Source organism: Ruegeria sp. CDSB022 (genome assembly GCF_059611145.1).
Genome location: NZ_JBXWOZ010000017.1, coordinates 1 through 56338 on the forward strand (window position 1 = coordinate 1; position 56338 = coordinate 56338).

The 56338-nt window shown below is 56.3% G+C and carries 54 protein-coding genes, 1 tRNA gene and 1 riboswitch; of the genes, 28 read left to right on the top strand and 27 right to left on the bottom strand.

Annotated elements, in window-relative coordinates:
• Positions 1-119: 119 nt before the first annotated feature.
• On the bottom strand, positions 120-1121 hold the full coding sequence (locus AC2FIZ_RS17930; RefSeq protein WP_496791426.1) for an AraC family transcriptional regulator: 1002 nt from the start codon (positions 1119-1121) through the stop codon (positions 120-122).
• Between AC2FIZ_RS17930 and AC2FIZ_RS17935 the strand changes: the two genes are divergently transcribed.
• The 3 genes from AC2FIZ_RS17935 (at position 1111) to AC2FIZ_RS17945 (ending at position 4627) form a co-directional block, all read left to right on the top strand.
• On the top strand, positions 1111-2661 hold the full coding sequence (locus AC2FIZ_RS17935; RefSeq protein WP_496791427.1) for an amidohydrolase family protein: 1551 nt from the start codon (positions 1111-1113) through the stop codon (positions 2659-2661). The two genes, AC2FIZ_RS17930 and AC2FIZ_RS17935, sit on opposite strands and share 11 nt — an antisense overlap.
• Before the next feature lie 86 nt (positions 2662-2747).
• Positions 2748-3452: a DUF3299 domain-containing protein gene (locus AC2FIZ_RS17940; protein ID WP_282027650.1), complete on the top strand. Its 705-nt coding sequence runs from the start codon at positions 2748-2750 to the stop codon at positions 3450-3452.
• Positions 3449-4627, top strand: coding sequence for a carbohydrate porin (locus AC2FIZ_RS17945; RefSeq protein WP_496791428.1), 1179 nt, complete (start codon positions 3449-3451; stop codon positions 4625-4627). The genes AC2FIZ_RS17940 and AC2FIZ_RS17945 overlap by 4 nt, the downstream gene beginning before the upstream one ends.
• 292 nt (positions 4628-4919) lie before the next feature.
• Here the strand turns inward: AC2FIZ_RS17945 and AC2FIZ_RS17950 are convergent, their stop codons facing one another.
• The 4 genes from AC2FIZ_RS17950 to AC2FIZ_RS17965 form a co-directional block, all read right to left on the bottom strand.
• Positions 4920-5261: an SDR family oxidoreductase gene (locus AC2FIZ_RS17950; protein ID WP_185956751.1), complete on the bottom strand. Its 342-nt coding sequence runs from the start codon at positions 5259-5261 to the stop codon at positions 4920-4922.
• 167 nt (positions 5262-5428) lie between these two features.
• Positions 5429-6274 carry an enoyl-CoA hydratase/isomerase family protein gene (locus AC2FIZ_RS17955; protein ID WP_142640334.1) on the bottom strand — a complete coding sequence of 282 codons (846 nt, stop codon included), beginning with the start codon at positions 6272-6274 and terminating at the stop codon, positions 5429-5431.
• A gap of 99 nt (positions 6275-6373) precedes the next feature.
• On the bottom strand, positions 6374-7162 hold the full coding sequence (locus tag AC2FIZ_RS17960; RefSeq protein ID WP_142640333.1) for an SDR family NAD(P)-dependent oxidoreductase: 789 nt from the start codon (positions 7160-7162) through the stop codon (positions 6374-6376).
• Between the two features lie 47 nt (positions 7163-7209).
• The gene (locus AC2FIZ_RS17965) at positions 7210-7992 is read right to left on the bottom strand and encodes a CmcJ/NvfI family oxidoreductase (RefSeq protein ID WP_142640332.1); all 783 of its coding nucleotides are present in this window, start codon (positions 7990-7992) and stop codon (positions 7210-7212) included.
• A 96-nt stretch (positions 7993-8088) separates the two neighbouring features.
• Here AC2FIZ_RS17965 and AC2FIZ_RS17970 point away from each other — a divergent pair, with 96 nt between their 5' ends.
• Both AC2FIZ_RS17970 and AC2FIZ_RS17975 read left to right on the top strand, forming a co-directional pair.
• Complete coding sequence (locus AC2FIZ_RS17970; protein ID WP_271951652.1) at positions 8089-8997, top strand: LysR family transcriptional regulator; 909 nt, start codon at positions 8089-8091, stop codon at positions 8995-8997.
• 130 nt (positions 8998-9127) lie between these two features.
• On the top strand, positions 9128-10030 hold the full coding sequence (locus tag AC2FIZ_RS17975) for a 2OG-Fe(II) oxygenase family protein (protein ID WP_281996103.1): 903 nt from the start codon (positions 9128-9130) through the stop codon (positions 10028-10030).
• A gap of 424 nt (positions 10031-10454) precedes the next feature.
• Here AC2FIZ_RS17975 and AC2FIZ_RS17980 read toward each other — a convergent pair whose 3' ends face one another.
• Entirely contained in the window at positions 10455-11210 is a 756-nt protein-coding gene (locus tag AC2FIZ_RS17980; protein ID WP_281995930.1) for an SDR family oxidoreductase, read from the bottom strand.
• Between the two features lie 49 nt (positions 11211-11259).
• Here AC2FIZ_RS17980 and AC2FIZ_RS17985 point away from each other — a divergent pair, with 49 nt between their 5' ends.
• The 4 genes from AC2FIZ_RS17985 to AC2FIZ_RS18000 all read left to right on the top strand — a co-directional run bounded on the left by AC2FIZ_RS17985 (position 11260) and on the right by AC2FIZ_RS18000 (position 17165).
• The gene (locus AC2FIZ_RS17985; protein ID WP_496791430.1) at positions 11260-11637 is read left to right on the top strand and encodes a hypothetical protein; all 378 of its coding nucleotides are present in this window, start codon (positions 11260-11262) and stop codon (positions 11635-11637) included.
• Positions 11638-11745: 108 nt separating this feature from the next.
• On the top strand, positions 11746-15345 hold the full coding sequence (locus tag AC2FIZ_RS17990; RefSeq protein ID WP_496791431.1) for an adenylate/guanylate cyclase domain-containing protein: 3600 nt from the start codon (positions 11746-11748) through the stop codon (positions 15343-15345).
• Positions 15346-15372: 27 nt separating this feature from the next.
• The gene (locus AC2FIZ_RS17995) at positions 15373-15630 is read left to right on the top strand and encodes a DUF4242 domain-containing protein (protein ID WP_142640326.1); all 258 of its coding nucleotides are present in this window, start codon (positions 15373-15375) and stop codon (positions 15628-15630) included.
• 119 nt (positions 15631-15749) lie between these two features.
• Positions 15750-17165, top strand: coding sequence for an FAD-binding oxidoreductase (locus AC2FIZ_RS18000; protein ID WP_496791432.1), 1416 nt, complete (start codon positions 15750-15752; stop codon positions 17163-17165).
• Between the two features lie 544 nt (positions 17166-17709).
• On the opposite strand, the gene AC2FIZ_RS18005 is transcribed toward AC2FIZ_RS18000, so the two are convergent.
• A complete protein-coding gene (locus tag AC2FIZ_RS18005) occupies positions 17710-18615 on the bottom strand; it encodes an AraC family transcriptional regulator (protein ID WP_170510884.1) in 906 nt (301 codons plus the stop codon).
• A gap of 103 nt (positions 18616-18718) precedes the next feature.
• On the opposite strand from AC2FIZ_RS18005, the gene AC2FIZ_RS18010 reads away from it, so the two are divergent.
• Positions 18719-19468: an SDR family oxidoreductase gene (locus AC2FIZ_RS18010; RefSeq protein ID WP_496690090.1), complete on the top strand. Its 750-nt coding sequence runs from the start codon at positions 18719-18721 to the stop codon at positions 19466-19468.
• 57 nt (positions 19469-19525) lie between these two features.
• Here the strand turns inward: AC2FIZ_RS18010 and AC2FIZ_RS18015 are convergent, their stop codons facing one another.
• Positions 19526-20161: a TetR/AcrR family transcriptional regulator gene (locus tag AC2FIZ_RS18015; protein ID WP_170510879.1), complete on the bottom strand. Its 636-nt coding sequence runs from the start codon at positions 20159-20161 to the stop codon at positions 19526-19528.
• A gap of 58 nt (positions 20162-20219) precedes the next feature.
• Between AC2FIZ_RS18015 and AC2FIZ_RS18020 the strand changes: the two genes are divergently transcribed.
• The 3 genes from AC2FIZ_RS18020 to AC2FIZ_RS18030 are packed head-to-tail and all read left to right on the top strand — an operon-like array spanning position 20220 to position 22285.
• Entirely contained in the window at positions 20220-20675 is a 456-nt protein-coding gene (locus AC2FIZ_RS18020) for a nuclear transport factor 2 family protein (protein WP_170510876.1), read from the top strand.
• Positions 20668-21516 carry an ergot alkaloid biosynthesis protein gene (locus AC2FIZ_RS18025; RefSeq protein ID WP_170510873.1) on the top strand — a complete coding sequence of 283 codons (849 nt, stop codon included), beginning with the start codon at positions 20668-20670 and terminating at the stop codon, positions 21514-21516. Before AC2FIZ_RS18020 ends, AC2FIZ_RS18025 begins: the two co-directional genes overlap by 8 nt.
• 28 nt (positions 21517-21544) lie before the next feature.
• Positions 21545-22285 (top strand): SDR family oxidoreductase, encoded by a 741-nt coding sequence (locus AC2FIZ_RS18030; RefSeq protein WP_170647749.1) that lies wholly within the window; start codon positions 21545-21547, stop codon positions 22283-22285.
• Positions 22286-22654: 369 nt separating this feature from the next.
• Here AC2FIZ_RS18030 and AC2FIZ_RS18035 read toward each other — a convergent pair whose 3' ends face one another.
• Entirely contained in the window at positions 22655-22876 is a 222-nt protein-coding gene (locus AC2FIZ_RS18035; RefSeq protein ID WP_480453980.1) for a ParD-like family protein, read from the bottom strand.
• A gap of 66 nt (positions 22877-22942) precedes the next feature.
• Between AC2FIZ_RS18035 and map the strand changes: the two genes are divergently transcribed.
• A complete protein-coding gene (gene map, locus AC2FIZ_RS18040) occupies positions 22943-23797 on the top strand; it encodes a type I methionyl aminopeptidase (protein WP_170510864.1) in 855 nt (284 codons plus the stop codon).
• Between the two features lie 234 nt (positions 23798-24031).
• Here the strand turns inward: map and AC2FIZ_RS18045 are convergent, their stop codons facing one another.
• Positions 24032-24385: a DUF2846 domain-containing protein gene (locus AC2FIZ_RS18045; RefSeq protein ID WP_496689882.1), complete on the bottom strand. Its 354-nt coding sequence runs from the start codon at positions 24383-24385 to the stop codon at positions 24032-24034.
• A 324-nt stretch (positions 24386-24709) separates the two neighbouring features.
• Positions 24710-24796, bottom strand: a tRNA-Leu gene (locus AC2FIZ_RS18050).
• Between the two features lie 198 nt (positions 24797-24994).
• Between AC2FIZ_RS18050 and AC2FIZ_RS18055 the strand changes: the two genes are divergently transcribed.
• Complete coding sequence (locus AC2FIZ_RS18055) at positions 24995-25978, top strand: complex I NDUFA9 subunit family protein (RefSeq protein WP_496791433.1); 984 nt, start codon at positions 24995-24997, stop codon at positions 25976-25978.
• Here AC2FIZ_RS18055 and AC2FIZ_RS18060 read toward each other — a convergent pair whose 3' ends face one another.
• The gene (locus tag AC2FIZ_RS18060; RefSeq protein WP_142640289.1) at positions 25979-26782 is read right to left on the bottom strand and encodes an undecaprenyl-diphosphate phosphatase; all 804 of its coding nucleotides are present in this window, start codon (positions 26780-26782) and stop codon (positions 25979-25981) included.
• Between the two features lie 230 nt (positions 26783-27012).
• Between AC2FIZ_RS18060 and AC2FIZ_RS18065 the strand changes: the two genes are divergently transcribed.
• From AC2FIZ_RS18065 to AC2FIZ_RS18100, 8 genes are all read left to right on the top strand, one after another.
• Positions 27013-28446, top strand: a complete 1434-nt coding sequence (locus AC2FIZ_RS18065; protein ID WP_271951679.1) for an NAD(P)-dependent oxidoreductase — start codon at positions 27013-27015, stop codon at positions 28444-28446.
• Positions 28447-28469: 23 nt separating this feature from the next.
• Complete coding sequence (locus tag AC2FIZ_RS18070; RefSeq protein ID WP_281995942.1) at positions 28470-28904, top strand: GFA family protein; 435 nt, start codon at positions 28470-28472, stop codon at positions 28902-28904.
• Entirely contained in the window at positions 28901-33433 is a 4533-nt protein-coding gene (gene gltB, locus AC2FIZ_RS18075; RefSeq protein ID WP_496791435.1) for a glutamate synthase large subunit, read from the top strand. Before AC2FIZ_RS18070 ends, gltB begins: the two co-directional genes overlap by 4 nt.
• A gap of 185 nt (positions 33434-33618) precedes the next feature.
• Complete coding sequence (locus tag AC2FIZ_RS18080; protein ID WP_496703200.1) at positions 33619-34533, top strand: Hint domain-containing protein; 915 nt, start codon at positions 33619-33621, stop codon at positions 34531-34533.
• A gap of 39 nt (positions 34534-34572) precedes the next feature.
• Positions 34573-35307 carry a monofunctional biosynthetic peptidoglycan transglycosylase gene (gene mtgA / locus AC2FIZ_RS18085; RefSeq protein ID WP_142640279.1) on the top strand — a complete coding sequence of 245 codons (735 nt, stop codon included), beginning with the start codon at positions 34573-34575 and terminating at the stop codon, positions 35305-35307.
• Positions 35308-35365: 58 nt separating this feature from the next.
• Positions 35366-36031, top strand: a complete 666-nt coding sequence (gene fzlA / locus AC2FIZ_RS18090; RefSeq protein ID WP_496791436.1) for an FtsZ-binding protein FzlA — start codon at positions 35366-35368, stop codon at positions 36029-36031.
• A gap of 78 nt (positions 36032-36109) precedes the next feature.
• The gene (queG, locus tag AC2FIZ_RS18095) at positions 36110-37147 is read left to right on the top strand and encodes a tRNA epoxyqueuosine(34) reductase QueG (protein ID WP_281995945.1); all 1038 of its coding nucleotides are present in this window, start codon (positions 36110-36112) and stop codon (positions 37145-37147) included.
• 72 nt (positions 37148-37219) lie between these two features.
• Entirely contained in the window at positions 37220-39223 is a 2004-nt protein-coding gene (locus AC2FIZ_RS18100) for a hydantoinase/oxoprolinase N-terminal domain-containing protein (RefSeq protein ID WP_496791437.1), read from the top strand.
• A gap of 21 nt (positions 39224-39244) precedes the next feature.
• Here AC2FIZ_RS18100 and msrA read toward each other — a convergent pair whose 3' ends face one another.
• The 3 genes from msrA to AC2FIZ_RS18115 form a co-directional block, all read right to left on the bottom strand.
• Positions 39245-39754, bottom strand: coding sequence for a peptide-methionine (S)-S-oxide reductase MsrA (gene msrA, locus AC2FIZ_RS18105; RefSeq protein ID WP_142640270.1), 510 nt, complete (start codon positions 39752-39754; stop codon positions 39245-39247).
• Positions 39751-40200 carry a peptide-methionine (R)-S-oxide reductase MsrB gene (gene msrB / locus AC2FIZ_RS18110; protein WP_142640268.1) on the bottom strand — a complete coding sequence of 150 codons (450 nt, stop codon included), beginning with the start codon at positions 40198-40200 and terminating at the stop codon, positions 39751-39753. The genes msrA and msrB overlap by 4 nt, the downstream gene beginning before the upstream one ends.
• Before the next feature lie 93 nt (positions 40201-40293).
• Positions 40294-41172 carry a DMT family transporter gene (locus tag AC2FIZ_RS18115; RefSeq protein WP_281995947.1) on the bottom strand — a complete coding sequence of 293 codons (879 nt, stop codon included), beginning with the start codon at positions 41170-41172 and terminating at the stop codon, positions 40294-40296.
• A gap of 139 nt (positions 41173-41311) precedes the next feature.
• On the opposite strand from AC2FIZ_RS18115, the gene AC2FIZ_RS18120 reads away from it, so the two are divergent.
• A complete protein-coding gene (locus AC2FIZ_RS18120) occupies positions 41312-42508 on the top strand; it encodes a BCCT family transporter (protein WP_282022337.1) in 1197 nt (398 codons plus the stop codon).
• Between the two features lie 223 nt (positions 42509-42731).
• On the opposite strand, the gene dxs is transcribed toward AC2FIZ_RS18120, so the two are convergent.
• From dxs to AC2FIZ_RS18150, 6 genes are all read right to left on the bottom strand, one after another.
• The gene (dxs, locus tag AC2FIZ_RS18125; protein WP_142640262.1) at positions 42732-44660 is read right to left on the bottom strand and encodes a 1-deoxy-D-xylulose-5-phosphate synthase; all 1929 of its coding nucleotides are present in this window, start codon (positions 44658-44660) and stop codon (positions 42732-42734) included.
• A 16-nt stretch (positions 44661-44676) separates the two neighbouring features.
• Positions 44677-45543 (bottom strand): polyprenyl synthetase family protein, encoded by an 867-nt coding sequence (locus AC2FIZ_RS18130; protein WP_281973714.1) that lies wholly within the window; start codon positions 45541-45543, stop codon positions 44677-44679.
• Positions 45544-45786, bottom strand: a complete 243-nt coding sequence (locus tag AC2FIZ_RS18135) for an exodeoxyribonuclease VII small subunit (protein WP_142640258.1) — start codon at positions 45784-45786, stop codon at positions 45544-45546.
• A complete protein-coding gene (locus tag AC2FIZ_RS18140; protein ID WP_281973713.1) occupies positions 45783-46709 on the bottom strand; it encodes a histone deacetylase family protein in 927 nt (308 codons plus the stop codon). Before AC2FIZ_RS18140 ends, AC2FIZ_RS18135 begins: the two co-directional genes overlap by 4 nt.
• Before the next feature lie 68 nt (positions 46710-46777).
• Positions 46778-47479, bottom strand: a complete 702-nt coding sequence (locus tag AC2FIZ_RS18145) for a response regulator (RefSeq protein ID WP_281973712.1) — start codon at positions 47477-47479, stop codon at positions 46778-46780.
• Positions 47476-47988 carry a MarR family winged helix-turn-helix transcriptional regulator gene (locus tag AC2FIZ_RS18150; protein WP_142640252.1) on the bottom strand — a complete coding sequence of 171 codons (513 nt, stop codon included), beginning with the start codon at positions 47986-47988 and terminating at the stop codon, positions 47476-47478. The genes AC2FIZ_RS18145 and AC2FIZ_RS18150 overlap by 4 nt, the downstream gene beginning before the upstream one ends.
• 160 nt (positions 47989-48148) lie before the next feature.
• Between AC2FIZ_RS18150 and AC2FIZ_RS18155 the strand changes: the two genes are divergently transcribed.
• The 3 genes from AC2FIZ_RS18155 to AC2FIZ_RS18165 all read left to right on the top strand — a co-directional run bounded on the left by AC2FIZ_RS18155 (position 48149) and on the right by AC2FIZ_RS18165 (position 50566).
• Positions 48149-49015 carry a branched-chain amino acid aminotransferase gene (locus tag AC2FIZ_RS18155; protein ID WP_281973711.1) on the top strand — a complete coding sequence of 289 codons (867 nt, stop codon included), beginning with the start codon at positions 48149-48151 and terminating at the stop codon, positions 49013-49015.
• Positions 49016-49140: 125 nt separating this feature from the next.
• Complete coding sequence (locus tag AC2FIZ_RS18160) at positions 49141-50091, top strand: AraC family transcriptional regulator (RefSeq protein WP_281973710.1); 951 nt, start codon at positions 49141-49143, stop codon at positions 50089-50091.
• A 109-nt stretch (positions 50092-50200) separates the two neighbouring features.
• Positions 50201-50566, top strand: a complete 366-nt coding sequence (locus AC2FIZ_RS18165; protein ID WP_142640246.1) for an SPW repeat domain-containing protein — start codon at positions 50201-50203, stop codon at positions 50564-50566.
• A gap of 104 nt (positions 50567-50670) precedes the next feature.
• Here the strand turns inward: AC2FIZ_RS18165 and cobO are convergent, their stop codons facing one another.
• From cobO to AC2FIZ_RS18190, 5 genes are all read right to left on the bottom strand, one after another.
• On the bottom strand, positions 50671-51270 hold the full coding sequence (cobO, locus tag AC2FIZ_RS18170; RefSeq protein ID WP_281973708.1) for a cob(I)yrinic acid a,c-diamide adenosyltransferase: 600 nt from the start codon (positions 51268-51270) through the stop codon (positions 50671-50673).
• 56 nt (positions 51271-51326) lie between these two features.
• The gene (locus tag AC2FIZ_RS18175) at positions 51327-52262 is read right to left on the bottom strand and encodes a DMT family transporter (RefSeq protein WP_142640242.1); all 936 of its coding nucleotides are present in this window, start codon (positions 52260-52262) and stop codon (positions 51327-51329) included.
• Positions 52263-52316: 54 nt separating this feature from the next.
• Complete coding sequence (locus AC2FIZ_RS18180) at positions 52317-52979, bottom strand: HD domain-containing protein (protein WP_281973707.1); 663 nt, start codon at positions 52977-52979, stop codon at positions 52317-52319.
• Positions 52963-54063, bottom strand: a complete 1101-nt coding sequence (aroC, locus tag AC2FIZ_RS18185; RefSeq protein ID WP_271951712.1) for a chorismate synthase — start codon at positions 54061-54063, stop codon at positions 52963-52965. The genes AC2FIZ_RS18180 and aroC overlap by 17 nt, the downstream gene beginning before the upstream one ends.
• A 94-nt stretch (positions 54064-54157) precedes the next feature.
• Positions 54158-54598, bottom strand: a complete 441-nt coding sequence (locus AC2FIZ_RS18190; protein WP_281973706.1) for a 6,7-dimethyl-8-ribityllumazine synthase — start codon at positions 54596-54598, stop codon at positions 54158-54160.
• A 128-nt stretch (positions 54599-54726) separates the two neighbouring features.
• Positions 54727-54872, bottom strand: a riboswitch (FMN riboswitch).
• A 54-nt stretch (positions 54873-54926) separates the two neighbouring features.
• Between AC2FIZ_RS18190 and AC2FIZ_RS18195 the strand changes: the two genes are divergently transcribed.
• Positions 54927-55541 carry an FMN-binding negative transcriptional regulator gene (locus AC2FIZ_RS18195; RefSeq protein WP_271951721.1) on the top strand — a complete coding sequence of 205 codons (615 nt, stop codon included), beginning with the start codon at positions 54927-54929 and terminating at the stop codon, positions 55539-55541.
• 13 nt (positions 55542-55554) lie between these two features.
• On the opposite strand, the gene AC2FIZ_RS18200 is transcribed toward AC2FIZ_RS18195, so the two are convergent.
• Positions 55555-55998 (bottom strand): c-type cytochrome, encoded by a 444-nt coding sequence (locus AC2FIZ_RS18200; RefSeq protein ID WP_142640232.1) that lies wholly within the window; start codon positions 55996-55998, stop codon positions 55555-55557.
• Between the last annotated feature and the right edge of the window lie 340 nt (positions 55999-56338).

Here is a 56338-nt window from a genome sequence, read left to right on the forward strand (position 1 = left end):
CCAAAGGTATTCCTCTCGGCCATCGCTCTCGCTGCTACAGTCCTATTCTGGCTGTAAATCAATGAGTCTGGAGCCTAGTCGTACGTTCCCAACCAAGTTTTCTTTTGGCTCGACCACATTTACTTGCTTCGGAACTTAGTCGGTGTCATTCCGGTTTGACCTCGGAAAAAGCGAGTGAAATGGGACTTGTCGGAATAGCCGAGCATCAGACCAATCTCCGCAATTGTCATCTTTTCTTTTTTGAGGTGCTCTTTGGCGACATCGACACGCAGCCGTTTGATTTCACGGGGTAGCGTTGTGCCTTGTCGCTGAAGCGCTTTCAGAAACCGTTCCGGTTGTATTCCCAGCATTCCAGCCACCATCTCAGGTCCCAAATCGGTTTCATCTAGTTTGTCGCGTAAGACAGAGCGCAAAGCTGCCACCACGGTTACTTCTTCCTCTTGTTGAGGTGAGGCTATGGGCTTGGCAGAGCCCTCAGAGACATGGTGCAAAAACAACCATCCCACAGGAAAACTAATTTGCATTCCGGGATCAGTCCCAAGGCCAACCTCGATCCCTTTGTAGTCGATAGGCAGCCCATTGATGTATCTGCTTTCCCATCGCACACGCGAAGAATCCCAAGAATCTCCGACGACGGTCTGCAATAGGCGTACATAGATTGCGGCACCAAAACCGGTCACCTGAATGGGCGGGACAGTAGGTTCCTGTTGCCTCTCGATACGATAAGTCGCCTTGTCTGCTTCAATGACGAGGCTGTGCCGCACAGAATTGGACTCCTGCGGTACGAGCTCAACAAAGCGAGTGAAAAACTCGAATAGCGTTTTTGTAGATTGCAAGGCTTGAGCGAAAGGCGGCCATCCTTGTAGGTCAAACGCCTCCCCTACATTCAGTCCTAGGTATCGATCCCCTGATACTTCTGAGAAGGCATTCACCAAACCGTAGACCAGCTCTGAGTGAACGAACACGGATGGGTCAGACAACAGTTCGGCTTTCAATCCGACCTGGTCCAATGCTGGTTGCGGATTGATCTTGCGTTCGGTGAGATATTGCAAAAACGGAGCGGCTAAGGAGAGGCGAATAAAGCCCTCGCTATGCTCTTGAGAGGCGGAGTTGAAAGGCAAGCTCGTCACCCTTGTGATGATTAGTATTTGTATTCAGTGGCCATTTTTACGAACACATTCGAACATGCTAATTCAAAAGTGGCAACCGAGGAAAAGTTTTCCGGACTACAGTTGGCAAAACATGAATATGAAGGGAGTACTTATGTCCGGTCTACGAATGTCGCTTTGCTCGACCGTAATTGTCGCTGCAGGTCTTTCTTTTTCAGCATCCGCGCAGGCTCAGGATCAAGAAGAACCCCAAACGTTGTTTACCAACGTGCATATCTTCGATGGCGTGAATGAACAGCGTATCGAGAATGCCAGCGTATTGGTCGAGGGCAATCTGATCAAGTCCGTCTCAACCGATGCCATTGATGCGCCGAGCGCGACGGTTATCGACGGCGGTGGGCGCACTCTGACACCGGGCTTTATAGAGAATCACGCGCACCTGATGCTCATGGGGCCATCGATTGCCGAGATGGAAACCAACTCGACCTGGGAGGATTTCGCCATCCACGGGACCCTGATGGCCGAAATGTACCTGATGCAGGGCTTCACGACCGTTCGCGATGCCGGGGGCGCTGGCGGCGGGCTGCGGCGCGCAATTGACGCCGGCCAGATCGTCGGCCCCCGCTTTTATCCTTCCGGGGCATTTCTCGGAACACGTGGTGGTCACGCCGATTTCGCATCCTTCACATCTCCGCCGGGTGGGGTGACCAACTTTGGGACTCTGAATATGGCCCAACAGGTCAACGGTGTTGACGAAATTTACATGTATGGCCGCAACAACCTGCGCATGGGTGCCACGCAATTGAAGTTCATGCAATCAGGTGGGGTGATTTCGGCATTCGATCCATGGCAGTTGCTCGCCGGTTCGAAAGAAGAGATCGAGGCCGCTGTTCAGGTTGCCAACGAGTACGGCACCTATGTCATGGCACATTCCTACCGCAAAGAAGCGATCATCAATGCCCTGAATGCAGGGGTCAGAACCATTGAACACGGATTTCACTTTGACTGCGAGATTTCTGCTTTGATGAAAGAAAAAGGAGCGTACATCACGACGAACATCACAGCATTTGATCCAGGCCTACTTGATGTTCCTTCCGTGAAAAACAACCCCAACAGTTTGAGGAAGGCCAAATCGGCCTCGGCGACCTTCGAAGCCTACATTCCAAGTATGAAGGAATGCCCGGCGCCGCGCGGTTTCCAAACCGATTGCGTCGGCTCGGTCGAAGCGTGCAACATCCAGATCGCCTACGAGAAACATCTGAATAACCATTTCTTCGGCCCCTATGCGTCGATGGTAACCCTAACTTCGGTAGGTGGCGAGATCGCGGCACTTAGCGGTGATTTCATGAACCCCTATCCGGAAGGCAAACTGGGTGTGATCGAAGAAGGCGCCTATGCCGACATCCTGCTGATCGATGGTAACCCACTAGAAGACTTCTCGGTTGTTGGCACGGGTGATCAGTGGTTTGGTGCCGATCCGAGGCCGGAAAGCCCTGAAACGATCCGGCTGATCATGAAGGACGGTGTGATATACAAAAATACACTGAATTGACCCCAAAACTCGACCGGAGAGTATTCATGTTCCTTTGGTTTCGTTCCGTCTTGCTCGCGGGTTTGGTCTGTTACGGTCATTCTGCCATGGCAACGCCAGGAGCAGCGCTGGACTGGGCAGACCTCCCGGACCCATCTGTGCAGGTCTTTGAGGATCCCTATCGGGACCTCAGCCCCGAACAGTTCGACGACGTCCTATTCGTTGTGCGGATGCGTGGCAGGCTGCAGCAAGACACTGGCAGCGCGGAAGAAAGACTGAAATGGCAGGAACTTCTGACCGAGACCGAGGATGCCTTGGCGGGAGTTGGCGTTGATGTCGATTGGCTGCTCGATCAAAGAGAGCTTGTGAAAGAACGGCGAAGAAAGGCAGGAACAAACGGAAATCCGCAATTCGACGGTCAAACAATAACAATCGCGGGCTTTGCCATCCCGGGCCCGAGCGATCCAGACGGGCGATCTGTGGCGTATCTAGTGCCAGAACGAGGAATGTGTAGCCACATGCCCCCGCCCCAACCCAATCAAATGATTCGCGTGCGGTTGAATGGCGACTGGACGCCCAGCTATTTCCACGAACCCGTTCGGCTGACGGGCACGCTGACTATCGATCCCACTGTTCAGAATATGATGGTTGTGGACGGCCTCATGCCTATGAGTGCGACATTCCAGTTGGAGACGGAACGTGTCGAAACTCTGGAAACCGAAGCAGACAGGCTGGAATGGAAGCAGCGTGCCGCTGATCGTATCCGAGCGGCGGGCAATCGCAAGACCGGCGGGGCAAAAGCGTCTGAATGATAAGACTTCTCGTTGTCGTACTGAGTATTGTCTTTGCCGGCGCGGCGTCGGCTCAAGGTCTGTCCGGGCCCTCTTCGGTCGAAGCTGATCTTGAGCCCGGAGATGGACTGACCGATCCACAATATCGTTCCGATTTTCCGCGCAATACCGCACCGGGTTGGTTTCAGTGGAAAGACCGACTGGCGGAGAATGGGTTTCGGTTCAACATTGATTACTTGGCATTGGGCCAAACCACGAACGCGGATCTGGGGGAGGGCGAAGCTGCCAGCGGAATTGCGCGGTTCTATGGCAGTTGGCAGGCGACTGAACAGGGGTCTTTGACATTCAAGATCGAAGACCGGCACAACTATACCGATGTTGCCCCACAGTTTCTTGGTCTGGATGGTGGAGCCCTTTCGATCACGGGAACAGCCTTCAACGATAATGGTTTGCTATTGACCAACCTGTTCTGGACCCAAAGGGCCGAGAACGGTTCGTGGACGCTGCAAGTCGGCCAGATTGATGTAACGGACTTTGTGGACATTTATGGGTTGGTAAGCCCATACAGTGGTTTCCAAAACCTGTCTTTCAATACCAACCCGACAATCAACGCACCCAACCAAGGCCTTGGCATTGCGGGCGGGATAAAGCTGAGCAAGAACCTCTACGCTGTCGCGAGCGTCTCAGACGCAAACGCCGACTCGTCTGATCCAAACTTTGATGTGTTTAGCGACGGCAATCTCTTCAAATCACTCGAACTTGGTTACACCTCTGGCTTTGATCGCATTTACTTCGACAATATCCATCTGACCCTCTGGCATGCGGATGCGGCTGACGATGGTAGCCGTCCAGAAGATTACGGTGCCGCGTTCTCAGCAGCATGGTTTATTGACAATAAGTGGATGCCGTTCTTCCGGGCAGGGGCCTCAAAAGGGGCAGCAGCACTCTATGATCGGTCCGTTTCTGCGGGTATTGGCTACTACGGTCGCAATACCGATTTGGCCGGGTTGGGCCTGAACTGGGCCGAGGCAAGAGGCATAGATGGCGATCAGTTCACACTCGAAGCATTCTACCGTTTTTCAATCGCACCCGGACTGCAGATCACGCCATCGGTACAATTCATTTCCGACCCGCTTCTAAATCCCGATCAGGACCGGATTACCCTGTTCGGTCTAAGAACCCGGATCGTTTTCTAATGCGGGGTGAATGCAATAGGTAAGTGGCAGTGCCAAAGGGCGACTAAGTGAGATCAACAGGACTTAGCAAAGTCCGCTTTCTGCGCGTTGCCACCGTTAGCGCGGACTGCAGCACCCGGTAGCTTTGGGCTCTCCCGGCACCTTCGCCGCGAGATCCATGAACGACCGTTTCGCGATGGAGCGCCTTTCGCGGCGCGGCGCACGAACTGGCAAGACGCGGGACAAATCTGCCATTCGGCCTCGCGGTCTGAACGGCAGGTTTTTTCCAAGCAAGTTTGATTAGCTCATAGCGTTATGCATAGTCAGGCGCGTCCAACGTTTCACCGTTCATGTTCCCTTCGACGGCAGCGACGTAGGCCTTTGCAGTGTCTGCCGCCGATAAGCCCGTGCTTGAATCCATGCCCATCATCTCCATCGTTTCCTTGACGAAGACCGGGCTGACGGTGTTCACCCGTAGTTCGCGATCAAGTTCGAGTGCTGCTGCCTTGGCAAAGGATTCCAGCGCCCCATTGGCGATGCTGATCACCACCGAGCCCTGCATCGGTTCTCGTGACAGTATGCCGGCAGTGAGCGTGAACGATCCAGCATCGCTGATATGTCTCTGTCCAACGCGGACAAGGTTGATCTGGCCCATCAGCTTGTGGGGTCGATTCAGGCTGAGTGCAAAATAGGGCAGTAAGGAGATTTCTGAAAAGGTTGGTACGTAACCGACCCTTCACCGCGCCAAGCCCGAGCTGGAAAGACGCGGACAAAACGGACATCCGACGCACAAGGCCGAATGTCCGCTTAATCCAATCAATCTCAGTTGATATCCTGAACATCCATGACCAGGTTTTCCCAGTTCCGCTGGTTTTCCATGTCGTGCTCTAGGCCCTGCTCGTCTGCGATCGTGAAGCGTTTAACGGCTGATGTTTTGCTCGTTGCCTGGTAGAGCCAATAGGCCTCGGCCTTCAGGGCCTCATCGATAGGCTTGTCGATCGACTCGTAGACCATCTGCTTGCAGGCATTGATGGACTCTGCCGGGAACTTGGAAATCCGCTGCGCCAAGGTGTTTACGTAGTCGTCGATCTCATCAGCATCCAACGCTTTATTGATCGTGCCCATTGCCTCGGCTTCATCGGCGTCAAAGTCTCGGGCACTCAGGATGATTTCCAGCGCGCGGCCCAGACCGGTCTGACGGGCCATGCGGGACGCACCGCCGCCGCAGGGCAGGATACCCATGCCGACTTCCATCTGCATGAACTTGAATTTGCCACGCGCCGCAAAGCGCATGTCCAGCGCCAGGGCCAACTCGTGGCCACCACCGCGTGCGAAGCCTTCCAGCTTCGCGATCGTGGCCTGAGGCACCTTGCTGATGCGTTCGCAGACCGCTTGCAAATCGAGCAGCTGGGCTTCATCGCGGGAGACAGCTTCGGTCGACATGTCCTTGAGCAGCTCGGTGTCGTAGTGGCAGACCCAAACCTCGGGGTTCGCGGATTGGAAGATGACCACCTTGGTATCGCGGTCCCGCTCCAGCCGCATGGCAAGGCTGTTGAGGTCGGCCAGCATTTCCTGGCCTTGCACATTCACTGTTCCAAAATCGAATGCCACCGTTGCGATGGCGTCTTGGACCTTCACGTCAAAGGTTTGAAAATTCTCGTATTTCATCAGTCAGTCCTTTCTTGGGTCCGGACAACGCATGTCGCCGGAGGGTTGCAGTTTCAGGTGGTGTAAAAGACGCCCGACGTCAGACGGGCGTCAGTGGGATCAGCTGAGAGATTTCAAAGCATCTTCGATGCCTTGCATCACCTGCGCCGAATGAGTTGCGTCCAGTGCAGCCGCATGTGGCTGCGCGAACTGGCCGCTGTCATTGTCAAAATACTTGCCCGAAACATCCGCGAACGACGACCCGAGCGCCGCTTCACGCAGGATGTTCGCGCCGATGGACAGATCGTTGCCCGCGATGCCGTAGCCTTCCTTGACCATCTTCGAAGCCAACAACGATCCGGGATTGACGGCGACGACGACGGGTCCGTCGGTCAACTCCTTCGCCAATTCGCGGGTCCAGATCGTGATGCCGAGCTTGCTTTGCGCGTAGGCGTCATTGTGGCCAAGCTGTTTTTCCCCGCGCATAGCAGCCAAATCAATCGGCGCTTGCGCGGCAGAGGATAGATTCACGATCCGCCCGTCTTTCGGAATGATCGGCAGAAGCGCGCGGGTCAGCGCATAGGGCGCCAAGGTGTTGACCATGAACCGCACATCATGGCCGGCCTCGGTCTGGGTCTCCGCGACTTTCAGCACGCCCGCGTTATTGATCAGCACATCAAGGCGGTCGTGTTTCTCGCGCACCTCTGCCGCGAAGGTTTGGATATCGGCCATACGCGACAGGTCAGCGGCATAGGTTTCGACGTCGCCGCCGACCTCGTTGACGGCGGCTTCCAGTTTGGCTGCACCGCGTCCATGAAGCAGAATTTTGTGCCCCTCTTTTGCGAGGGTCTGCGCCGTCAAAAGACCGATGCCGTCTGTTGATCCGGTGATAAGAATTGTCTTGGTCATGATTGTCTCTCTCCGTTTGCTCGTGTTTCGTGGGTCCGATGATGGGATCAGGCAAAACGCACTAGGGTGCGGCTCTCAATGCTTTTGCGGATGGTCATGACGTTTGGGTCTTCGACCATGTCCAACGCGGAGTGCCCAATGGAGGGCCGTCCCTGATTGTCGAAGATGTTGAAGTAGGCGACCTCATCCGGGGTCATCTTCGACATGTAGATCCACTGATGATTCGGGTTTGCCGCCAACCCCATGATCTGTCCTTTGCGGTCGGGATAGATCAGATCAAGCAGGATCCAGTCTTCCGGGGCGACGCTCGACGGCAGGATAAACCCGAGCGGGGCTGAGTTGATCGCCGCCTCGATCGGTCGCCAGATGTTAATGAAGGCGTAGTGCCCCGCGCTCCATTTTGCCGCTGTATCAGCACCAAGAATGTCGATCAGTCGCTGTTCTGCGCCGTCAGGGCTGTAGTCGCTGTGGACGTTTCGCGCGGGCTTGCGCGCGGCGTCAGGGTCATCCACCCGGATCGTGTGATCAAAGATGATCACCTCCTGCGCGTCCAGCTTGGTCGTCAGAAGCGACGTCAGCTCTGCGTCGTACTCCGCTTGCCAGGCATCATCGTCTTGCGCGAACGAGACCGCTGTGGGGACGAAAGAAAACGCGACAGCGTCATCCTCGAATGATGGGTCTGTGGCTGACCTGCGCGCGTCGCGCAATTTCACTTCGGTTGGGGCGAGTTCTGGCGCGATCAGATTGCCAACGATGCCACCGGCATCAAGCTCGAACGCCTGACGCTCCGGTTTGTGGACGTGATAATTCACTGTCGCTGTCTGAGTCATTCCGCTCTCCGCTCTGTCTTGAGCTTTGACCTATACCGCTGCGCAGATATATAAACGGTAGATAATCGAATTCAGTTTTCTGGAAAAATATACAATATGGATACGCAAAGCCTCCGCCTCTTCGTCCTTGCTACTGAAACGCTGAACATCAGCGCGGCGGGCCGAACGCTAGGGATGGCACCGGCGGTGGCCAGCGCGCGGCTCGCAAAGCTTGAAAAACTGCTGGGCGCCGAATTGTTGCATCGATCCACTCGGAAAGTCTCGGTGTCCCTAGAGGGGCAGGACTTCTTGCCATACGCCCGAGAGATGATCGAACAGGAAGAAGCGGCCCTCGCCGCATTCGGCAAAGGCAAGGCCGAGGTGAGCGGGACATTGCGCTTTGCCGCTCCAAGCACCTTTGCCCAGCTCTATATCGCGCCCCTGTTGCCCGCTTTTATGGATGCCTATCCAGACCTGACGCTCGATTTGCATTTATCAGATACCCAGTTCAACCTGATTGAGGGCAGCTATGATCTGGCCCTCCGCAATTCTATTCTGGAGGACAGCAGTCTGACGGCGCGCAAACTGGCAAACGACACACGTATTCTTTGTGCAGCACCAGACTATCTGGAAACACATGGGGTGCCCGGCACACCGGATGACCTCGCGGCGCATCGTCTGGTCGCCTTCAAGGATCTGGAGCCGCGCGCCTTGGTGTCAGATGACGGAGCCAAAGCAACATTCGACCTCCACAAAGCCTCCCACAGGCTGATCGTGAACGACGGGCTGACACAAGTGCGTGTCACGCTCAAGGGTGCCGGCATTTCGATTAACTCCCTCTGGGCGGTCCACAGCGAGCTGAATGATGGGTCCCTTGTGCAGGTGCTGCCCGGGTACACACTGGCGGACAATCCGGCGCTTTGGCTGATCTACCCCAAAAGCAACGTAGTCTCCGCAAAGGTCCGCGTCTTCATGGACTATCTGATCCAACAGATCGGACGGTCAGCGGCTTGGGCCGGCTCATAGGCGCCACACCTCTATTATGTAGATAAAACGAATTCTGTTATCAAAAATATGTCCATTTATACGCAATCTAAGGGTAATATCTAATGTCTCGGAAGCAACAGGCTTGACCATCAGAAAGTTGAGACAGGACATGACACAATCTGCATTAGAGCGCGCACGCGCCGTGGAACGCCCCACACGCGAAGCAATGCTGCAACGCGCCCCGCAAGTCGCGCAATTCTGGAATGACAACCAGGAGCTGTTCAAACACGCATGGAAGGAATGGGAGCAGGCCAATCAAACCGCCTTGGATGCATCTGTTCATGACGACCGTCTCCGCGCAGCGGTCGAGGGGGCCTGGAAAGACCCGGCAACCGAAGGCGAAGTGAAAAAACTATGGGAAGAGGTCTTCCCTGGTGTCTACAAAACCCAGTTCTTTGACCCCGAACGGCTGTTCGTTTTGCGCAGCTATCTGGACAGTGTCGCCGATGCAGGCATTCCGCTGCGCCCGCCCTATGGCATTTCCCTCAACCGGGGCGGTGCAATGCTTGACCCGCGCTCGGAAGGGCATCTTGGGACCTCAGCCTTCCAGACGTTCTACCGCGACCTGATGAACACCTATATGCGGCCCATCTCACGGCTCTTGTTCCCGGATGTGATGGGATACGACACGCAGACCTTCGGGTTTTCCATCCAGTGGCAAGCAGATAACGACACGTCGCTCCGGCCTCACTCAGACGCATCATCGGTCACGCTGAATATCAATCTAAATCTACCGGACGAGGCCTTTTCTGGCTCCGCTGTCAGCTTCATTGATCCCGCGTCGCGACGGGTCGAAAAACTGCACTTTGAGCCCGGCACGGCCTTGATCCACCACGGCAGCGTCCCCCATGCGTCTGAACCGATCACCGAAGGTCAACGCTCCAATTTCGTGCTGTGGCTCTACGGTCAAAACGGCCAGATCCCGCATCCTGGTGCGTTCGCGCCCACAATCGATCCGCGCGCGCGCTGGACGGTCCCGACCGATCCATCGGACAGGTTTGCGCCCTTCTGATCCGCGGACCTCGACAGGTTGGTTGGGTGATAGACGTCGCCCAGCCAACATAGCGGAGGCTCGTTGGCCGCTTTTTCAGATAATCTCGAAGCAGCCATTGGTGCAGGTTGCTGCATTCGTTGTTTTGGGCTCAGAGCGGACCTCGGAGGCAGCGCGGCATCATCCTCAGTTGAGCCGCAGATATAGGATAAGTCTGTCCGGGGAAGGGGGAACTGCGCTCAAACTCCGATTTGCGCAACAAAGCCCATCTACCTGATCAAAAAGGCGGCGAGCAGCGAAAGTCCAATCCGAATATTCAGTCTGCGGTGACGATACCCTGGCGAAAGTCGTCAAAGATGGCGTTCACCACGATATGGATTTTTGGGCGAGCTATCTTGTCTGGATGGAGACCGCCGTTGGTTACGAAGCAACCAACGGCAGATATCTAAAGCAGGCGGGTCGCCATACCACCGTCAACGGCGACCGGAGAACCCGTCACGAAGCTTGCCCGGTCTGACAGAAGGAACAATGCAGATTGGGCAATCTCCTTTGGCTCCGCCATGCGTTTCAGGGGATGCAAGTTGGCAATAAAGTCGTGCGTCGCAGGATCATCGCCGGCCATGTCGGTTTTAGTACCACCCGGCAAAATAGTGTTGATACGGACCCTCTTGGCCGCATGATCAGATGCCAAAGACTGTACGAGCCCAATCAGTCCAGCCTTTGATGCGGCATAGGCCCCCATGCCGGGCATTCCCCCATTGCTGACACCAACAAAAGTTCCGGTGAATACAATAGACCCGCCACCGCGTTCCTCCATTGCCGGAATCTGCGCTTTGGCCGCAAAAAATGCACTGTTGAGGTTTGTAGCAAGAACCGACTGCCAGTTGCCGGACTCCATTTCGGGAATTGGACCCATCTCGCCCATAATGCCCGCATTGTTAAATGCGCCATCAAGGCCGCCAAACTCCCGTTTCGCCAGATCAACAAGATCCCTGGAATATGTTTCGTCCGTCACGTCGCCCGCAAGGTAAACGGCGCGCCCGTTGCTTTGGGTAATCTGCCCGACGAGTGTGTTTAGCTGAGCTTCCCGACGGGCACCTAACACAACATTCGCCCCTTCCGAGGCAAACAGAAGCGCTGCTGCAGCACCGATTCCGCTGCTCGCGCCGGTAATGATGATGGTTTTGTCTTTAAGTTCCATGGTCATGCCTTTTTGAAATTACATGCCAATCACCTAAGAAATGATGCGAGTGAATCGCGACCCGGTTCTTGCGGGTGTTGAGCTACTTGAGGTGAAAGCGCAAGAAACGGATCAATTGGTTGACCTCAAACGGGAGCCGCCGTTCGTTCGCGGTAGCGAAATCACTTTATTGGGATCAGTACCAACGCTGTTGCAAGTGCAATATCTAGCGATTGAGCCTACGAGAACGGCCCATTCCGGCCGTTGGCCAATGGGTAAATATGCTGCGGTCGCAGCCCGCATTGCCGACCTTCACCGCGAGCGCAAACCCTCGGCTCGCCGAACCCACACATCGCGGACAAAGCTGCCTATCGCGGCAGCGCAGCAAGTGCTCGCTGAGGGAGATCTGCCTGCAAAAAACCTCTGCATTCTGAAAAAAGTTGCATAAGTAGGTGTCATTTCTGTGAAAAGCAATGCGGACGTTTGACCGCCAAAAATCAGCCTGTGGTTACAGCGTTTTCTTGATTAGCGTCCCGTATCTAAGCATGATCCCGTTATGGCGGTTGAAATCGACAAATGGCTGAACGATCTCGAACTGGGTCAATACTCAGACGCTTTTGCACAGCATGATATCGACGCGCGCGTACTGCCACTACTGTCAAACGACGACCTTAAAGAGCTTGGGGTTAGTCTGGGCCATCGAAAAATCATCCTGGCAGCGGTTCAGGAATTGACTGGTCAAAAGCACTCGTCTCAATCGCCGCAGGCCGTAGACGTGGATGCAGACGAAGTCGGCCCGGTCCCCATTTCGGATGAATCGCAAGGCGTGACCTTATTCGCAAGGAAGCCTGCTTCATTAGCGATCGCAGAGAGGCGTCACTTAACAGTTTTGTTTGCTGATCTCGTCGCCTCGACTGAGTTGACTAACCGGTTTGATCCCGAAGACATGCGCGAACTGCTGCAGAGCTACCAGGATGCGGTTGCAGGTGCAGTTAGCAGGTATGGCGGCTACGTCTCGAAGTATTTGGGCGACGGTCTCCTGGTTTTTTTTGGCTGGCCTACAGCCTATGAAGATCATGCAGTTCGCGCTTTAAAGGCTGGTCTTGAGGCCGTTCGGCGGGTCAGAGATCTTAAAGCACCTGACGGTGAGCGTTTGTCAGCCAGGTTAGGTATCGCGAGTGGCGACGTGGTAGTTGGCGATACGATCGGTGAAAACACCTACGAAGAAGGAGCCATGACGGGGCCAATTGTCAATCTGGCAGCGCGGCTTCAGGAACACGCAGAACCGAACTCAGTTGTTTTATCTGCTGAGGAGACCGAAGAAACTTTGCATCGGCTATTTGAGTTTAGGTCTCTTGGACAAACCGAGCTGAAAGGTTTCAAAGAACCACGGACCCTTTTGACTGTCGTATCAGAACACAGCGCGGAAAGCCGGTTTCGAGCATCTTATAGGGACGAAAGTGGCAGCGTCATGATTGGTCGCGACTACGAAAAAGGTATCCTTTTACAATCATGGCTGCGTGCGCAGAACAGTCAGGGAGAGGTTGTTCTGCTTGCCGGTGAAGCTGGGATCGGTAAATCGCGATTGGCGGAAGAGTTTCTCGCTAATGCCGTAGCGACTAGCGAAGCTGATATTATCAGGCTGAACTGCTCTCCTTACCTTATCAGTAGCCCGTTCCACCCCGTCGCCCAGAGGATTTCTCAGGATGCTGGTGTGGGGACAGATTTTGATGACGATCAAATTCTCGATCTTGTCAAAAAAATGTTGGAAAGCCGGGAGGGCTTGGAATGGGAAAAGGTTCTGCCCGTCTTTGCCGCGCTGGTTGCGCCTCACAGTACTCTTGCCCGAAGCGTTCTCGATATGTCACCGCAGGAGCAACGTGACCTCACGATTCAGACGTTAATCCACACGGTTCAGGTACGCGCAAGCACGCGTCCTGTTATTCTTTGTGTTGAGGACGCGCATTGGATTGATCCTTCCACCCAAGCTCTTTTGGATCGCTTCAAAGCAATTTGCGCAGATCTGCCTTTGATGATTTTGATCACCCACAGGCCCGGCTGGGAACTTGCCCATGATGACGGCGAAGCGCACGTACATACGCTCCAGCTGCGTCGGTTTGATACGACCCATGTCTCGAACCTAGTTCTCAATGTTACCGGAAAAGCACCCGACGATGCGCTAATCGCCACAATCATTGAGAAGACGGACGGGGTGCCATTGTTCGTCGAGGAGTTGGCCCGGGCGATTGTTGAGGCGGGTGAGCACGGGCAAGTCCACATACCTTCGTCTTTGAAAGGCACACTGATGGCACGTCTTGACGCAGTCTCACCAGAGGCCAAACAAGTAGCGTTAACAGGAGCCGTCATTGGACGGGAGTTCGAGCCTAGCTTGCTGGCTTCCGCAATAGGTCTTGCCAGTGCGGAAATTCAATCTCGTATAGAAGAGCTGTCTCGAACGGGTTTGATCTTTGAAAGCGGGCACAATCGAGGGTATTTCGTTTTCCGTCATGCCCTTATTCGGGATACCGCCTATCAATCCATGTTGGGCTCAACCCGCAGGCAACAACACGCAAACGTGGCCCGTGCTTTGATGCAGTTGCGGTCAGCAGAGATTGAACGCCGGCCCGAGTTGGTTGCCCGCCATCTTTCAGAGGCCGAAGAATGGCATGCTGCGTTCGACAAATGGCAGACGGCAACCGAAATGGCATTGGCGCGATCCGCCAGCCAAGAGGCGATGGTCAACGCTAGGGAAACACTCAAAGCGGCTGAAAATCTTGGATCTGACAACGGCGTCGAAACGATCAAAGCCAAAATCCTGATCGGTCGCAGCCATGACAGCCTGGGTCAGTTGCCAGAGGGGATAGCGGCTTTGAAAGAGGCCTCGGACGCCGCCCGTGGAATAAACGATGTGGCGCTCGCCGCTGATGCTGCGAACCATTTTGCGGACTCGTGTATGATGTCGAGTAAGAGACACGGCGAGGCCATTGAGCTTTGTGTTAGAGCTCTGAACGACCTTCCCGACGATGACGAAGTACGGCAGTGCAGATTGATGAGCCAACTTGCACGGGCACATATGTTTGTCGGCCAGTTTTCTGAAGGCGCTCGCTATGGTCAGCAATCAATGGAACTGGCCGCGAAACTAGGGGACTATAAATCCCAATTCTCGGTGATGATGATGCATTTTGGGGCGCCATTCGTCGCGCGCAAAGGAAGAGAGGTACGTCATTGGCGTGAAAATCTTGATGCGATGCATCGAGTGGCCGAAAACCTAGGGAGTATTGATCAGGGTCGGGACCGGACACTCAGTCTTTTTGTCGGGGCCGAAATGGCCGACCGCGACTTGATGGATCATTCACTCGAATTGCTGACGGAGATTTCGGAAAAGGACAATCATCTGCAACTCTACTGGGTGCAAAAGCACGCACGCGCCATGGTTGCAATTATGGATGGCGATTTTGAGCAAGCGGAGATGCATGCCAACGAAGCGGTGAAAATCGGTCGTCAGACACATGGAGAACATGTTGAGGGCGTCTTCGGTGTTCAGATGTTTACCATCCGCCGCGAACAAAACCGGCTGCACGAAGTTGCACCGGTGATCAAGAAGCTGATGACAGATAGCCCGGAAGACATTTCTTGGAAACCAGGATTTGGCCTTATTGCCGCCGAGTTGGGATACAAGGAACCAGCTGAACGCATTCTGAATGAAATGGCAGAGAATGGCTTCGATCTTCCGCTTGATGCTATGTTTTCAACTACTTTGTCTTATCTCGCTGACATTTGTGTCGCAGTCGAGCATCTGGGACATGCTGAGACCCTCTATGACATGCTGACCCCATACGAAGAGCTGACGATCACCGCTGGGGCAACAACAGTTTGCGCCGGGGCGGCAGCAAGACGTCTAGGCAATCTGGCAGCGGTGCTAAAAAACTGGGACGCCGCTGAGAGGATGTTCCATAAGGCCATCGAAATAGACACGCGCATGAAGTGCCCACCGTGGATTGCGCACAGCAAGGCCGCGTATGCATCCGCGCTAAGGCAACGGGGCCGAACGAATGATTTGAAACTAGCGTTTCAACTAGAAGGGGAAGCGTTGGCAATTTCACAGCAATTGAGTATGGTTTTCCTTAGGTCAAAGCTCGAGGGAGTAGCTGTTTAAAGTCATTTACATGCTTGGGGGAGCATTATGCCAAGGTACATAATTGAGAGAAATTTTGCCGAGCAGCTGAACGTTAGCGACGACGACAAAATTCACATCAAAGAGATCAATGACGAAGTCGGGGTCGAGTGGATTTTCTCGTTCCTCAGCGCAGACAAGCGCAAAACATACTGCCTGTATGAGGCCCCTGACGAGGAAAGCCTCAGAAAGGCGGCCGAGCGCCTTAACATCCCAGCCGATGTCATAACACCCGTGGATCAGATAGATCCCGGAATATTCACCTGAATATTCGCAGTTCTAAAACCTAATCCGAGGCGATTTAACTGCGGGACAACGCATCGGAAGTCACAACTATATGAGGCAGCCGCGCAAGAAGCCTGATCTGAAAACAGGGAGGCCTATGCATGTACGACATAAAAACACTCGACGGAAACACGGCAACTGTGGATCAAGGCGCTTTGGATGCGCTTAATTCCTCGCTTCGCGGCGGCGTCTACTTACAGGGCACTCCGGAATATGAAGGCGCAAGAACAACATGGAACAGCATGTTCGAACGTCACCCTGGGTTCGTGATCCGCGCGATGGGGGCGAGCGACGTACAGAAAGCTGTAAACTTTGTTAGGGACGCCAGCCTCATAATGTCGGTCCGATCAGGTGGGCATCAAATTGCAGGGCACGCTGTTGCAGACGAGACCGTATTACTCGATCTTTCCCAGATGCAATCGGTACACGTAGACCCTGTCAACAAGACTGCTCGGGTTGCACCGGGTGCATTGCTTGGCGATGTAGATCGCGAAACCCAGGCTCATGGGCTTGCTGTCCCTGTCGGCATCAATTCGACAACTGGTATCGCTGGTCTGACCCTTGGCGGCGGCTTTGGGTGGACGACGCGGAAATTCGGAATGACGATCGACAATCTTCTGTCGGCAGAAGTTGTGACGGCAGATGGGACGATTGTCACCGCCTCGCCCACAAGCCATCCGGAGCTTTTCTGGGCCATCCGCGGTGGAGGCGGCAATTTCGGCGTCGTGACCTCATTCGAGTTTCAGTTGCATGATCTTGGACCCGATGTTCTGTCCGGCCTGATCGTTCACCCGATCGAAAAGGCGCCAGAGCTGCTTGCAGAATTCGCAGCCATTGCAGATGATTCACCCGATGAGCTGACCGTCTGGAGCGTGATGCGAAAAGCTCCTCCTCTCCCGTTCCTACCAGAAGAGTGGCATGGGAGAGAGGTGCTGATTTTTGCAGCTTGCTACAGTGGTCCTATAGACGATGGTGAAAAAGCCTTGTCGGGTTTGCGCGCGCTAGGAGAACCGATTGCCGATGTCATCTCACCTCACAAGTTTGTAGACTGGCAAGCAGCATTCGACCCTTTGCTTACACCGGGCGCTCGGAATTATTGGAAAAGCCATGATTTCGAAGCGCTTTCCTCGGAAGCAATCACAGGTCTTCTCGAGGCGGTTTCCAGCCTTCCCGACCCTGCTTGCGAAGTATTTATTGCGCATGTAGGTGGCGCAATGGCACGCATTGAACCCCACTCAACAGCTTATCCGCAACGATCAGCACACTTCATAATGAATGTTCACACACGTTGGGAAGACCCGAGCAAGGATGATGAGTGCATTGCGTGGGCGCGGGGACTTTATAATCAGATGCGGCCTCATGCGACCGGTAGCGCGTATGTAAACTTTATGCCCGAAGACGAAGCGGATCATATGGCTGGTGCATACGGCCTAAACAGCGGGAAGCTTTCGAAAATAAAGGGCAGCTATGATCCAAAGAACCTGTTCAGGATTAATCACAACATAGTGCCTGAGTAGGGCCATCCGATTTGGAAAGGCCGATCTATTCGGACGCTTAGAGCTTATGCTTGATATTTGACAACGAGTATTCTGTTACGCGTTAAGACCACCAAATATTTTTCGCGTCAAAAATGTCGACACTGTCTTTTCCACTGTCAGGCGAATTCCGTGTTCCGCTGCGACGGCAGGGATTTGTTGACCAATTAGCCGCTTTGGGCTCGATGCTAACGCCGGAGCTATCGTGGCATCTTTTCGACTGCCTGACCTCGCTCAGGTGTGAGCGGCCCAAAGCTGACCTCCTTCACCTAGTCAGCATGCTGCGCTGCGGCCCGTCAAACCGGCCGTTCGCTGCATTTGCAAAATCTCAGATCAGGTGAACTCACACTTTGCGGGACAAAGCGCCATTTCGCTTCAGTTGCTCTAATGCCAGCTTTCCACAACCGAATGCAGTTCTCTCAAGCGTCGCGACTGAGGCTGCAATAATCACGTGAACGCAAGTTGATCCGGTTCCACTTAGCGCCATGGTCGTGGCGGGGAGGCCGGGGCCGATCTGGTCCCGCCTCTAACCAACGGCGGCCATCTTCGCGTATTCCCCCGGAGGAGCGCCAACATGACGTGCAAATGCTGTGCTAAACGCACTTGCAGACCCGTACCCTATCATCTCTGATACCTCAGCAATGCCACGGTTGCCTAAGCGCAGCATGTCTTTTGCGAGCGTCATCCGCCAATTCAATAGATAACCCATCGGTGCAATGCCAACGATCCTGCTAAATCGGGTAAAGAAAGCCGACCGCGAAAGGCCAGCTTCCCGTGCGAGTTCAGGAACCGTCCACGGATGATCAGGGGCCGCATGGATCGCACGTAACGCCACTCCGATACGTGCGTCGGTTAGACCACTTATTAATGCAGACATCTCGTTCGGCTGGGATGTGGATCGGAAGGCTTCGATCAGAAGGATCTGCAACAAATGCTCCACGACTGCATCCCGCGCTGGTCGATCAGCGCGCGCCTCGCATTGCACCATCGATGCCAACGTTGCCAAACGATCCTCTCCCTGCACAAGGATCATTTCCGGCAAAAGCGACACCAAAAGCTCTGCATCCGGGCTGCCAAAGCTGCAATGTCCAACCAGCATTTCAACCTCTGCCGGTCCGTCCAAGGTGCCAATCCGTGTGATCCCATCCACTCCGGCAACAGGTTGGCTAACAAGCCCCGTCGGAGGCGGAGGAATAAGACTGGACACAGCAAACGGGGAGATGGCGGGAATGAGAACGAAACTCCCGGCAGTCAAGTTGACAGGCGCATGGCCATCAACCTCCAGCTTGGCCTGCCCGGCCAACAGCATGCAGTAAAACACTTCGTCTACGTCATCACGGCAAACGCGGAACGGACCGGACGCATGCGCCAGTTTTGTAGAGGGCGCCTGTGGGCGCAGAAGCGAGATCACTTCGGAGAGGGGATCCGCCATTTCGGACTCTCAACAATAAAATACGGATTTCTGTTTATAGAAAATCTCTCAATCTTTGACAAGATATGAGGCACCACAACAGAAACCAGAAGGAGACAACACTATGAAAACCGTATTGATCACCGGATGCTCTTCAGGCTTCGGACTTGAGACTGCCCGTCATTTCCTTGATCAAGGTTGGTCGGTTGTCGCAACAATGCGCACACCCGATCCAACCGTGTTGCCTGCCTCAGACCGCCTGCACATTCTGCCGCTGGACGTATCAGATCATGGCAGTATCGCCCGCGCAGTTGAGGCCGCTGGACCAATCGACGCATTGGTCAACAACGCAGGTATCGGATGGCTCGGTGCCTTTGAAGGCACACCAGATGCAACCGTTCGCTCGCTCTTCAAGACGAACGTCTTTGGCACGTTCGAAATGATCCGAGCTGTCTTGCCACAGATGCGCGCCCAAGGCAGCGGCGTCATCGTCAACGTTTCCTCAAGCGTGACGATGAAACCGCTCCCCCTCTTGTCCGCCTATACCGCGAGTAAGGCGGCGGTGAACGCATACACGGAATGTCTCGCGCTGGAACTGGCGCCGTTGGGCATCCGCACGCGGTTGGTTTTGCCTGGACAAGCGCCAAGCACCAGCTTTGGCAGCAATGCACGAGCTCTTATGTCTGAAGCACACGACACGCCCGGCGCCTATCAGGCCTTCATCGATCAAGTGATGGCGTCATTCATGGAAAACGCATCCAAAGAACCGACACATCCTTCCGATGTTGTGGCGGCGGTTTGGAGGGCTGTAACGGATGAGAATTGCCCATTCCGCGTACCCGCAGGCAGTGATGCTGTTGCCCTTGCTGCGTAATTCAAATCGGAAAAGCAGCGGTTTGCGCCGCTGCGTTTCTGCCGACGCCGCCTTGGCTCACGCTGGTTGTGCGCCAAGGCCAACAGCAATGAAGCGTGCAATCTTGTCCAGATCCTGTCGGTGCACGCGCCCGCCAGTCACAATAATCCGCCAGTACAGAATGCTTGCAAGCGCATCATTTGCCAGGTCAATGTCCGCGCACTTAGGCAGTTCGCCGCGAGCGATGGCACGCTCGACAATCGTCGCCCCACGAGCCCGGCGCTCATATTGTAGTGTCGTTCGTATCTCTGTGCTCAGCAAACTTGTACGGGCCATTTCGGCATGCAAGTCTGGCAGAATGCGCTTGATCAAAGGGTGCCTCAGAACACGGCGCAAGGAAAGCAGGGTCAGCCGCAGGTCTTCAATCAAGGACCCGGTGTCGGGGATCGGTGTTAGGTTGAGGCCAACGGCGCTGATCACATCAATTGCCATCTCGTGTTTCGAGGACCAGCGCCGATAAAGTGCAGCTTTTCCAACCCCCGCCCGCTTTGCGACACGCTCCAGACTAAGTGTGCCAATCCCTGTGCGCGCCCATTCCTCAAAGAAAGCCCGCGTCAGCGCATCCGTGACCGATGTCCGCATCACCGCCGCCCCGCTGGGCACTCGCGTGGATGGCTCTGCCGTAGAATTTTCGTCGGAACGGTTGCGTTCCATTCATTTACTCCCTATATGGTCGATACGCTACCGTTCCATCGAAAAAGGAGACTTGTCAATGACTGTTGAGCAAACCCGTTTTGAAGGTCTGACTGACATATTGCGGGAAGGCCTTGGCCAGCGGATCGACCCTACCGCCGAAAGCTTTCTCGACATGTTCGCGGAGGACTGCGTGTTTGAGGCGCCTTATGCACCCCCTGGCTTCATCAAGCGCATCGACGGGCGCGACGCGTTGGCGCGCTACTTGAAGGTTTTGCCTGATCTCATTCGCATCGACGACTTTTTTGACCTGCGTGTCAGCGAGATGGCAGACCGCAACAAGGTTGTTCTGGAGTTTTCTGGCAGCGGCGAAGGGCGCACTGGCGCGCCCTACGATCAGAAATGGATCTCCGTCATCGAAACACGGGACGGAAAGATCACCTACTACGCTGACTATTGGGACCCGCGCATCACGCTAGCCGCGACCGGAGATGCCGTGCCCAACCCTGAAGGGAAAGGATTTACCCGTGCGTAACACCATCTTGATCACCGGCGGAACCGGAACAACCGGTCGCCGCATATCCGCACAGCTTGCTGACCGCCGCCTTGCTTATCGCGTCGCAACACGACGTCCCAAAGCGGCGCACGACATTCGCTTTGATTGGAGCGATGAAACCTCATGGGCTGCAGCACTGGAAAGCGTTTCGAGCATTTATCTGGTCGCACCAAGCGGCGTTGCCGTGCCTCTGCCAGCGATGATCCCATTTATGGAATTGGCCATCCGCCAAGGTGTGAAACGATTTGTCCTACTCAGCGCGTCTTCGCTCGAAGCAGGGGGGCCGATGATGGGTGCGGTTCATGCCTGGTTGCGCGATCATGCTCCGGAATGGGTCGTTCTACGCCCGACATGGTTCATGCAGAACTTTTCCGAAGGGCAGCTGCTTGCGCCCATTCGGGATCAAGGCGCAATCCATACCGCGACCGGTCGCGGTCGGGTTGGCTTCATCGACGCCGAAGATATCGCGACGGTCGCCGTCGAAGCGTTGTCTCAGAACGCGTTTGCGTCCGACGATCTCATCCTGACCGGCCCCGCTGTACTAAGTTATGACGACGTGGCGAAAATTCTGACCGAGGTGACAAAGAACCCGGTCACTCATCATAATCTCAGCGAAGCAGAGCTATCGGTACGGTACAGGGCAGCAGGTTTACCAGAAGCCTATGCGACAACGCTTGCAGCCATGGACACAAGTATTGCCGAGGGCTCAGAAGACCGCGTCACCGACAACGTTTTGCGCATTACCGGCCGTCAGCCATCCAGTTTGGCGGATTTCGCGGCCCGTCACAAAGCAGTCTGGCGTGCGCACGTCGAGGCATAGGCCATCCCAAATCATATGGAAAATCGAAATGGAAAACGCGACAAAGAGAACAGCAATTGTCACCGGCGCCTCCCGCGGCATCGGTGCAGCCATAGCGCAGCGACTTGTAGCCGAAGGTTTGAATGTTGTTGTCAACTATGCGGGCAATCAAACCGCTGCCCAAAAGGTCGTTGACGAAATCAAAGCCGCGGGTGGGCACGCCATTTCCGTAAAAGCCGATGTCTCGGACCCAGCCGAAGTCGCGCACCTGTTCGAGGCAGCTCAAGAGAAATTTGGTGGTGTCGATGTACTTGTGAACAATGCTGGCATTATGAAACTTGCCTCTATCGCCCAAAGCGATGACGCACTGTTCGACAGTCAGGTTGCTGTAAACCTTAAAGGGACATTCAACACGTTGCGCGAGGCAGCGGACCGTCTTCGCGACGGAGGTGCTATCATCAATTTCTCCTCAAGCGTTGTGGGGCTAAAGCTTGAGAACTATGGCGTCTATGCAGGCATCAAGGCTGCGGTAGAGGTCATGACATCGATATTCGCCAAAGAGTTGCGGGGTCGCGCGATCACTGTGAACGCAGTCGCGCCCGGACCGACAGCAACGGACCTTTTTCTTGATGGAAAACCCCAAGAGGTCGTGGACCGGATGGCAAAAATGGCCCCGCTTGAGCGACTGGGCACCCCAGAAGACATCGCAAGCGTCGTTGCATTCTTAGCCAAGCCGGATAGTGCTTGGATCAACGGCCAGACCATGCGCGCGAATGGTGGAATTGTGTGAGAATGGCCGCACTTTGACTAACGTTACATTATCACCGTTCAGAAACGCCTCCTGGATGCATGGCTGCATTGCGCTATCGCGCCTTGTGTGGGGTTCGGTTCCGAATATGTAACCAATAGTGTCAGACTAAGTGATCTGACAGACCGGAGATGGTTCAATGAAAAAGATCGACGTAAAACAAGACTATAAACGGTCAAAGTTCCTGATCGTCGCTATGGTGGTACAGATTGTCCTGGTTTGGATTTTTATGGCCATCTATCTGGCGTGGTTGAACTGACCGCCAAGACGGAGATAGTACGGGTTAGGTTCACTTGCACAGTACCGAAACACCGCCAAATCCATCGGATGGCGATGCCTAGAATTTTCCACTTATGCCGCAGCAATATCGGATAGTTCCAAGTCTGCGTCCTTGAGTTGCCGTGCAATAATCTCATTAAATGTTTGAGTTGGGTTGGTCTCAGCGAGCATTCCGACTCTTATCCAAAACTCCGCTTGGGCGTTGATCGACCGGCACATCACCGTGCTGGCCTTACGAATATCCTCATGTAGTCCGTCTTCAATCTTCACGATGCCCATCGTTAGGTCTTCCATTTTATTATACGAAACATATACGAATCGTATATAATCTTCAGATCGACTAAATCCATAGGAAACCAAATGGACAGCTACATCAACCTCCCCGTTGCGCCCCCCGCGCAAGATGCACGCAGGACTGAAAGCATCAAACTTTATGGGGCGGATGCGTTTGATGGGATGCGTCATGCAGGCGGCTTGACTGCGGCATGTTTGGACGGTGTCGCTGACCTCGTAGCTCCCGGAGTTTCGCTATCCGAGATCAACAGCTACGTGCTGGACTTCGCGGCATCGCATAGCGCAGTTCCTGCGACCCTCGGGTACAAGGGCTACAAATACGCCTGCTGCACCTCAGTGAACCACGTGGTTTGCCACGGATTCCCGAAAGAGAAAAAGTTGCGCGACGGTGATATCGTCAATGTCGATGTCACCCTGATCCTTGATGGCTGGCACGGCGATTCAAGCCGGATGTATGCGATCGGCAAGCCGAAACGCGCAGCAGAACGACTGATCCAGGTCACCCACGAAGCGATGATGCTTGGGATCAAAGCAGTACGTCCTGGCGCACGGCTCGGCGACATTGGTCATGCAATCCAATCCCATGCAAAATCGGAACGCTGTTCGGTCGTGCGGGACTTTTGCGGGCATGGCATTGGACAGGTGTTTCACGACTCGCCCAATATCCTTAATTTTGGCAAGGCTGGCGAGGGACCAGTGTTACGTGAAGGGATGATTTTTACCGTCGAACCGATGGTCAACCTGGGTCGAGGGGAGGTCAAAATGCTAGCTGATGATTGGACCGCTGTAACTCGCGATAGATCGCTGTCAGCTCAGTTTGAACACTCGATCGGTGTGACAGCGGATGGCTTCGAGATATTCACGCGATCAGCCAAGGGTCTTCATGCACCCGGCGTTACACTCAAGGAAGCATCTGCTTAGGACGGCCCTTTCCGGACCTTCGGACTACCTTCAAGATGCTGGGCTCGCAGCCCGCTTACCGGACATTCGCTGCAGGCGCATACTTCGACGCTGGTCGAACTTACGGATTGCGGGACTTTCCCGACCTTCAATCGAATATGTCGATTGGCGCTTTCTGCCCTTTGCCGCCGTTTGGCTAATCGAAGAAGGATGTCTGCATCTGATCCATAAATAGCCAAAGCTTTAGTCAGCGCCCTATTTTCCCATTTCTTGACGTGCTTGGCTTTCTGAGACTTGAGTAAATTGAGGTCGCCCTGCATAAATTCCCATTCGGACATCTCCACGCACATAGTAGGTTCTACCCACCTCGGCTTGAATTGTGATCGCATCTTGAGAAATTGCTTGTGCCCAAAAAGTATTTGTTCCGGGATTAACTTGCTTTTGAAGAACTGCGCCACTGGTAAGTTGCCCTACAGGACCATCACTATGTTGAACATTGAAGCGAATAGCACCGCCAGCAAAGCTAGCGGGTCGGTAAAAGACGACCAAAGCCTGACCATTTTGCGGAGCCATTTGAGAACTGGTCTGCATTACAGTTCCATTTTCCATGCAGCCAGCTAGAGTTGCAAAGGATGCCCCTGCAATTAGAAAAGTTCTTCGAAGCATGGTGATTTTCCATTTTTAAAGTGCAGCGGTTTGAATTTTCAAATCACATTTCAGGTGAAGTTACCAGAAAGCACTACTGTGATGAAGGTCAGTGGAAGAATTCCCCGCAGTGAAGACATTGGCAAACAATGCAGCAAATGACTGCAATCCGCCCTTCAAGTCGGAAAGCTGGAATAACACCATACGCTCAAAGGTGGGCTATAAGGTGGATAGAAATACAGATACCCGCCTTAAGTGATTGAAAAATATAATAATATTATGGATATTTGGTGCCCAGGAGAGGACTCGAACCTCCACGTCCATACGGACACTAGCACCTGAAGCTAGCGCGTCTACCAATTCCGCCACCTGGGCAGGTGTCGTGGAGGGGCGTTTAAGCCTACTGGCGGAAGGCGTCAACCGGATTCGGAAAGTTTTTTGAAAGTTTTTTAACCACTGCTTTCAACCGTCTGTGCCGCGTTGCTTTTTCGTGGCTGCGCGGCGTTATTGCGCCTTGTTTGAAAGGGCATTGGGCGGTAGATCGGATCAGGACCCAATAGCAGGAGCCCTCAAATGTCCAAACTGGTCACGATTTATGGCGGATCCGGATTTGTCGGCCGGTATATTGCGCGACGTCTGGCGAATGAAGGCTGGCGCGTTCGGGTTGCGGTGCGCCGTCCGAACGAAGCGATGTTTGTTAGACCCTACGGTGCGGTGGGGCAAGTCGAACCTGTCCTGTGTAACATCCGCGATGACGCTTCGGTTGCTTTGGCGATGCGGGGGGCTGATGCGGTGGTGAACTGTGTTGGTGTGTTGAACGAGATTGGCCGGAATGAATTTGATACCGTTCAAACCGAAGGGGCTGAACGCGTTGCGCGTCTAGCAGCCGCTGAAGGTGTAACCCGTATGGTCCATATCTCGGCCATTGGTGTTGATGCCGAGGCGGGGAGCGAATATTCTCGGACCAAAGCGCAGGGCGAGGCCGGTGTTCTGGCGCATATGCCGGGTGCAATGATCCTGCGCCCTTCGGTGATTTTCGGAACCGAGGATCAGTTCTTCAACCGTTTCGCTGCGATGACCCGGATGGGGCCATTTCTGCCGTTGGTCGGGGCCCAGACGCAATTTCAGCCGGTCTATGTGGATGATGTCGCCAAGGCTGCGGTGCAGGGTGTGCTGGGGCAGGCCAGCGGGGGTGTCTACGAATTGGGCGGACCCGAAGTGAAAACCTTCCGTGCGTTGATGCTGCAGATGCTGGATGTGATCAACCGCCACCGGATTATCCTTGGGATTCCCTTTTGGGTGGCCCGGATCATGGCGGGAATGCTGGACATAATGAAATTTGCGAGCTTTCAGTTGTTTCCGAACAATATCCTGACGCGTGATCAGCTCAAGAATCTGCGTCACGACAATGTTGCCTCAGATAGCGCGCTTGGCTTTGCCGATCTGGGGATCGAGCCGGCGACGCTGGAATCGGTCCTGCCGGATTATCTGTGGAAGTTCCGCCCCTCGGGTCAGTATGATGACATACAGAACTCGGCCAGCAATATGCGGACCTGATCAGCTGTAGGCGATGACCAGAAGGATTGCGCCCACTACTACGCGGTAGATCACGTATGGCGTAAAGCTGACGCTGCGCAACAGGCGCATCATTAGCGACAAGGCAAGCAGCGCGGACAGAAACGCAAAGAACGCAGCAACAGCACTGTCGAACGCCAGTTGGGCATTTGCCTGGCGGATGACCTCTGTGGACAGCAGCGCTCCGGATGCCAGAATCGTGGGTATGGACATCAACATCGCGATGCGTGCACCGTCTTCGCGGCTGTATCCAAGCTGGCGCGCCCCGGTGATCGTGATCCCGGACCGGGATGTTCCGGGGATCAGCGCCAGAACTTGCCACAGGCCCATGATCATCGCATCGCGCAGGCCCCAGTCAGAGGTTTCTTTGCTTTGCGGCCCTTTCTGGTCCATCCAGTAGAGCAATATGCCGAACCCCAGCATCGTCCAGCCGATGACCGTCATTGAGCGCAGAGACTGGCTGAGCCCGGTTTTGAACAGGATCGCTCCGACAATGACGGTTGGGATCGTGGCCAGAATCAGCCCCAGGGCCAATCGGGCTTGTGGTGTATCGGTGCGCCCCAAAAGAGCCTGCGGCAGTCCGGAAATCGCCATTTTCACATCAGACCAGAAATACAGAATTACGGCGCCCAGAGTGCCCACATGCACAGCGACATCGATGGCCAACCCCTGATCGTCCATACCGGTCAGGCTGGGTAAAAGTATCAGATGACCCGAAGATGAGATCGGCAGAAATTCGGTAATTCCCTGAATGACTGCTGCAAGAATCAACTGAAAAAGACTCATTTACCTGCCCGTGCTGCCGCCACGTGTTCTTTGTGATCCCTGCGTATAAGCGCGGTAAGGAAAAGAAAAGGATGCAAATAGGTCCGAATCGGAACTAATATCCTGTATTTCTCACTGGTCATCGGTGGAATCCAGCAAAGTTTTTGAAAAAAGGTCAGCACACTTGACTTTTAATCCCCCTACGCATCTTTTAAAGAGGCGCGACCAAGCCAATTCATGGAGTCTGACCCGTGGCCAAGCAACCGATGCTGAAATTTGTGCAGATCGACCGAGTAATGCCGGAAAAACGGGCCGCAGATGCCCGTACGGAAGACTTTGACGAAATCTATGCCGAATTCGCTGCTGCCAAAGCTGAAGAACAGGCCAGCCGCTGCAGCCAATGCGGTGTGCCTTATTGTCAGTCGCATTGCCCGCTGCACAACAACATCCCCGACTGGCTGAACTTGACCGCAACGGGCCGTCTGGAAGAGGCCTATCACACCAGTCAGGCCACCAACACCTTCCCCGAGATTTGTGGGCGCATCTGCCCACAGGACCGCCTGTGCGAAGGGAATTGCGTGATCGAACAATCTGGGCACGGCACTGTTACCATTGGCTCGATCGAGAAATATATCACCGACACAGCCTGGGAAAAGGGGTGGGTCAAGCCGGTCGTGCCGGGTGCTGAGCGCCGCGAAAGCGTCGGCATCATCGGCGGCGGCCCTGGTGGGCTGGCAGCGGCGGACATGCTGCGCCGTGCGGGTATTCAGGTCTCCGTGTATGATCGCCATGACCGGGCAGGCGGACTGCTGATGTATGGAATTCCGGGCTTTAAGCTGGAAAAAGACGTTGTTCAGCGCCGCAATGACCTGTTGGCTGATGGCGGGGTTGAGTTCGTTCTGAATTGCGACGTGGACGCCGCCAAATTCGCGGAAATCCGTTCCAAACATGATGCGATTATCATCGCAACCGGCGTTTACAAGTCGCGCGACCTGTCCATGCCTGGCAGCGGTTTGACGGGTATTGAAAAGGCCATCGACTTCCTGACAGCCTCGAACCGCAAAAGCTTTGGCGATGAGGTCGAAGATTTCGACAATGGCCGTTTGAATGCCGAAGGCAAAAAAGTTGTCGTGATCGGTGGCGGTGATACCGCGATGGATTGCGTGCGGACTTCGATCCGTCAGGGTGCGACCTCGGTCAAATGCCTGTATCGACGCGACCGCGCGAACATGCCCGGATCGCAGCGCGAAACGCAGAATGCCGAGGAAGAAGGCGTCGTATTCGAATGGCTAAGCGCACCAAAGGGCTTTACCGGCGATGATCAGGTTTCCGGCGTTATGGTCCAGAAGATGCGTCTGGGTCAGCCCGATGCCACCGGCCGTCAGGCCCCCGAGTTGATCGAAGGCGCGGACTATGTCGAAGACGCTGATCTGGTGATCAAGGCGCTGGGGTTCGAGCCCGAAGACCTGCCCACCCTGTTTGGCCAGCCTGACCTGCCCGTGACTCGCTGGGGCACTGTAAAAGCAGCGTTCGAGACCGGCGAGACCGAGATGGACGGGGTTTATGCCATCGGTGACATCGTGCGCGGTGCCTCGCTGGTGGTCTGGGCGATCCGCGATGGGCGCGACTGCGCCGACGCGATCCTTGACCGTTTCAACAACACGGCTGCGGTTGCAGCCGAATAAGCCCCGCGACAGGAGGGACAGAGATGCCCGAATTGCAAGGCCAATGTATGTGCGGCGCGGTCACAGTGACTGCCACCCCGGCGAAAGATTCGTTGGGCGCGTGCCATTGCGACCAGTGTCGCCGCTGGACCAGCTCGATGCTGATAACGTTTCCCGCGCAAGAGGGGTATGCGGCCCTTGGGCCGGTTAAGACCTTTACGTCCTCGGATTGGGCGGAACGTGCATTTTGCGCCGATTGCGGATCGGCCCTTTGGTACCGGATCACGCTGCCGGGTGAAATGCACGGGCATACCCAAATGGCAGCAGGCCTGTTCGACGACACGGACAATCCGCTGCAACTGGAACTTTATATCGACAAAAAGCCTGACGGGTACGCGTTCGCAGGCGAGCGTCGGCAGATGACCAAAGCTGAGGTCGAAGCCATGTACGGCCTGCCGGAAGAAGGAGACAGCCAATGACCAAATATGATGCCGATTGGGTGCGGGCCGAAGAAGCCAAACGTCAGTTCATGGCCGAAAACGGTCTCTATTCCGAGGAAGAAGAGCATTCGTCCTGCGGTGTGGGTCTTGTGGTCTCAGTCGATGGCAAGCCGTCACGCAAGGTTGTGGATGCTGGCATCGCCGCGCTCAAGGCGATCTGGCACCGCGGCGCGGTAGATGCGGATGGCAAGACCGGCGACGGCGCGGGTATCCATGTGCAAATCCCGGTTCCTTTCTTCTATGACCAGATCCGTCGCACTGGGCACGAGCCCAAATTGGATCAGCTGATCGCGGTTGGTCAGGTCTTTCTGCCCCGCACCGATTTCGGCGCGCAGGAACAGTGCCGGACCATCGTTGAATCCGAAGTGCTGCGCATGGGTTATTATATCTATGGCTGGCGCCACGTTCCGGTTGATGTCACCTGCCTCGGCGAAAAGGCCAACGCGACCCGGCCCGAGATTGAGCAGATCCTGATCTCGAATTCCAAAGGCGTGGACGAAGAGACATTCGAGCGTGAGCTTTATGTCATCCGTCGTCGCATTGAAAAGGCTGCCGCAGCGGCCGGGATTTCCGGGCTGTATCTGGCGTCACTGTCCTGCCGGTCAATCATCTACAAGGGCATGATGCTGGCCGAGCAGGTTGCGGTTTTCTACCCCGATCTGATGGATGAACGATTCGAATCCGCCTTTGCCATCTATCACCAGCGCTATTCGACCAACACCTTCCCGCAATGGTGGCTCGCCCAGCCCTTCCGCATGCTGGCCCATAACGGTGAGATCAACACTCTCAGGGGCAACGTCAACTGGATGAAAAGCCATGAAATCCGCATGGCCAGCGGCACCTTTGGCGATTACGCCGAGGATATCAAACCGATCATCGCTGGTGGATCGTCGGATTCTGCCGCATTAGACTCTGTATTCGAAGTTCTTGTACGCGCAGGCCGCTCGGCCCCGATGGCGAAAACCATGCTGGTGCCCGAAAGCTGGTCCAAGCAAGCTGTGGAACTGCCGCAGGCCTGGCGCGACATGTATTCTTACTGCAACTCGGTGATGGAACCCTGGGATGGCCCTGCCGCGTTGGCCATGACCGATGGCCGCTGGGTCTGTGCCGGTCTTGACCGGAATGGATTGCGTCCGATGCGTTATGTGGTCACTGGAGATGGTCTTGTAATTGCAGGCTCCGAGGCCGGGATGGTCCCGATTGATGAGGCCAGCGTGACCGAAAAAGGCGCGTTGGGCCCGGGCCAAATGCTGGCCGTGGATATGAAAAAGGGCAAGCTGTATCGCGATACGCAGATCAAGAACAAGCTGGCCCGCGCACTGCCATTCGGCGATTGGGTCGGCAAGATCAACGATTTGGACGAGTCTCTGGCTGGAATCACCGAAGCGCCGATCTATGCGGGCGAGGAGCTGCGCAAGCGTCAGATCGCCGCCGGATATTCGATCGAGGAACTGGAGCAGATTCTGGCGCCAATGGCCGAAGATGGAAAAGAGGCACTGGCTTCGATGGGGGATGACACGCCATCCGCTGTTCTGTCGAAACAGTACCGTCCGCTCAGCCATTTCTTCCGCCAGAACTTCAGCCAGGTGACCAACCCTCCCATCGACTCGTTGCGCGAATATCGTGTGATGTCGCTGAAAACCCGGTTCGGAAACCTGAAAAACGTGCTGGATGAAGACAGCAGCCAGACCGAAATTATCGTGCTGGAAAGCCCGTTTGTGGGCAATGCCCAATGGGAAGCACTGGCAGAAAACTTCAATGCCCCATTGGCAGAAATCGACTGTAGCTTTGAAGCCGGACAAGGGGCGCTGGGCGCAGCTTTGGCCCGTATTAGAGCCGAAGCCGAAGAGGCCGTGCGCTCGGGCGCGGGGCATTTGGTGTTGTCCGATATGAATTCAGGTCTGGGTCGCGTGGCGATGCCAATGATCCTGGCAACAAGCGCGGTGCATTCGCATCTGACCCGCAAGGGTCTGCGCACATTCTGCTCGCTGAACGTGCGGTCGGCGGAATGCGTTGATCCGCATTATTTCGCCGTTCTGATCGGGTGCGGGGCCACTGTGGTCAACGCCTATCTGGCCGAAGATTCTCTGGCCGATCGTATTGATCGCGGGTTGCTGGATGGCAGCCTGACCGAAAATGTCGCGCGGTACCGCGAGGCGATTGACCAGGGCTTGCTGAAAATCATGGCCAAGATGGGGATTTCGGTGATCTCATCCTATCGTGGCGGATTGAACTTTGAGGCTGTGGGCCTCAGCCGTGCCATGGTCGCCGAGTTTTTTCCCGGTATGACCAGCCGGATTTCCGGCATCGGTGTTACCGGCATTCAATCCAAGGCCGAAGAGATCCATGCCAAGGGCTGGGAAAGCGGTCTGGATGTTCTGCCGATCGGTGGTTTCTATAAGGCCCGTAAATCAGGCGAGACCCATGCGTGGGAAGCGACCTCGATGCATATGCTGCAGATGGCCTGCAACAAGGCGTCTTACGAGCTGTGGAAGCAGTATTCGGCCAAGATGCAATCGAACCCGCCGATCCATCTGCGCGACCTGATGGATTTCAAACCGCTGAGCAAGCCGATCCCGATTGAAGAGGTGGAATCTATCACCTCGATCCGCAAACGGTTCGTGACGCCGGGCATGTCGCTGGGGGCGCTGTCGCCCGAGGCGCACAAGACGCTGAACGTTGCGATGAACCGGATCGGGGCGAAATCCGACAGCGGCGAGGGCGGCGAAGATCCGGCGCATTTCGTGCCGGAACCCAATGGTGACAACCCCTCGGCCAAGATCAAACAGGTGGCTTCGGGCCGGTTCGGTGTAACCGCCGAATACCTGAACCAGTGCGAAGAGCTGGAAATCAAGGTTGCCCAGGGTGCCAAACCCGGTGAGGGCGGGCAGTTGCCTGGCATGAAGGTCACCGACCTGATTGCGCGCCTGCGCCATTCGACCAAGGGTGTAACACTGATCTCACCGCCGCCGCACCACGATATCTATTCGATCGAGGATCTGGCGCAGTTGATCTATGATCTGAAACAGATCAACCCGCGCTGTAAGGTGACGGTCAAGCTGGTGGCGTCCTCGGGTGTTGGCACGATTGCTGCAGGTGTAGCCAAGGCAAAAGCGGACATTATCCTTATTTCGGGTCACAATGGCGGCACCGGCGCGTCGCCTGCGACATCCATCAAATATGCTGGTCTGCCGTGGGAGATGGGCCTGACCGAGGCGCATCAGGTTCTGGCGATGAACAACCTGCGGGATCGCGTGACCCTGCGAACCGATGGCGGCTTGCGTACCGGTCGTGACATCGTCATGGCCGCGATGATGGGGGCCGAGGAATACGGTATAGGCACTGCCGCCCTTATCGCGATGGGCTGTATCATGGTGCGTCAGTGCCAGTCCAACACTTGCCCAGTTGGCGTGTGTACTCAGGACGAAAGCCTGCGCGCCAAATTCACCGGTAATGCCGATAAGGTCGTCAACCTGATCACCTTCTACGCGCAAGAAGTGCGCGAGCTGCTGGCCAGCCTGGGTGCGCGGTCGATTGACGACATCATCGGTCGGGCCGATCTGCTAGCGCAGGTCAGCCGAGGGTCGGCGCATCTGGATGATCTGGACCTCAACCCGCTGCTGATCACCGTCGATGGTGCCCATAACATCGTCTATAATCGTGACAGAGACCGGAACGCGGTGCCCGATACGCTGGACGCAGAAATCGTGCGCGATGCGGCCCGGTTCCTGAAAGACGGCGAGAAAATGCAGCTGTCTTACGCGGTGCAAAACACGCACCGAACCGTTGGGACGCGGGTTTCCAGCCATATCGTGCAAAATTTTGGGATGCGGAACACGTTCCAGTCGGATCACCTGCACGTGAAGCTGCAGGGCTCTGCTGGTCAGTCGCTGGGGGCGTTTGCAGCGCCGGGACTCAAGCTTGAAGTTTCAGGTGATGCCAATGACTATGTCGGCAAGGGCTTGTCTGGTGGTATGATTGTTGTGCGTCCACCGCAGGTCAGCCCGCTGAAGGCGGATGACAACACCATCATTGGCAACACGGTTCTGTATGGGGCCACGGACGGGTATCTGTTTGCAGCAGGCCGCGCCGGAGAACGGTTCGCGGTGCGCAATTCAGGCGCCAAGGTGGTGATCGAAGGCTGCGGCTCGAACGGGTGCGAATACATGACCGGCGGGGTCGCCGTGATCCTGGGCAGTATCGGCGCCAATTTCGGAGCGGGCATGACAGGCGGCATGGCTTACCTGTACGACCCCGACGGCAAGGCGCAGGCGCTGATGAATATGGAAACGCTGGTGACATGCCCCGTGACCATTGGCCATTGGGAAGATCAGCTGAAATCGCTGATCGAAACCCATCAGGCCGAAACCATTAGCCGCAAGGCTGCGGATATCCTGCAGCACTGGGAGGTCGAGAAGGCGAACTTTATCCAGGTCTGCCCGAAAGAGATGCTGAACAAGCTCAGCCATCCGTTGGCGGTCGAGGCAACAGCGGTTCCTGCAGAGTAATCTGAGGACTAATGAAAATGGCAACCCCGCGTGTCTTTTAAAACACGTGGGGTTTTCTTTTATTGGTCCTAGGTGGTCGTTTGCCTTGTCGAAACGGGCCCAATAAGCCTAGATTTCGTCACTTTTTGTTCGGAAGTTGCGGTTAGGCTGCTTTGCAGTCGTGCGAACGCGTAGGAGTCTGTTAGATGCCAACCACATATCTTGATCAGTTTTATTCGTTTGACCCCGCGAATCCGCCACCGGGCGGTACATCGGTAGTTGTTGATAAATTCAACCTCACCGATGTGGATGACGATGGCGAGATCGACGCGCCCAGCGGGGATACGGTAAACGGCCAGGATGTTACTTCGTCGTGGCCGGGTGATGTTGTTACGATTAACGTGACCGGCGTTGGCAATGTCACCTATACCGGCACGACCTTCTATCTTGCTGACGGAACCCGTGTCTTTACACCAACAGACGGGCAGGTTCTGCAACCGGGCACGTTTGTCTCATCAACCTTTGTCAACACGCAGGGGCCGCTAGATGTTGGCAATCTTGGCCCGCCCTGTTTCACCCCCGGAACGCTGATCGAAACGCCTGATGGCCCGCGTCTTATCGAAGATCTGAAGCCCGGCGATATGGTCATCACATCGGACAACGGTGCGCAGCCGCTGCTTTGGGTGGGGCGGACCACGGTTGAGGCCGAAGGCAAGCTGGCGCCGATCCGGTTTGAGGCTGGCGTGCTAAGGCTGGAACAGCCTTTGATCGTGTCGCCACAGCACCGGATGCTGGTCTCGGACTGGCGGGCGCCGTATTTGTTCGGCCATTCCGAAGTGCTGATCGCAGCGCATTGCCTGGTCAACGGGGATTCTGTTACGCGTGTTGAGGGTGGTCAGATCGACTATATTCATCTTCTCTTTTCGCGCCATGAGATCGTCATTGCAAATGGGGCCAAAAGCGAAAGTTATTACCCTGGGCACGCGCTCTCTCAGTCTGACGCCGAGACAAAGGCTGAAGTTCTGGCCCTGTTTCCCGAATTGCAGACCCGCGATGCGGTCCTGCCAGAAACCGCCCGTCCCGTGATACGTCCGCGCGAGGCGCGCGCTTTGGCGATTTAATCCGTTCCAAACATCGTCGCCGCGTCGTATAGCAACAATATGGCAAAGAAAGCAGCGCGCAAATCGAGCAGTAAGAAAAGTAAAGCGTCGAAGGCAAAGAACCAGACACAATCGCGGATTCGCCGCTGGGTGACCCGCGCGGTATTGGGTCTGGTTGCGTTTGTTGTGGCGCTTGTGGTGCTTTTTTCTGTGGTGAATCCCCCGGTAACCCATACGATCTGGTCTGAATGGCGGCGGCTGGGCAAGGTTCAGCGCGATTGGGTGCCGATTGAACAGATCTCGCCCGTCATGGCGCGATCCGTGGTGGCGGCAGAGGATGCCAATTTCTGCCTGCACTGGGGATTTGATGTCGATGCCATTCGCGATGCTTTGGAGGAAGGCGGTACACGTGGCGCCTCAACCATCACGCAGCAAGTGGTGAAGAATGTGTTCCTGTGGCAGGGGCGCAGTTGGGTGCGTAAGGCGCTTGAGACATCTCTCACCCCCGTGGTCGAGATTTTCTGGAGCAAGCAGCGCATTCTCGAGGTCTATTTGAACGTGGCCGAGACTGGCGAAGGTGTGTTTGGCGTTGAGGCCGCAGCCCAGCGCAACTTCAATGTGACCGCGGCCCAGCTGTCGCCAGTTCAGGCCGCACGTATTGCCGCAATCCTGCCTTCTCCCAAAAACAGGTCCGTTCGGGATCCGTCGGTCCGCACACGCAGACGGGCTGCCTCGATCCTCGATGGGGCGGCCACCATTCGCGCAGATGGTCGCGCGGATTGTTTCGAGGATTGAAACCCAAGGCCCTGCAAGGCTAAAGCTTGAGTGTATTCACTGGTTCGATTGGAAGCCCATGGCGCGTTTGTTTCATGTTCCCTTGTCCCCCTTCTGCCGCAAGGTGCGCCTGTCACTGGCGGAAAAGAAGATTGAGGTTGAATTGGTCGAGGAGAAATACTGGGAGAAAGATCCCGATTTCCTGCGTCGCAACCCGGCCGGAAAAGTCCCGGTTCTGCGTCTGGACGGAAAGATCATGTCCGAAAGCAACGCTATTTGCGAATATATTGAGGAAACCCGGCCCGATCCTACGCTGATGCCCCAAACGCCGGAGGCTCGATACGAAGTGCGTCGGCTGGTGGCCTGGTTTGATGACAAGTTCCATCACGAGGTGACATCCAAACTGGTTTATGAGCGCGTGAACAAGAAAGTTACCGGTCAGGGCTATCCCGACAGCAAAAATGTCAAGCAAGGTGCCAAGGCCATCAAGTATCATCTGGATTACATGGCCTGGTTGCTGGATCACCGCCGTTGGCTGGCCGGGGATCAGATGACATTGGCCGATTTTGCGGCTGCGGCGCATCTATCGACGCTGGATTATATCTCAGACGTGGATTGGAATCGGTCTCAGGCGGTTAAAGACTGGTACGCCAAGATCAAATCCCGACCTGCTTTCCGGTCGATCCTGGCGGATCAGGTTCCTGGGTTCAGGCCGCCCACCCATTACGCAGATCTGGATTTCTGATAGGGTCGCACAAGGGGGGCTGTCTGCCCCCCCATCGCGCCTTGGGGCGCGATTCCCCCCGAAGGTATTTAGGGCCAGATGAAGAGCGGATCGGGTTTAAAGGATAGGCTGGCGGCACAGGCGCTGAGCGAGGGCTTTGTGTCTTGTCGCATTTGTCGCCCGTGGGATGTCCCCGAAGTGCCCGCCCGGCTGGAGGCGTTCCTGCAGGCCGAATATCACGGGCAAATGGGATGGATGGCCGAGCGGACCCATTGGCGAGGCGATCCGGCAGCGCTCTGGCCCGAGGCGAAATCGGTGATCATGTTGGCAGAAAGCTATGCGCCCGAACATGATCCAACCGAGATTCTGGACCACCCCGAGAAGGGGGCGATCTCAGTCTATGCGCAGAACAAGGACTATCACGACCTGGTCAAGAAGCGGCTCAAAAGGTTAGCCCGCTGGTTGATAGCCGAAGCTGGTGGCGAGGTGAAGGTCTTTGTCGATACCGCCCCGGTTCCGGAAAAGGCCTTGGGTCATGCTGCGGGGTTGGGATGGCAGGGTAAGCACACCAATCTTGTAAGTCGCGATTGGGGAAATTGGGCCTTTATAGGGTCTGTTTTTACAACTCTGGACCTACCTTCGGATCAAGCAGAGGTGGATCACTGTGGATCCTGCCGGGCCTGTTTGGCCGCCTGTCCGACAGACGCATTCCCGGCGCCTTATCAGTTGGACGCGCGGCGCTGCATTTCTTACCTGACAATCGAACACAAGGGTCCGGTTGATGAAGACCTGCGCGCGAAACTCGGCAATCGGATCTATGGTTGCGATGATTGCCTTGCCGCCTGCCCCTGGAACAAATTCGCAGTCACGGCCAGTGACATGCGCTATGCAGCGCGTGAGGATCTGAAGGCTCCTCGGCTGGCAGAATTGGCTGGCCTGGACGATCCGGAATTTCGAACGAAATTCTCGGGCTCTCCAATTAAGCGGATTGGACGGGACCGGTTTGTGCGAAATGTGCTGTACGCCATTGGCAACTCAGGCCTGCAGGGGTTGATACCGATTGCACAGGATTTGACAGAGGATCCGGATTCAGCCGTGGCAGATGCCGCGCGCTGGGCGGTCAAACAACTCTCCTAGGTGCCGCAAACAGGCTGGACGTGTCGGTGCAAACCGCTAAACCCAATCACAGCGAACAGGAAGGAGAACCCGATGGCGCTGGCTTTGGGGGTTGATACAGGCGGAACCTATACGGATGCGGTGCTGGTCCGGGATGAGACTGAGGTGATTGCTTCAGCCAAATCTCTGACAACACGAGCTGATCTGGCGATTGGCGTTGGCAAGGCGATTTCTGCGGTTCTGACGCAGGCTCAGGTGTCACCGGAGCAGATCTCAATGGCGTCGCTGTCAACGACATTGGCCACGAATGCGCTGGTCGAAGGGCAGGGTGGCCGGGTTGCCCTTGTCTATATCGGGTTCAGGGAAGGAGATCTGGAAAAGCATGGTCTGCGGGATGCTTTGAAAGGGGATCCAGCTTTGGTTGTGGCGGGCGGTCACACGCATGCGGGAACAGAGGCCAGGCCATTGGATGTTCAGGCGGTAGAAGCCTTTTTAGACTCTAATTCTGGTATCTGCGGCTTCGCGGTGGCCGGTCAGTTCGCCACCAGAAACCCGGCGCATGAACTTGAGGTCGCCCGCATTATTACTGATCGGACGGGTGCGCCGGTGACATGTTCGCACCATCTGTCGGCCAAGTTGAATGGCCCAAAACGTGCGGTGACTGCGGTGCTGAATGCACGGTTGATTGGCATGATCGACCGCTTGATCGGACGGGCACAGGATCAGCTTGTGACGCTAGGAATTTCAGCGCCAATGATGGTGGTTCGAGGCGACGGAGCGTTGATGAGCGCCGAACAGGCGCGGGATCGACCGATTGAAACGATTTTGAGCGGCCCTGCGGCCTCGATCGTCGGGGCGCGCTGGCTAACGGGAGCCGAGAACGCGCTGGTATCAGATATCGGTGGTACCACGACCGATGTCGCCTTGATCCGGGATGGCAAGCCCGCCATTGATCCCGAAGGTGCCAGGGTTGGCGGCTTTCGCACCATGGTGGAGGCCGTCGCAATGCGGACCCACGGGTTGGGCGGGGACAGTCAGGTACATGTTGTAACCGAAGGGCTGGGCGGGGGCATCTTCCTGGGACCGCGCCGTGTTTTGCCCGTATCTCTGATCGCGTCAGAAGCGCCCGACGAGGTTCACACGGCCTTGGATGCGCAGTTGCGGGCCCCAACCGTGGGTGAACATGACACCCGGTTCGCACGTCTGGTACCGGGTGTTCATGCCGAAGGTCTGGGGGCAAGGGAAACCGCCCTGGTGGATCGCTTGGGGCAGAAGGTCCTGCCGCTGTCCGATTTGCTTAAAACGCGGATGGAGACAGGCGCACTTACTCGTTTGATGGATCGTGGAATCGTTCAGGTATCCGGCGTGACACCTTCGGATGCCAGCCATGTTCTGGGCCGTTTGGATGCCTGGGACGCAGAGGCTGCACGCAAAGCGCTGGAACTGGTGGCGCGAAAACGGATTGGCACCGGTGATATGCTGGCTGCAACACCGGATCTGTTGGCGCAGATGATCGTTGATCAGCTGACCGAACAGACCTCTTTGACCTTGTTAGAGACCGCTTTTTCAGAAGAAGCCGAGGATTTCGGCGTTCTGGCACCCGATCTGGCCCGGCATGTTTTGACGCGGAAAGGTCTGGCCGGGCATCGCGGTTTGGTGGCGCTGGACGCGGCACTGAATGTGGATGTGATCGGTCTTGGGGCGTCGGCCCCCAGCTATTACCCCGCAGTCGGGGAAAGATTGCGATGCCGCATGATTCTGCCGGAACACACGGGCGTGGCCAATGCGATTGGAGCTGTGGTTGGCAGGCTGACACTGCGCCGGGCCGGGACCGTCACCGCGCCATCCGAAGGGCGGTACAGGGTGCATCTTGAAGACGGGCCTCAGGACTTTAGCGATTCTGACGAGGCGATGGCACTGCTGGAATCCATCCTGAGGGATGAGGCGGAAGGAGAAGTGCGCGGAGCCGGTGCCGAGGATATCCGAGTGATCGTCGACCGGGATATCCGCACCGCCCGCATCGAAGCGCAGGAGGTCTTTGTTGAGGCAATGATCACCGTCGAGGCCAGTGGAAGGCCGCGGGTGGCGTCTGACTAGCCCCTGATCCGGGGCTAATCCTTACTCGGCCGCGTCGCGTTTGGGCAGAACCCAATCCGGGCGCGGGAAATGGCAGGTATAGCCGTTCGGGATGCGTTCAAGATAATCCTGATGCTCGGACTCGGCCTCCCAGAAATCGCCAACGGGTTCAATCTCGGTCACGACTTTGCCGGGCCAGATGCCACTGGCATTCACATCGGCAATGGTGTCCAGGGCGACCTGTTTCTGGGCGTCATCGACATAATAAATGGCCGAGCGATAGCTCATCCCCATGTCGTTCCCTTGCCGGTTCACCGTAGTCGGGTCATGGATCTGAAAGAAAAATTCGAGCAGATCGCGATAGGTGGTCACGGTAGGATCGTAAAAGATCTCGATCGCCTCGGCATGGGTGCCATGGTTGCGATAAGTGGCGTTGGGCACGTCTCCACCAGTATATCCGACGCGAGTGCGGAAAACGCCCGGGCGTTTGCGGATCAGATCCTGCATGCCCCAAAAGCAGCCCCCGGCAAGAACGGCGCGATGTTCGGTCATTCGATCTCCTCCACATGAATCAGGAATTCGCCATAGCCTTCGGCTTCCATCTGATCGCGATGGACGAACCGTAATGAGGCTGAGTTGATACAGTATCGCAGCCCGCCATGTTCGCGGGGGCCGTCGGGAAATACATGCCCCAAATGGCTATCGCCATGTTTCGAGCGAACTTCGGTCCGGATCATACCCAGCGAGGCATCGCGCAGTTCTTCAACATGCTCATGCACGATTGGTTTGGTGAAACTGGGCCAGCCGCAGCCGGATTCGTACTTGTGCGCCGAGGCGAACAAAGGCTCACCCGAGACGATATCCACGTAGATGCCGGGTTCTTTGTTATTCAGCAGTTTGCCAGTTCCGGGCCGTTCGGTGCCGCTGTTTTGCGTGACGTGGTATTCCTCGGGCGACAATGCGGCGACGGCCTCAGGGGATTTGGTGTAACGGGTCATTGCTCCTCCGGACTTCTGGTGGTTCGCATAATAGATGGGGATTATTGGCGGAAAGCAAAGGGTGTTCTGCCGGGCTCGCGCAGTTGTGCAAGGTCAGGCTGGTTTTCTGCCGGGTTGGCGAGACAGTTGCACCGCCAGAATGCCCAGTGTTGTGATAAGAACCCCGACCGCATCCAGCGGCCCCAGTTTTTCGCCCAACAAGATCGCGGCGATGGTGACACCAAAGACCGGGTTGAGAAAGTGAAACGTGGCCGCCCGGGTTGCGCCGATCCGATCCAGCAGCAGGAACCAGATGAACGTGGCCAGAAGGCCGGGAAACAGAGTTGTATAGGTGAAGGCCAGGACCAGCGGCACCGTCAAGTGGAAATGAATCGTTTCGAATACCGGTGCTGCAACAAACAGAATGGCCGATCCGACCAGCATCTGTAAGCCAACCACCATCATGAAATTCCCGCCCGATGTCGCCCCACGCACTGCGAGCGTGGCAAATGTCAGCGCAAGCGCTCCAATGCCACAAAGCATGACGCCGAACAGATCAACGCCGTCGCCGATCCGACTGCTCATGATCAGAGCAACACCGGCGAACCCGGCACACAGGCCGACAATTCCAACTGGCCGTAATCTGTCGCCCATAAACAGCCAACTGGCCAAGGCAACCAGCAATGGCATGGTCGAGGCGATGATGGCGGCAACAGAGGCCTCGATTGTTTGCATCGCATAGAAGTTTAGGCCCAAATAAAGGGCATTTTGACAAATCCCGAACAGGATGGTGGCATACCATTGTGACCGCGTCAGCCGCCAGCTTTGACCCATCGCCCGTGCAATCACGACGCCAATCAAACCCGAGATCAGAAACCGCAGAGCCAGGGAAAACAACGGCGATGCGTCCGCCACGATGATCCGGGCCGAGGTGAAGGCCGAAGACCAGATAAACGCAAATGTCAGCCCCATGGCCATTGCGCGAAAATCCATCGCGACCCCCTGTTCAGATTTTCGCGCACTGTTGACCGAATAAGCGCGCGCCGCAAGCAGTGCTGTTTTTATTGATTGATCAGCCAATAAACTATAACAGCGTCATGAACTGACATTAATGGGAGGATTGTCGGTGCTATTGGAGTACATACTATCATTTGGCGTCTTGCTGGCGTTGGGCCTTGTTGCCTTCTTTGTGGTGAAGTGGTGGAATCTGCGGATCGTCGGCGTAACGCCGGTTCATCTGTTCACCTTCATCGCGATTCTGTTCACATCCGGGTTGGATGTCGGCCTGATCATGTTTCCGCTGACCGAATTCGGCGGCTATGCCGAAGACCCCGCCTATGCGTTTGCCAACCCACTGGCGATCGAATTCGGGTTCTGGGGCTTTCTGATCTGGGCGTTCTACTTTCTGACCGCGTTCTATTTCTGTGTCATCGAGCCGCGCGTGAAGTTCTTTGAAATCCCGCTGGTCAAGCTGATCAACAATGTGGTCATCATCGGCACCTGCGCTTTCACCGCCAGCCTGTTCCTGATCTACCTGCCCGGCTACCTGCCCGAGGTCGGAGACGGCGAGTCAGTGGTCACCACCTTCTATGTCATCGTGTTTGTCGTCATTCTGGCAGCGGCCTATTCTTCGACCGACCTGAAATACGTGCGTATCCTGTCGGTGGGCTCGACCTTTTTGTTCCTGGCACTGATCCTGGGCATGTGGGTTGCTGCGGGCATGAGCGTGAATGGCTTTGTGGAAACCGGAAGCAATGTTGGTGCCTATTTCACCAACCTGCACAAGTTTGTCCTGCCGCTAACCGATTATCACGCCTTCTACCTGTTCTGGTGGTTTGCCTGGTCGATCATGATCGGCCAGTTCACATCTCGCTTTGTAGGTGGGCTGAAGACCTGGCAGCTACTGGCTGCTCTGCTGATCTTTCCGTCGATACCTTTGGCGATCTGGTTCACCGTTCTCTACTATTACCACCTGAACGGCATCAGCACTGCAGGCATCACCAACATTGCGATGGTGATTGTGGGCGTGACCTTCGTGATCAACTCACTGGATTCGTTGATCAGGCTCTATACGGACAACCTGAACATGACAGTCGCCCGCTTTGGTAAAGCGATCTATGTGGCGGGCAATGTTGTGCTGCTGTTCGTCCTGACCTTGCTGTTCCAAAGCCAGTGGTTGCAGATCCAGTGGATCGGCGCAGTTGTTGTCGGCCTCTATCTGGCCTGTGTGGTTTATATCCTGATCACCAAACGCAAAGAGGTGCTGAGCATAACTGGGATGCCCGAAGACCGTGATCTGGATTTCCACAAGGTCGAGACGGTTCACTGATCAACATCGAGAAAAAGCTAATACGGGCGCCTCGGTGCCCGTATTTTTTTGGCCGCGACTGTGTAAGCAATGCGGAAAGGGTCAAAAAGGCCAAACAAAGCGACACGTGTGAAATCACAAACTTGCAATATCTTTTACTTATGTTGGCTTAGTTCAATCGTCACTCACTGAAGAGCTCTCTTGAGGCTCCATCTTCCTTGGAGTTGATAACATTAATGGTCCCTCAGGCGCGTTTTTCACCAATCGTGGCCACACCCAGAACAGACAGGACCTTGGCCTCGATCTGTTCAGCATTCATACCGGCAACCGCATACATATCCGCCGGGTTTGCCTGATCAATGAAGATATCCGGAAACACCATCGAGCGGTATTTAAGGCCCTGATCAAACACACCCTCATCGGCCAGTAGCTGCGCCACATGGCTGCCGAAACCGCCAATCGCACCCTCTTCGATGGTGATCAGCGCCTCATGATCGGAGGCCAGATTCAGGATCAGGTCGCGGTCCAGCGGTTTGGCGAAACGTGCATCGGCTATGGTAGGGGTTATGCCGCGTGCGGATAGGGCCTCGGCGGCTTTTTGTACTTCGGCCAAGCGCGTACCGAATGACAGCAGTGCCACACGCGCGCCCTTCTGAATTATCCGGCCTTTGCCGATTTTAAGCACTTCACCACGCTCGGGCAGGTCCACGCCCACGCCTTCACCGCGGGGATAGCGGAAGGCGATCGGGCCTTCGTCGTGGGCGACGGCGGTGGCCACCATATGCATCAGCTCGGCCTCGTCTGCGGCGGCCATCACGACCATGCCCGGTAGGTTGGCCAGATAGGCAATGTCAAACGATCCGGCATGGGTCGCCCCATCAGCGCCCACCAGACCAGCGCGGTCGATGGCAAATCGCACGGGCAGGCGCTGAATGGCCACATCATGCACGACCTGATCATAGCCGCGTTGCAGGAAGGTCGAATACATGGTGCAGAACGGCTTCATCCCACCGGCAGCCAAAGCCGCCGAGAACGTCACACCATGCTGTTCCGCAATCGCTACATCGAAACAACGTGACGGGTAGCGTTCGGCAAACAGGTTCAACCCAGTTCCATCGGGCATGGCGGCGGTGACGGCGACGATCTTATCGTCCCGCGCGGCTTCTTCCACCAGCGTCTTGCCGAAGACCGAAGTATAGGACGGTGCGTTTGACGGCGCCTTCTTTTGCTCACCCGTCACAACATCGAATTTCGCGGTCGCGTGACCCTTGTCGCGGGCCTGCTCGGCGGGGGCATAGCCCTTGCCCTTTTTTGTCAACACATGGATCAGGATCGGGCCGGTCGCCCGTGCCTTGACCGTGCGCAGCACCGGCAGCAATTGGTCCATATCGTGCCCGTCAATCGGGCCGAGATAGGAAAAGCCCAGTTCTTCGAACAATGTACCGCCTACGGCCATGCCCTTGAGCATTTCCTTGGCGCGTTTGGCGCCTTCGCGGAACGGTTCCGGCAACAAGGACACCGCGCCCTTGGCGGCGGCCTTCAGATCGTGGAACGGTTCTTCGGCATAGATGCGCGACAGATAACTGGACAGGGCGCCAACCGGCGGTGCGATGCTCATTTCATTGTCGTTGAGGATAACGATCAGGCGCTTTTTCAGGTGGCCCGCATTGTTCATCGCCTCAAACGCCATACCCGCCGACATCGAGCCATCGCCGATTACCGCAATCGCATCGCCTAGGCCTTCAGGTGTGACACCACCCAGATCACGCGCTACGGCAAAGCCAAGGGCCGCACTGATCGAGGTGCTGGAATGCGCCGCGCCAAACGGGTCATAGGGGCTTTCGCTGCGCTTGGTGAACCCGCTCAACCCGCCGGGTTGGCGCAGGGTACGGATCCGGTCGCGCCGCCCGGTCAGGATTTTATGCGGATAGCACTGGTGCCCGACATCCCAGATGATTTTGTCACGCGGCGTATCGAATACCGCATGCAGCGCGGTGGTCAGTTCCACCACGCCCAGACCCGCACCCAGATGCCCGCCGGTGACCGACACGGCCGAGATCGTCTCGGCCCGTAATTCCTGCGCCACCTGATGCAGCTGCGCGTCCGAAAACTGCCGCAGGTCGGCCGGGCGGTTCACAAGATCCAGCAGAGGAGTGTTCGGGCGGTCAGACATATGGCGCGTTCCTGGCTTAGCTGTCCCGGGCAATAACGAAGCGGGCGGCGTCCTTCAAGGTTTCAGCCGACGCGCCATAGCCTTCCAACGCGGCGCAGGCCTGTTCCACCAGCTCCGCGGCACGGGTTCTGGCGGCGTCGAGGCCCAGCAGAGACACAAACGTGGCCTTTCCCGCCTCGGCATCCTTCTGAAGGCGCTTGCCCGCAATTTCGGCGTTACCCTCTATATCCAAGATGTCATCTGCGATTTGAAAAGCAAGACCAAGGGATTGGGCATATTGGCGCAAGGGCGCAAGATCAGCTTGGGCCAGACGCGCGCCGGCGCATGCAGACCACTCGATCAGCGCTCCGGTTTTTCCTGCCTGCAAATGGGTGATTTCTTCCAGCGTCAGCGGAGAGTCTGCCGATTCCGCCGCGATATCCAGCGCCTGGCCCAGCACCATGCCCTGCGCTCCGCTTGCCTGCGCCAGAGACAAGGCCAATTCCGCGCGAATTTCGGCGGGGCCAATTTCGGGACGGGTGCAAAGTTCGAATGCCAGCGTCTGCAACGCGTCGCCTGCCAAAACCGCGATGCCCTCATCCCATTTCACATGAACTGTCGGGCGCCCGCGACGCAAATCGTCGTCATCCATGCAGGGCAGGTCATCATGCACCAGAGAATAGGCGTGCAACGCCTCGATCCCCGTGGCAGGCCAGATCGCCCGCGCTGTATCCACATCATGCAGCCGCGCGCTTTCCAGCACCAAAAACCCGCGCAGACCTTTGCCGCCTTGCGTGGCATAGGCCATCGCCTGTGTCACATCCAGATAGTCCAGCGCGCCCAGAACCAGATCAAAATGACCCTGAATCAGCGTCGCATCCTGCACCAGTCTTTCGCGAAACATTTACTGGCCTTCGACAACCGTCGTCCCGGTCGGTTGACCATCGGCGTCCAAGGTGATCGCGGCCACTTTTTCCTCGGCCCGCTTCAGTTCATCCTCGCAGCGTTTCTTCAGCGCTGCACCCCGTTCATACAAGGCGATGGACTGGTCCAGCGCCACATCTCCACGCTCCAGCTGGCCGACAACGGCCTCAAGCTCTTTCATCGCCTGTTCGAATGTCATCTGGTCAACGGGTGTATCTGTCATCGGGCTGCCTTCATCAACTCTTCCACATGGGCACGGGTGGCCTCGGCCAGCGCTTTCAGATCATACCCGCCCTCCAAAGTCGAGACGATACGTCCCGCGCAATGCTCATCGGCAATCTTGCACAATTCGGCAGTGATCCAGGCGAAATCTTCGGTGGCCCAGTTCAGATTGGCCAGCGGATCATCCTGATGGGCGTCAAACCCGGCAGAGATTATGATCAGCTCGGGTTTGAAGGCGCGCAGTCGCGGGAAAGCCAATGTTTCATAGGCGGCGCGCATCTTGGCGCCGCCGGTTCCGGGGGGCAATGGAATATTCAGGACGTTGTCAAAGGCGCCGGTCTCGTCGGAGCGGCCTGATCCCGGCCACAAGGGCATCTGTTGGCTGGTGATCACCAACGCGCGCGGCTCATCCCAAAGCAAATCCTGCGTGCCATTGCCGTGATGCACATCGAAATCCACCACAGCGACGCGACGCAGACCGTGATGATCCAACGCGTGTTTCACCCCCAATGCGGCGTTGCCGAACAGGCAGAACCCCATGGCGGTTTCATTCTCGGCGTGATGGCCGGGAGGGCGAATGGCACAGAACGCATTTGGGGCTTCTCCGCCCAGCACTAAATCCACGGCTTTTACCACAGCCCCTGCAGCCCTATAGGCCGCATCTACAGATCCCGGCGACATGAATGTATCGCCGTCCACCTGCCGGAATCCCTCTGTCGGGCGACTTTTGCGGATGTCGCGAATATGGCTTTCGGGGTGAATACGCAGCAGGTCGTCATCGGCTGCAAGCGGCGCGGTCACACGATCCAGGTCCAGCCTATCCAGCGCATGAAGGATATGTTCCAGTCGCGCGACTTGTTCCGGATGCCCCTCGGGTGTCACGTGCCCAAGACAATCCGCATGGGTCAAAAGGGCAGTTTTCATCACAATCCCCTGTTCATCTGGTCAAAATACCTTCGCCGAAGGCAAAGAACCGCCACGCAGCGGCTCAATCAATCCGGTGCCAGCATGTACCCGGCCCCGCGCACGGTCTGCAGGTACCGGGGTTGTTTCGGGTCTTGCTCGATCTTGCGTCTCAGCCGTGTGATCTGCACATCCACGGCACGCTCCTGCGCCTGACCCTTATCACGGCCCAGATCCTCGACCAGCTTGGCGCGACTGATAGGGGCGCCGGCTTGGGCCGAGAAAATCTTCATCAGCTGGCTTTCCGTTGCGGTTAGGCGGACCGTTTCTTCTCCCCGCCACATCTCACCGCGCTCAACATCATAGCGGATCGGGCCGAGATGCAGAATCTTGGATGCGGCATCCTGTGCCGGGGTTTCCGGCATCCGGCGCAGGATCGCATTGATCCGCAACAAAAGCTCTTTGGGCTCGAACGGTTTGGCCAGATAATCATCGGCCCCCGCCTCAAGCCCGGCGATACGGTGTTCGGTTTCGCCCCGCGCCGTCAGCAACAGGATCGGGGTGGTGTGGGTCTCGCGCAGGGCTCTGGTCAGGCTGACACCATCTTCGCCGGGCATCATCACATCCAGAACGATCATGTCGAAATCCAGCCCCGACAGCACCCGACGTGCATGGGCCGCATCCCGCGCCGCGGTCACCAGAAACCCGTTTCGCATCAGGAATTTCTTGAGCAGATCGCGAATACGCTCGTCATCGTCAACGATCAACAGATGGGCATCCATATCACTCATGAGGTCGTATCCCGCAATTTGGTATAGGCATGACGCATATCAGCATCCATCATTGCTTCAAGCACTTTGCGAAACCCAGACACCGCTTCTGGGCCTGCGTCCTTATAGGCCGCGCGCATCCGTACGCGCTGGGCCTCGGACAGCCTGGTTTCAAGCGCCCTCCCGGCTTCGGTCAGAAACAGGTGCCGTTCGCGCTTGTCCACTGTACCGACCCTGCTTTCGACCAACCCATCGTCAATCAATGTCCGAAGGACCCGGTTCAGAGACTGTTTCGTCACCCCAAGAATAGCAAGCAGGTTATTGACGGTCGTCCCCGGTGCGCGATTTATAAAGTGGATAGCACGGTGGTGTGCCCGCCCATAGGCCAGCTGTGTCAGAATGCGATCCGGGTCCGCCGTGAACCCGCGATAGGCAAAAAACATCGCCTCGATCCCCTGCCGCAGCTGTTCATCCGTAAGAAACAACAGGCTTTCTCCGCCAAAGGCCTGGGCGGGGCGGGTATCTGACATAGTCTGCCTCATTCGTTACACAGGTCCGAGTTTATGTCAGCGTTGTTGACATTCCAAGAGCGGACAGGTATCGAATCGCAGTTTTTGCGCAACTTTATGTCCACTTCGGACCTATATTGCGCAATAATCGGAATATTCAACCCAGGCAGGGAGGTTTCGCATGGCGGGGTATGATGATCGTGACGGTGTCATCTGGATGGATGGAGAACTTGTGCCCTGGCGCGAGGCGAATGTCCACATTCTGAGCCATGCGATGCACTATGCGTCTTCGGTCTTTGAGGGCGAGCGGGCCTATAACGGCAAAATTTTCAAAAGTCGGGAGCATTCTGAACGGCTGGTCGCCTCGGCCAAGGCGCTGGACATGCCGATGCCCTATACGATCGACCAGATCGAAGCGGCAAAGGAAGGCGCGCTGAAGGCAAGTGGCTTGCAGGACGCCTATGTCCGTGCGCTGGTTTGGCGTGGTTCGGGTGAGGATATGGGCGTGGCCTCGGCCAAGAACCCGGTCCGCATGGCCGTAGCGGTCTGGCCCTGGGGTGCCTATTACGGCGACGCCAAGATGCAGGGCGCCAAGCTGGATATCGCGGAATGGAAGCGGCCCAGCCCTGAAACCATCCCGGTCCATGCCAAGGCGGCCGGGCTTTACATGATATGCACCATTTCCAAGCATAAGGCCGAGGCCAAGGGCTGCTCGGATGCGCTGTTCATGGACTGGCGTGGTTATGTTGCCGAGGCGACCGGGGCGAACGTCTTCTTTGTGATGGACGGCGAAGTTCATACCCCGCTGGCCGATTGCTTTTTGAACGGGATTACCCGCCAGACAGTGATCCAGATGCTAAAAGACAAAGGCATCACGGTGCATGAGCGCCGCATCAAACCCGAAGAGATGGCCGATTTTGAACAATGCTGGCTGACCGGTACTGCGGCCGAGGTCACGCCTGTGGGCCAGATCGGCGACTATACGTTCGAGGTCGGTGACCTCACCCGCGAAATCGCCGCAGATTATGAGGCGCTGGTCCGCGCCTGATCGCAGATTTGAGACAGATAGAGCCCCCGCGATTTCGCTGGGGTTTTTCTTTGCCGTTCATTCGCAATTCATTGCAGATCGTACAGGTAACTGGACGAACGCGTGGCGGGGTGTAGGTTACGGTAATGTTAGACCTTCTCAGCGATATCCTCACCCGTCTGTCCTTGCGCGGGACGTTTTACTTCCGCACTTCTTTTACGCCTCCGTTCGGGATTCAGGTTCCAGCCTTTGAAAACGTCGCCCGGTTTCATTTTGTTCAACGGGGTGAGCTTCATGTTTTCGTCTCTAATACAGCGGGAACTCTGCGTTTGAAGCAGGGTGATCTGATCCTGATTCCCCATGGTACGGCCCATGCGTTGCTGTGCAACGAAGTCAAGCCGTTGGACGCTTTGCCTCTGGAGCAGGTGCTGGAAGATGCGGGTTACACGGGGGATGGGGTTTTGATCTATGGCGGAGAGGACAAAGGTCGTGACACGCAACTGATCTGCGGCCACTTCTCGTTCACCGGCCCTCCGGGTCGACAAGGTACCGGGCATATGTTGCTGGATCGGTTGCCGCCTTACATCCTGATCGAGAATTACGGCGAAGAGGCTGGGGCCTGGTTCGAGTCCACCCTGCGCATGATCGGATCCGAGGTCAGCGGCGCGCGTATCGGTGGCGACCTGATCGCGTTGAAACTGTCCGAAGTGCTGTTCGCGCAGGCCATCCGTGCTTATCTTGAGTATCAAAGCCCAAGTGACTCGGCCCTGGCAGGATTTGCAGATCCGCGAATTTCACGCGCGCTGACCGCGTTTCACCGCGCACCAGCGGAAGAATGGAGCGTTGAGACCCTGGCCCGAGAGGCCGCTATGTCCCGCACGGCCTTTGCCCAGCTCTTTGCTGAAAAGATGGGGGCCACGCCCATGCAATACCTCACCGATTGGCGGATGCAGATTGCCTGTCAGGGATTGGTCGAAAGCCGCTGGAACGTTTCCGATGCGGCGGCCGAGGTGGGGTATGCCTCTGAGGCCGCGTTTTCCCGCGTGTTCAAGAAACAGATCGGTCTGTCACCGGCGGCTTATCGAGCCATGCATTGATCCTCCATCATTCTGAACGATCTGCAAGGTTTCATGGACGATCCAGAATTAAGCGTTCGACCTACTTGTCCTAGTTTGAGATCATCTCAAACTAGGAAAGGAAAATGCAATGTCTCTCCGTTTCGTTACCCGCAATATTCATGCCTATCTCGATTACCCGGTTGCCATCGCTCTGATGGCGCTGCCGTTTGTTCTGGGGTTGGGTCAGTCCAATCCGATGGCCCTGTGGCTGTCGGTTGTGACCGGCATTGCAGCATTTGTCCTGACCGTATTGACCGATCATCATCTGGGGATTTGGAAGGTATTGCCTTATCGCGTCCACCTAGGCGTCGATCTGCTGGTCGGGGTGGTGTTTCTGGCGGCACCCAGCCTGTTTGGGTTTCAGGGTCTGGATGCGATATTCTACTGGCTGAACGGCGCGGCGGTGGTGGCGGTCATCTCGCTCAGCGCGCCAGAGCAAGAGGCGTTTGCTTGAACAGGCACATGCCCTGACGCCTCGATACCTTTGCTTCCCACTCGGAAAACAAAGCCGCCCGTTCAAACAACGGGCGGCTTATCGCGGTGACCTTGATAAAGCGCTCAGAAATCCACGCCGCGCTGAGCTTTGATTCCGGCCTGAAACGGGTGCTTTTCTTCGGTCATCTCAGTGACCAGATCAGCATAGTCACGCAGCGCCTGCGGGGCGTCGCGGCCGGTCAGGAACACGCTGGTCTTGTCGGACCGCGCCTTCAATCCGCCAATCACCTGATCCACCGTCAGATATTCATACCGCAGGGCAATATTGATCTCGTCCAGCACGACCAGATCATACTCACCGCTTTCCATCAGTGCCCGCGCCTTGTCAAAAGCAGCGTTGGCAGCAGCGATATCGCGTTCGCGGTCCTGAGTGTCCCAGGTAAATCCTTCGCCCATCGTGTGCCAGGTGACCAAGTCGCGCTCTTCAAAGAACCGTCGCTCACCGGTTTTCCACTTGCCCTTGATGAACTGTACGACGGCAACTTTCTGACCCCATCCCAGCGCTCGGATCACGACACCAAACGCGGCCGAGGATTTGCCCTTGCCCTTGCCGGTATTGATCAGCACCAGACCACGGCCCGGGTCGACGGCCTCGGACACTTTTTTGCGGTGCTTGGCCTGCACCTGCTGCATCTTTTCTTTGTGATCCTGCGCGTCGCTCATTCGGGCACCTCTGAGATTGTTGGGCCCAAACTAGGGCAAGATTGAAAAAGGTAAAGTCACGCTTTGTGATCGGTCAGGGACCGGGCCTTGCCGCGTTCCAGTCCCAGCTGGTGTTCGCGCCAGATCACGACCACATTGCCCGCTATCACCAGCGTCGCACCCAACAGGATCGCAAGCGTCGGCAGCTCATCAAACCAGATATAGCCGATGAATATGGCAAACAGCATGGTGGTATAGTCATAAGGCGCCAGCATTGAGGCCTGACCAAAGCGATAGGACGAGGTGACCAGAATCTGTGCAACACCGCCGATCAACCCCATTATGATCATAATTAGAGCCTGATTAAGTGTTGGCATGGTCCAACCCCAAAACGCGGTCAGAGCTGAAAGCAGGGTAGCGGTCATCGAGAAATAGAACACGATCGCGGCCGGGTGATCCACCTTGACCAGCTGCCGGATGTGGATCTGAACAAAGGCACGGGCGAGTGTGGCCGCCAGCACGCAAAGCGCCCCGATTGTGGCTGCCATCTCCATCTGGGTGGTGCCCAGCCTTGGCCAAACCATAATCAGCACGCCCAACAATCCCAGCGCGACGGCACCGATGCGGATCATGCGAATGCGCTCGCCCAGAATCAGCGCGGCTAGGATCAGGGTGAAGATCGGCGTGGCATAGCCTATCGCTGTTACCTCGGGGAGTGGCAACAGGCTGAGACCCGTAAAGGTCAAACCCATGGCGCTAGTGCCCAGAACGCCGCGCCAGAAATGACCCATCGGCTTTTTGACCACAAAGCCCTGCGCCAGCTCTCCGCGCCAAAGCAACCAGGCAATGATGACGGGAATGGCGAAGAGCGACCGGAAAAACACCAGTTCGCCGGGCGGGAAATCTTCGGACAGGGCCTTGACCAGTGCAGACATTGAGGTGAACAGAACCAACGCGGCCAGTTTCAGGCCCACTGCAAGCATGGGTCGGTGGGAAGTCAGGGATTGTGCCATTGGCCGAGAACCTGAGCCTTTGACTGCGAAAGATCAACGATTGGATTGTACCAATCAGGCAGATTTCCACGTGTCGGGCAGGGGTTGGCCGATCTCTTCGCTGAACGCCTCAAGAAACCGGATCATCCGTGCCACACGCGCCTGTGCCAATTCGCGCCCGGTGGGCGTCAGCATGTCTGCCGGCAGGCTCAACAGTTTGACCTTCCAGTGATCAATCGAGAATTGCTGATCATTCAGATCGCGGGCAGTGGCAAAAGCATCCTCGGGATCATACAGGTCGCGACCTAGATCACCTGAAACAGCGAAGTTGCGCGCAATGCCGATGGCCCCCAGTGCATCAAGCCGATCTGCATCGCGTAGGATGCGGGCCTCGGGTGTTTCTGGCGGTATCCCGGCCGAGAAACTGTGTGCAGCAATGGCGTGCTGGATGGCGTCGATCTCGGGTCGTGAAAACGTCAATTCCTCCAGAATAGGCACTGACTTGGCAGCAGACCGGCGTGAGGCCAAGTGGCGGTCGGGGTCATCTTTGGGCAGGTTGACCAGGTCATGAAGATAGCTTGCCGCAAGCAGAACCCGGATATCCGCTTGCGTGTCCGCGATGGCCTGTACATTGATCCAAACGCGATCCAGATGCGCCAGATCGTGGGCAGGATCTGTTGTCATGCGCTGCGCGACGATGCCGCGCAGCCGGGCGCGCAGCTCAGCCGATATGGCCACGGTTCTCGCCGATCTGACCCCGGTGCAACAGCAGGTGGTCAAGGATTACGCAGGCCATCATCGCTTCGCCAACCGGAACCGCACGGATGCCGACGCAAGGGTCATGGCGGCCTTTGGTGATGATCTCGGTCTCTTCTCCGGACTTGGTGATCGTTTTGCGCGTGGTCAGAATCGACGAGGTCGGTTTGACCGCAAAGCGTACGACTATATCCTGCCCGGTCGAAATCCCGCCCAGTATGCCGCCTGCGTGGTTCGAGCTGTATTGCGGGCCATTCTGCCCCATGAAAATCTCATCGGCATTGGCCTCGCCGGTCAGTTCAGCGGCGGCCATGCCTTCGCCGATCTCAACACCTTTGACAGCGTTGATCGACATCATCGCTGCGGCCAGATCAGTGTCTAACTTGGCATAAACTGGCGCACCAATCCCGGCAGGGACACCACGCGCGACGACCTCAACCACTGCCCCGACTGAATTGCCGGACTTGCGTAACCCGTCTAAATAGGCGGCCCAATCCTCGGCGGCTGTCGCATCGGGCGTCCAGAATGGGTTCTGTTCAATCTGTGACCAATCGAAATTCGTGCGGTCGATCTTATGCGGGCCGATCTGGGTCATGTACCCGGTGATCTGCACATTCGGCGCGATCTGCTTGATCGCTTCGCGGGCCAGGCCCCCGGCGGCAACGCGCGAGGCGGTTTCGCGCGCCGAGCTGCGGCCACCGCCGCGATAATCGCGGATACCGTATTTTTGCCAATAGGTGATATCAGCATGGCCCGGGCGGAACTTTTCCATGATATCGCCGTAGTCTTTTGACCGCTGATCGGTGTTCTCGATCATCAGCTGGACCGGAGTTCCGGTCGTCTGCCCTTCGAACACGCCGGACAGGATTTTCACCTGATCGGGCTCGCGCCGCTGGGTGGTGTATTTATTCTGTCCTGGTTTGCGCTTGTCCAGCCAGTGCTGGATCACCTCTGCGTCGATGGTCACCCCCGGCGGGCAGCCATCAACAGTGGCACCCAAGGCGGGCCCGTGGCTTTCACCCCAAGTGGTGACGCGGAAAAGATGGCCAAAGCTGTTCATCGACATAAGGCGTGCTCCTTCTGAGCATCGTGATTAGCGGGCAAGGCCCGTAGCCTCAAGCGGATTTGCGGTTGGGGGCCAGCACCCCAACTCTTTCCGGTCAGGCCGCCGAGGACAGCTGCGTCCGCATGGCGGTGATTTTCAACGCCGCCTGTGCCGCCTCGCGCCCCTTATCCACGAAATGCGCGCGGTAGATGGTATTGTGGTGGTCCGTCTCTTGATACTGGTGCGGCGTCAGCGAAACAGACAGAACCGGAACGCAGGTATCCAGACCTGCGCGCATCAGCCCATCGACCACAGCTTGCGCTACGAAATCATGCCGGTAGATGCCGCCATCCACCACAAAGGCCGCGCAGGTAACAGCTGCATAGCGCCCAGTCTGGGCAAGATCGCGGGCCAGCAGGGGCATTTCGAACGCGCCTGGAACGTCGAACACGTCCACCTGATCGGCGGGTATCAATTCCAGAAACCCGTCGAGTGCACGGTCGACAATATCGGCATGCCAACTGGCCTTAACAAACGCATAGCGGGTGTGTGTCATCAAGATCTCCTTCCGGTTTGGTGGTCTGCTGGCGGTTGCGAAAACCGGTTCCCACTTTTCGCTGCCAGCACGACATGACACGTCACCCAAGGCGATCACGAGCAGGCGCGCGGGGTTACCGGCACACTGCACGTTCTCTTTCATCCGGACTGTAACCGTCGGCTCTGGCCTCTCACCAGATCTGCTGACACCCCGAAAAGGGGCCGCTCGCGGGCTTACGGGTCATCGCCCGCATACCGCCGGTGGGGAATTCCGCCCCGCCCTGAGAACGAGGCGCACCTTGCCAATAGGTGCGCTGTTCTGCAAGAGCTTTTGCAGGAGGACCGCCATGCACCCCAATCCCGCCTTCCGCGCCGAGGATCGTGACCGTCATATTGCTTTTGCGCGCGAGCGCGCATTTGGTGTTTTGGCTTTGTCAGCGGACCAGGGGCCTTTGCTTAGCCATGTGCCGTTTCTGTTGTCAGAAGATGGCGCAGAAGCCTCGCTGCATCTGGTGCGGTCCAATCCGATCGTCCGGGCATTGAACGAACCGCGCACGGTTCGAATCGCTGTATCGGGGCCTGACGGATATATCTCGCCCGACTGGTACGGGATTGAGGATCAGGTACCCACTTGGAACTATGTGGCGGTGCACCTGACCGGAACGCTTTCGCTTCTTCCGCAGGACGCGTTGCGCGATTTACTCGATCGTCAGTCGGATTTTTATGAGCGCCGGTTGAACCCCAAGCCACCCTGGAGCGCCAGCAAGATGAGCGCGGAGGCTCTGGACAAGATGATGCGCATGATTGTGCCCTGCAAGTTGCAGGTAGATGACATTCAGGGCACCTGGAAGCTGAACCAGAACAAGCCGGACGATGTCCGTCTAGCCGCCGCAGATCATGTGGCGGTAGACGGGTTCGGAAGCGAGACCACTCACCTCGCCGCGCTCATGCGGTCTAGGTGAGCGGACGGGCTGGTCAGTTGCTGAAGGTCGCCAGATAAGCGGCGACATCCTCAGCCCCTTTTTTCAGTTTGACGCTCATGTTCGGACGGGCGGTTTCGTCATCCAGATAATCCCTCAGGAAAACAATCGGGTCCTGCGAATATTCGACGATGTTTTCCTGTGTCCAGACCAGCCCTTCCTGGCCAGCACGGATCATGTCATCGGTGTACATCCCGATTGGTAGGCGTTCGCTTCCGTTCAGGTAATCGGTTTCTGTTCCGGCCACCCGGCCTACGACCCCATAGAGATTCGGCCCGGTGATGCCGCCTTTGACCAGAACTTTTCCATCTTTGATAATTGCATGGCACGAAGAGCACCGATTGTAGAGGCTTTCCCCCTTTGCCGGATCGCCGGCGGCGATGGATTGCGATGAAAGGGTCAGGGCGAAGGTTAGAGTGGCTGTAAAAAGCTTTGGCATGGAAAAATCCCGTTAAGGTTGGTCCTGTTACAGGCCCTTGGGACATTCCAGCCAAATGTGCAATCGAATTGAGACTCGTCTAGTGTGTTGAAAAATATCTATTTTTAACTCATTATTTTAGCCAAGGTAGATTCAATCGAAGTGGATTTTTGCGTGGCAAAATCAGGTCAGAATTTTGCAGATCTTCGCCGGTCAACAGTCTCCGGTTCTGTGTTGTGAGGGTGTTTTCGTTGCCTGGTTGCCATCCGAATCACTCCCTGAACCACCCGCGCGGCAGGGCAAACTTTCACGGGTAATCCGGCCCATCCCTTGAAAAAAACGCCTTTCGTTGTGACATGAA

Bases quoted from the DNA above. Each gene is read 5' to 3' on its own strand.
- AC2FIZ_RS17940 (WP_282027650.1), top strand. From the start codon at position 2,748: ATGGCAACGCCAGGAGCAGCGCTGGACTGGGCAGACCTCCCGGACCCA.
- AC2FIZ_RS17945 (WP_496791428.1), top strand. From the start codon at position 3,449: ATGATAAGACTTCTCGTTGTCGTACTGAGTATTGTCTTTGCCGGCGCG.
- AC2FIZ_RS17950 (WP_185956751.1), bottom strand. From the start codon at position 5,261: ATGGGCCAGATCAACCTTGTCCGCGTTGGACAGAGACATATCAGCGAT.
- AC2FIZ_RS17955 (WP_142640334.1), bottom strand. From the start codon at position 6,274: ATGAAATACGAGAATTTTCAAACCTTTGACGTGAAGGTCCAAGACGCC.
- AC2FIZ_RS17960 (WP_142640333.1), bottom strand. From the start codon at position 7,162: ATGACCAAGACAATTCTTATCACCGGATCAACAGACGGCATCGGTCTT.
- AC2FIZ_RS17965 (WP_142640332.1), bottom strand. From the start codon at position 7,992: ATGACTCAGACAGCGACAGTGAATTATCACGTCCACAAACCGGAGCGT.
- AC2FIZ_RS17970 (WP_271951652.1), top strand. From the start codon at position 8,089: ATGGATACGCAAAGCCTCCGCCTCTTCGTCCTTGCTACTGAAACGCTG.
- AC2FIZ_RS17975 (WP_281996103.1), top strand. From the start codon at position 9,128: ATGACACAATCTGCATTAGAGCGCGCACGCGCCGTGGAACGCCCCACA.
- AC2FIZ_RS17980 (WP_281995930.1), bottom strand. From the start codon at position 11,210: ATGGAACTTAAAGACAAAACCATCATCATTACCGGCGCGAGCAGCGGA.
- AC2FIZ_RS17990 (WP_496791431.1), top strand. From the start codon at position 11,746: ATGGCGGTTGAAATCGACAAATGGCTGAACGATCTCGAACTGGGTCAA.
- AC2FIZ_RS17995 (WP_142640326.1), top strand. From the start codon at position 15,373: ATGCCAAGGTACATAATTGAGAGAAATTTTGCCGAGCAGCTGAACGTT.
- AC2FIZ_RS18000 (WP_496791432.1), top strand. From the start codon at position 15,750: ATGTACGACATAAAAACACTCGACGGAAACACGGCAACTGTGGATCAA.
- AC2FIZ_RS18005 (WP_170510884.1), bottom strand. From the start codon at position 18,615: ATGGCGGATCCCCTCTCCGAAGTGATCTCGCTTCTGCGCCCACAGGCG.
- AC2FIZ_RS18010 (WP_496690090.1), top strand. From the start codon at position 18,719: ATGAAAACCGTATTGATCACCGGATGCTCTTCAGGCTTCGGACTTGAG.
- AC2FIZ_RS18015 (WP_170510879.1), bottom strand. From the start codon at position 20,161: ATGGAACGCAACCGTTCCGACGAAAATTCTACGGCAGAGCCATCCACG.
- AC2FIZ_RS18020 (WP_170510876.1), top strand. From the start codon at position 20,220: ATGACTGTTGAGCAAACCCGTTTTGAAGGTCTGACTGACATATTGCGG.
- AC2FIZ_RS18030 (WP_170647749.1), top strand. From the start codon at position 21,545: ATGGAAAACGCGACAAAGAGAACAGCAATTGTCACCGGCGCCTCCCGC.
- AC2FIZ_RS18035 (WP_480453980.1), bottom strand. From the start codon at position 22,876: ATGGAAGACCTAACGATGGGCATCGTGAAGATTGAAGACGGACTACAT.
- map (WP_170510864.1), top strand. From the start codon at position 22,943: ATGGACAGCTACATCAACCTCCCCGTTGCGCCCCCCGCGCAAGATGCA.
- AC2FIZ_RS18045 (WP_496689882.1), bottom strand. From the start codon at position 24,385: ATGGAAAATGGAACTGTAATGCAGACCAGTTCTCAAATGGCTCCGCAA.
- AC2FIZ_RS18055 (WP_496791433.1), top strand. From the start codon at position 24,995: ATGTCCAAACTGGTCACGATTTATGGCGGATCCGGATTTGTCGGCCGG.
- AC2FIZ_RS18060 (WP_142640289.1), bottom strand. From the start codon at position 26,782: ATGAGTCTTTTTCAGTTGATTCTTGCAGCAGTCATTCAGGGAATTACC.
- AC2FIZ_RS18070 (WP_281995942.1), top strand. From the start codon at position 28,470: ATGCCCGAATTGCAAGGCCAATGTATGTGCGGCGCGGTCACAGTGACT.
- gltB (WP_496791435.1), top strand. From the start codon at position 28,901: ATGACCAAATATGATGCCGATTGGGTGCGGGCCGAAGAAGCCAAACGT.
- AC2FIZ_RS18080 (WP_496703200.1), top strand. From the start codon at position 33,619: ATGCCAACCACATATCTTGATCAGTTTTATTCGTTTGACCCCGCGAAT.
- mtgA (WP_142640279.1), top strand. From the start codon at position 34,573: ATGGCAAAGAAAGCAGCGCGCAAATCGAGCAGTAAGAAAAGTAAAGCG.
- fzlA (WP_496791436.1), top strand. From the start codon at position 35,366: ATGGCGCGTTTGTTTCATGTTCCCTTGTCCCCCTTCTGCCGCAAGGTG.
- queG (WP_281995945.1), top strand. From the start codon at position 36,110: ATGAAGAGCGGATCGGGTTTAAAGGATAGGCTGGCGGCACAGGCGCTG.
- AC2FIZ_RS18100 (WP_496791437.1), top strand. From the start codon at position 37,220: ATGGCGCTGGCTTTGGGGGTTGATACAGGCGGAACCTATACGGATGCG.
- msrA (WP_142640270.1), bottom strand. From the start codon at position 39,754: ATGACCGAACATCGCGCCGTTCTTGCCGGGGGCTGCTTTTGGGGCATG.
- msrB (WP_142640268.1), bottom strand. From the start codon at position 40,200: ATGACCCGTTACACCAAATCCCCTGAGGCCGTCGCCGCATTGTCGCCC.
- AC2FIZ_RS18115 (WP_281995947.1), bottom strand. From the start codon at position 41,172: ATGGATTTTCGCGCAATGGCCATGGGGCTGACATTTGCGTTTATCTGG.
- dxs (WP_142640262.1), bottom strand. From the start codon at position 44,660: ATGTCTGACCGCCCGAACACTCCTCTGCTGGATCTTGTGAACCGCCCG.
- AC2FIZ_RS18130 (WP_281973714.1), bottom strand. From the start codon at position 45,543: ATGTTTCGCGAAAGACTGGTGCAGGATGCGACGCTGATTCAGGGTCAT.
- AC2FIZ_RS18135 (WP_142640258.1), bottom strand. From the start codon at position 45,786: ATGACAGATACACCCGTTGACCAGATGACATTCGAACAGGCGATGAAA.
- AC2FIZ_RS18140 (WP_281973713.1), bottom strand. From the start codon at position 46,709: ATGAAAACTGCCCTTTTGACCCATGCGGATTGTCTTGGGCACGTGACA.
- AC2FIZ_RS18145 (WP_281973712.1), bottom strand. From the start codon at position 47,479: ATGAGTGATATGGATGCCCATCTGTTGATCGTTGACGATGACGAGCGT.
- AC2FIZ_RS18150 (WP_142640252.1), bottom strand. From the start codon at position 47,988: ATGTCAGATACCCGCCCCGCCCAGGCCTTTGGCGGAGAAAGCCTGTTG.
- AC2FIZ_RS18155 (WP_281973711.1), top strand. From the start codon at position 48,149: ATGGCGGGGTATGATGATCGTGACGGTGTCATCTGGATGGATGGAGAA.
- AC2FIZ_RS18160 (WP_281973710.1), top strand. From the start codon at position 49,141: ATGTTAGACCTTCTCAGCGATATCCTCACCCGTCTGTCCTTGCGCGGG.
- AC2FIZ_RS18165 (WP_142640246.1), top strand. From the start codon at position 50,201: ATGTCTCTCCGTTTCGTTACCCGCAATATTCATGCCTATCTCGATTAC.
- cobO (WP_281973708.1), bottom strand. From the start codon at position 51,270: ATGAGCGACGCGCAGGATCACAAAGAAAAGATGCAGCAGGTGCAGGCC.
- AC2FIZ_RS18175 (WP_142640242.1), bottom strand. From the start codon at position 52,262: ATGGCACAATCCCTGACTTCCCACCGACCCATGCTTGCAGTGGGCCTG.
- aroC (WP_271951712.1), bottom strand. From the start codon at position 54,063: ATGTCGATGAACAGCTTTGGCCATCTTTTCCGCGTCACCACTTGGGGT.
- AC2FIZ_RS18190 (WP_281973706.1), bottom strand. From the start codon at position 54,598: ATGACACACACCCGCTATGCGTTTGTTAAGGCCAGTTGGCATGCCGAT.
- AC2FIZ_RS18195 (WP_271951721.1), top strand. From the start codon at position 54,927: ATGCACCCCAATCCCGCCTTCCGCGCCGAGGATCGTGACCGTCATATT.
- AC2FIZ_RS18200 (WP_142640232.1), bottom strand. From the start codon at position 55,998: ATGCCAAAGCTTTTTACAGCCACTCTAACCTTCGCCCTGACCCTTTCA.